Source organism: Winogradskyella poriferorum (assembly GCF_050618035.1).
Classification (GTDB): Bacteria; Bacteroidota; Bacteroidia; order Flavobacteriales; family Flavobacteriaceae; genus Winogradskyella; species Winogradskyella poriferorum_A.
In genome coordinates this window covers 1-57,671 of record NZ_JBODPY010000004.1, presented here as the reverse complement: position 1 = coordinate 57,671, position 57,671 = coordinate 1, and the positions used below count along the sequence as shown (strand labels likewise).

Annotated in this window: 54 protein-coding genes and 2 tRNA genes; 32 read left to right on the top strand and 24 right to left on the bottom strand. The window is 34.3% G+C overall.

All coding sequences use genetic code 11. The annotated features are described in order from the left end of the window. Positions 1 to 18: 18 nt before the first annotated feature. From ACRHOC_RS09965 to ACRHOC_RS09945, 5 genes are read left to right on the top strand one after another with little or no spacing between them, the layout of a single operon-like run. Complete coding sequence (locus ACRHOC_RS09965) at positions 19 to 2,358, top strand: TolC family protein (protein WP_431158488.1); 2,340 nt, start codon at positions 19 to 21, stop codon at positions 2,356 to 2,358. Positions 2,359 to 2,387: 29 nt separating this feature from the next. Further along, complete coding sequence (locus tag ACRHOC_RS09960; RefSeq protein ID WP_431158487.1) at positions 2,388 to 3,476, top strand: efflux RND transporter periplasmic adaptor subunit; 1,089 nt, start codon at positions 2,388 to 2,390, stop codon at positions 3,474 to 3,476. Between the two features lie 7 nt (positions 3,477 to 3,483). Continuing rightward, positions 3,484 to 6,597, top strand: a complete 3,114-nt coding sequence (locus tag ACRHOC_RS09955; protein WP_431158486.1) for an efflux RND transporter permease subunit — start codon at positions 3,484 to 3,486, stop codon at positions 6,595 to 6,597. Positions 6,598 to 6,601: 4 nt separating this feature from the next. After that, on the top strand, positions 6,602 to 7,267 hold the full coding sequence (locus ACRHOC_RS09950; RefSeq protein ID WP_431158485.1) for an ion channel: 666 nt from the start codon (positions 6,602 to 6,604) through the stop codon (positions 7,265 to 7,267). A gap of 12 nt (positions 7,268 to 7,279) precedes the next feature. Next, positions 7,280 to 7,714: a hypothetical protein gene (locus tag ACRHOC_RS09945; protein ID WP_431158484.1), complete on the top strand. Its 435-nt coding sequence runs from the start codon at positions 7,280 to 7,282 to the stop codon at positions 7,712 to 7,714. 42 nt (positions 7,715 to 7,756) lie between these two features. Here ACRHOC_RS09945 and ACRHOC_RS09940 read toward each other — a convergent pair whose 3' ends face one another. Continuing rightward, positions 7,757 to 8,779: a S1C family serine protease gene (locus tag ACRHOC_RS09940; RefSeq protein WP_431158483.1), complete on the bottom strand. Its 1,023-nt coding sequence runs from the start codon at positions 8,777 to 8,779 to the stop codon at positions 7,757 to 7,759. A 72-nt stretch (positions 8,780 to 8,851) separates the two neighbouring features. Then, positions 8,852 to 9,682, bottom strand: coding sequence for a universal stress protein (locus ACRHOC_RS09935; protein ID WP_431158482.1), 831 nt, complete (start codon positions 9,680 to 9,682; stop codon positions 8,852 to 8,854). 151 nt (positions 9,683 to 9,833) lie between these two features. Between ACRHOC_RS09935 and ACRHOC_RS09930 the strand changes: the two genes are divergently transcribed. Continuing rightward, positions 9,834 to 10,856, top strand: coding sequence for a quinone-dependent dihydroorotate dehydrogenase (locus ACRHOC_RS09930; protein ID WP_431158481.1), 1,023 nt, complete (start codon positions 9,834 to 9,836; stop codon positions 10,854 to 10,856). Between the two features lie 7 nt (positions 10,857 to 10,863). Here ACRHOC_RS09930 and ACRHOC_RS09925 read toward each other — a convergent pair whose 3' ends face one another. Beyond that, the gene (locus ACRHOC_RS09925) at positions 10,864 to 11,784 is read right to left on the bottom strand and encodes a spondin domain-containing protein (RefSeq protein WP_431158480.1); all 921 of its coding nucleotides are present in this window, start codon (positions 11,782 to 11,784) and stop codon (positions 10,864 to 10,866) included. 87 nt (positions 11,785 to 11,871) lie between these two features. Here ACRHOC_RS09925 and ACRHOC_RS09920 point away from each other — a divergent pair, with 87 nt between their 5' ends. After that, positions 11,872 to 12,489, top strand: a complete 618-nt coding sequence (locus ACRHOC_RS09920; RefSeq protein ID WP_431158479.1) for a LysE family translocator — start codon at positions 11,872 to 11,874, stop codon at positions 12,487 to 12,489. Between the two features lie 45 nt (positions 12,490 to 12,534). Continuing rightward, positions 12,535 to 13,398 carry a hydroxymethylglutaryl-CoA lyase gene (locus tag ACRHOC_RS09915; RefSeq protein ID WP_431158478.1) on the top strand — a complete coding sequence of 288 codons (864 nt, stop codon included), beginning with the start codon at positions 12,535 to 12,537 and terminating at the stop codon, positions 13,396 to 13,398. A gap of 63 nt (positions 13,399 to 13,461) precedes the next feature. Here ACRHOC_RS09915 and ACRHOC_RS09910 read toward each other — a convergent pair whose 3' ends face one another. Beyond that, positions 13,462 to 15,693 (bottom strand): TonB-dependent receptor family protein, encoded by a 2,232-nt coding sequence (locus ACRHOC_RS09910; protein WP_431158477.1) that lies wholly within the window; start codon positions 15,691 to 15,693, stop codon positions 13,462 to 13,464. A 229-nt stretch (positions 15,694 to 15,922) separates the two neighbouring features. On the opposite strand from ACRHOC_RS09910, the gene guaB reads away from it, so the two are divergent. The 4 genes from guaB (at position 15,923) to ACRHOC_RS09890 (ending at position 20,790) form a co-directional block, all read left to right on the top strand. Next, positions 15,923 to 17,395, top strand: a complete 1,473-nt coding sequence (gene guaB / locus ACRHOC_RS09905) for an IMP dehydrogenase (protein WP_431158476.1) — start codon at positions 15,923 to 15,925, stop codon at positions 17,393 to 17,395. Between the two features lie 138 nt (positions 17,396 to 17,533). Continuing rightward, positions 17,534 to 19,009 (top strand): 1-hydroxycarotenoid 3,4-desaturase CrtD, encoded by a 1,476-nt coding sequence (gene crtD / locus ACRHOC_RS09900; protein ID WP_431158475.1) that lies wholly within the window; start codon positions 17,534 to 17,536, stop codon positions 19,007 to 19,009. Beyond that, entirely contained in the window at positions 19,010 to 19,645 is a 636-nt protein-coding gene (locus ACRHOC_RS09895; RefSeq protein ID WP_431158474.1) for a carotenoid biosynthesis protein, read from the top strand. Continuing rightward, positions 19,645 to 20,790 carry a lycopene cyclase family protein gene (locus ACRHOC_RS09890; protein WP_431158473.1) on the top strand — a complete coding sequence of 382 codons (1,146 nt, stop codon included), beginning with the start codon at positions 19,645 to 19,647 and terminating at the stop codon, positions 20,788 to 20,790. The genes ACRHOC_RS09895 and ACRHOC_RS09890 overlap by 1 nt, the downstream gene beginning before the upstream one ends. Here the strand turns inward: ACRHOC_RS09890 and ACRHOC_RS09885 are convergent. After that, positions 20,787 to 21,023: a hypothetical protein gene (locus ACRHOC_RS09885; protein ID WP_431158472.1), complete on the bottom strand. Its 237-nt coding sequence runs from the start codon at positions 21,021 to 21,023 to the stop codon at positions 20,787 to 20,789. The two genes, ACRHOC_RS09890 and ACRHOC_RS09885, sit on opposite strands and share 4 nt — an antisense overlap. Then, positions 21,010 to 21,471, bottom strand: a complete 462-nt coding sequence (locus ACRHOC_RS09880; RefSeq protein WP_431158471.1) for an SRPBCC family protein — start codon at positions 21,469 to 21,471, stop codon at positions 21,010 to 21,012. The genes ACRHOC_RS09885 and ACRHOC_RS09880 overlap by 14 nt, the downstream gene beginning before the upstream one ends. Before the next feature lie 249 nt (positions 21,472 to 21,720). On the opposite strand from ACRHOC_RS09880, the gene ACRHOC_RS09875 reads away from it, so the two are divergent. From ACRHOC_RS09875 to ACRHOC_RS09860, 4 genes are read left to right on the top strand one after another with little or no spacing between them, the layout of a single operon-like run. Then, positions 21,721 to 23,664: a peptidylprolyl isomerase gene (locus ACRHOC_RS09875; protein ID WP_431158470.1), complete on the top strand. Its 1,944-nt coding sequence runs from the start codon at positions 21,721 to 21,723 to the stop codon at positions 23,662 to 23,664. 6 nt (positions 23,665 to 23,670) lie between these two features. Further along, on the top strand, positions 23,671 to 24,522 hold the full coding sequence (locus ACRHOC_RS09870; protein WP_431158469.1) for a peptidyl-prolyl cis-trans isomerase: 852 nt from the start codon (positions 23,671 to 23,673) through the stop codon (positions 24,520 to 24,522). A gap of 40 nt (positions 24,523 to 24,562) precedes the next feature. Continuing rightward, positions 24,563 to 25,921, top strand: a complete 1,359-nt coding sequence (locus ACRHOC_RS09865) for a peptidylprolyl isomerase (protein WP_431158468.1) — start codon at positions 24,563 to 24,565, stop codon at positions 25,919 to 25,921. A gap of 4 nt (positions 25,922 to 25,925) precedes the next feature. Continuing rightward, a complete protein-coding gene (locus ACRHOC_RS09860) occupies positions 25,926 to 26,879 on the top strand; it encodes an AAA family ATPase (RefSeq protein ID WP_431158467.1) in 954 nt (317 codons plus the stop codon). Here the strand turns inward: ACRHOC_RS09860 and ACRHOC_RS09855 are convergent. Continuing rightward, on the bottom strand, positions 26,876 to 27,463 hold the full coding sequence (locus ACRHOC_RS09855; RefSeq protein WP_431158466.1) for an SCO family protein: 588 nt from the start codon (positions 27,461 to 27,463) through the stop codon (positions 26,876 to 26,878). The genes ACRHOC_RS09860 and ACRHOC_RS09855 overlap by 4 nt on opposite strands. Next, positions 27,460 to 28,611, bottom strand: a complete 1,152-nt coding sequence (locus ACRHOC_RS09850) for a hypothetical protein (RefSeq protein WP_431158465.1) — start codon at positions 28,609 to 28,611, stop codon at positions 27,460 to 27,462. Before ACRHOC_RS09850 ends, ACRHOC_RS09855 begins: the two co-directional genes overlap by 4 nt. Positions 28,612 to 28,665: 54 nt before the next feature. Between ACRHOC_RS09850 and ACRHOC_RS09845 the strand changes: the two genes are divergently transcribed. From ACRHOC_RS09845 to ACRHOC_RS09830, 4 genes are all read left to right on the top strand, one after another. Further along, entirely contained in the window at positions 28,666 to 29,808 is a 1,143-nt protein-coding gene (locus ACRHOC_RS09845) for an acyltransferase family protein (RefSeq protein WP_431158464.1), read from the top strand. A 197-nt stretch (positions 29,809 to 30,005) separates the two neighbouring features. Continuing rightward, a complete protein-coding gene (locus ACRHOC_RS09840) occupies positions 30,006 to 32,273 on the top strand; it encodes an aconitate hydratase (RefSeq protein WP_431158463.1) in 2,268 nt (755 codons plus the stop codon). Positions 32,274 to 32,395: 122 nt separating this feature from the next. Further along, the gene (locus tag ACRHOC_RS09835; RefSeq protein ID WP_431158462.1) at positions 32,396 to 33,067 is read left to right on the top strand and encodes a Crp/Fnr family transcriptional regulator; all 672 of its coding nucleotides are present in this window, start codon (positions 32,396 to 32,398) and stop codon (positions 33,065 to 33,067) included. A 9-nt stretch (positions 33,068 to 33,076) separates the two neighbouring features. Beyond that, positions 33,077 to 33,640: a TlpA family protein disulfide reductase gene (locus tag ACRHOC_RS09830; protein WP_431158461.1), complete on the top strand. Its 564-nt coding sequence runs from the start codon at positions 33,077 to 33,079 to the stop codon at positions 33,638 to 33,640. 2 nt (positions 33,641 to 33,642) lie between these two features. On the opposite strand, the gene ACRHOC_RS09825 is transcribed toward ACRHOC_RS09830, so the two are convergent. The 6 genes from ACRHOC_RS09825 to ACRHOC_RS09800 all read right to left on the bottom strand — a co-directional run bounded on the left by ACRHOC_RS09825 (position 33,643) and on the right by ACRHOC_RS09800 (position 37,718). Next, positions 33,643 to 34,089, bottom strand: a complete 447-nt coding sequence (locus tag ACRHOC_RS09825; protein WP_431158460.1) for a sterol desaturase family protein — start codon at positions 34,087 to 34,089, stop codon at positions 33,643 to 33,645. Positions 34,090 to 34,101: 12 nt separating this feature from the next. After that, a complete protein-coding gene (locus ACRHOC_RS09820) occupies positions 34,102 to 34,941 on the bottom strand; it encodes a phytoene/squalene synthase family protein (RefSeq protein ID WP_431158459.1) in 840 nt (279 codons plus the stop codon). A gap of 48 nt (positions 34,942 to 34,989) precedes the next feature. Then, the gene (locus ACRHOC_RS09815) at positions 34,990 to 36,450 is read right to left on the bottom strand and encodes a phytoene desaturase family protein (RefSeq protein ID WP_431158458.1); all 1,461 of its coding nucleotides are present in this window, start codon (positions 36,448 to 36,450) and stop codon (positions 34,990 to 34,992) included. After that, a complete protein-coding gene (locus ACRHOC_RS09810) occupies positions 36,447 to 37,355 on the bottom strand; it encodes a MerR family transcriptional regulator (RefSeq protein ID WP_431158457.1) in 909 nt (302 codons plus the stop codon). Before ACRHOC_RS09810 ends, ACRHOC_RS09815 begins: the two co-directional genes overlap by 4 nt. A gap of 152 nt (positions 37,356 to 37,507) precedes the next feature. Next, positions 37,508 to 37,592 (bottom strand) — tRNA-Leu (locus ACRHOC_RS09805). Positions 37,593 to 37,645: 53 nt separating this feature from the next. Then, a tRNA-Lys gene (locus ACRHOC_RS09800) sits at positions 37,646 to 37,718 on the bottom strand. Between the two features lie 130 nt (positions 37,719 to 37,848). Here ACRHOC_RS09800 and ACRHOC_RS09795 point away from each other — a divergent pair. Then, positions 37,849 to 38,370, top strand: a complete 522-nt coding sequence (locus tag ACRHOC_RS09795) for a shikimate kinase (RefSeq protein ID WP_431158456.1) — start codon at positions 37,849 to 37,851, stop codon at positions 38,368 to 38,370. Here ACRHOC_RS09795 and ACRHOC_RS09790 read toward each other — a convergent pair. The 3 genes from ACRHOC_RS09790 to ACRHOC_RS09780 are packed head-to-tail and all read right to left on the bottom strand — an operon-like array spanning position 38,362 to position 39,815. Next, positions 38,362 to 38,865: a phosphoribosyltransferase family protein gene (locus tag ACRHOC_RS09790; protein ID WP_431158455.1), complete on the bottom strand. Its 504-nt coding sequence runs from the start codon at positions 38,863 to 38,865 to the stop codon at positions 38,362 to 38,364. The two genes, ACRHOC_RS09795 and ACRHOC_RS09790, sit on opposite strands and share 9 nt — an antisense overlap. A gap of 1 nt (position 38,866) precedes the next feature. Further along, positions 38,867 to 39,460: a methyltransferase domain-containing protein gene (locus ACRHOC_RS09785; RefSeq protein WP_431158454.1), complete on the bottom strand. Its 594-nt coding sequence runs from the start codon at positions 39,458 to 39,460 to the stop codon at positions 38,867 to 38,869. Continuing rightward, positions 39,447 to 39,815 (bottom strand): RNA-binding S4 domain-containing protein, encoded by a 369-nt coding sequence (locus ACRHOC_RS09780; RefSeq protein WP_431158453.1) that lies wholly within the window; start codon positions 39,813 to 39,815, stop codon positions 39,447 to 39,449. The genes ACRHOC_RS09785 and ACRHOC_RS09780 overlap by 14 nt, the downstream gene beginning before the upstream one ends. Positions 39,816 to 39,948: 133 nt before the next feature. On the opposite strand from ACRHOC_RS09780, the gene ACRHOC_RS09775 reads away from it, so the two are divergent. Next, on the top strand, positions 39,949 to 41,001 hold the full coding sequence (locus tag ACRHOC_RS09775) for an FKBP-type peptidyl-prolyl cis-trans isomerase (protein ID WP_431158452.1): 1,053 nt from the start codon (positions 39,949 to 39,951) through the stop codon (positions 40,999 to 41,001). A 65-nt stretch (positions 41,002 to 41,066) separates the two neighbouring features. On the opposite strand, the gene ACRHOC_RS09770 is transcribed toward ACRHOC_RS09775, so the two are convergent. The 3 genes from ACRHOC_RS09770 to ACRHOC_RS09760 are packed head-to-tail and all read right to left on the bottom strand — an operon-like array spanning position 41,067 to position 43,555. Beyond that, positions 41,067 to 41,666 carry an outer membrane beta-barrel protein gene (locus tag ACRHOC_RS09770; protein ID WP_431158451.1) on the bottom strand — a complete coding sequence of 200 codons (600 nt, stop codon included), beginning with the start codon at positions 41,664 to 41,666 and terminating at the stop codon, positions 41,067 to 41,069. A gap of 54 nt (positions 41,667 to 41,720) precedes the next feature. Beyond that, entirely contained in the window at positions 41,721 to 42,674 is a 954-nt protein-coding gene (locus tag ACRHOC_RS09765) for a transketolase family protein (RefSeq protein ID WP_431158450.1), read from the bottom strand. Between the two features lie 35 nt (positions 42,675 to 42,709). Continuing rightward, positions 42,710 to 43,555 (bottom strand): transketolase, encoded by an 846-nt coding sequence (locus ACRHOC_RS09760; RefSeq protein WP_431158449.1) that lies wholly within the window; start codon positions 43,553 to 43,555, stop codon positions 42,710 to 42,712. A 168-nt stretch (positions 43,556 to 43,723) separates the two neighbouring features. Here ACRHOC_RS09760 and tgt point away from each other — a divergent pair, with 168 nt between their 5' ends. The 10 genes from tgt to ACRHOC_RS09710 all read left to right on the top strand — a co-directional run bounded on the left by tgt (position 43,724) and on the right by ACRHOC_RS09710 (position 54,109). Beyond that, positions 43,724 to 44,854, top strand: a complete 1,131-nt coding sequence (tgt, locus tag ACRHOC_RS09755) for a tRNA guanosine(34) transglycosylase Tgt (RefSeq protein WP_431158448.1) — start codon at positions 43,724 to 43,726, stop codon at positions 44,852 to 44,854. 1 nt (position 44,855) lies between these two features. Further along, positions 44,856 to 45,932: an LptF/LptG family permease gene (locus tag ACRHOC_RS09750; RefSeq protein WP_431158447.1), complete on the top strand. Its 1,077-nt coding sequence runs from the start codon at positions 44,856 to 44,858 to the stop codon at positions 45,930 to 45,932. Then, on the top strand, positions 45,919 to 46,827 hold the full coding sequence (locus ACRHOC_RS09745) for a DMT family transporter (protein WP_431158446.1): 909 nt from the start codon (positions 45,919 to 45,921) through the stop codon (positions 46,825 to 46,827). The genes ACRHOC_RS09750 and ACRHOC_RS09745 overlap by 14 nt, the downstream gene beginning before the upstream one ends. Before the next feature lie 54 nt (positions 46,828 to 46,881). Beyond that, positions 46,882 to 47,835: an acetyl-CoA carboxylase carboxyltransferase subunit alpha gene (locus ACRHOC_RS09740; protein ID WP_431158445.1), complete on the top strand. Its 954-nt coding sequence runs from the start codon at positions 46,882 to 46,884 to the stop codon at positions 47,833 to 47,835. A gap of 169 nt (positions 47,836 to 48,004) precedes the next feature. Continuing rightward, a complete protein-coding gene (gene dnaB, locus ACRHOC_RS09735) occupies positions 48,005 to 49,537 on the top strand; it encodes a replicative DNA helicase (RefSeq protein WP_431158444.1) in 1,533 nt (510 codons plus the stop codon). Between the two features lie 73 nt (positions 49,538 to 49,610). Beyond that, complete coding sequence (locus ACRHOC_RS09730; RefSeq protein ID WP_431158443.1) at positions 49,611 to 50,654, top strand: AI-2E family transporter; 1,044 nt, start codon at positions 49,611 to 49,613, stop codon at positions 50,652 to 50,654. Positions 50,655 to 50,708: 54 nt separating this feature from the next. Further along, the gene (locus tag ACRHOC_RS09725; protein ID WP_431158442.1) at positions 50,709 to 51,626 is read left to right on the top strand and encodes an aminotransferase class IV; all 918 of its coding nucleotides are present in this window, start codon (positions 50,709 to 50,711) and stop codon (positions 51,624 to 51,626) included. Beyond that, positions 51,619 to 52,344, top strand: coding sequence for a sulfotransferase family protein (locus ACRHOC_RS09720; RefSeq protein WP_431158441.1), 726 nt, complete (start codon positions 51,619 to 51,621; stop codon positions 52,342 to 52,344). The genes ACRHOC_RS09725 and ACRHOC_RS09720 overlap by 8 nt, the downstream gene beginning before the upstream one ends. A 145-nt stretch (positions 52,345 to 52,489) precedes the next feature. After that, on the top strand, positions 52,490 to 53,674 hold the full coding sequence (locus ACRHOC_RS09715) for an asparagine synthetase B (RefSeq protein ID WP_431158865.1): 1,185 nt from the start codon (positions 52,490 to 52,492) through the stop codon (positions 53,672 to 53,674). Positions 53,675 to 53,686: 12 nt separating this feature from the next. Then, a complete protein-coding gene (locus ACRHOC_RS09710; protein WP_431158440.1) occupies positions 53,687 to 54,109 on the top strand; it encodes a secondary thiamine-phosphate synthase enzyme YjbQ in 423 nt (140 codons plus the stop codon). A gap of 65 nt (positions 54,110 to 54,174) precedes the next feature. Here ACRHOC_RS09710 and rplT read toward each other — a convergent pair whose 3' ends face one another. From rplT to thrS, 4 genes are all read right to left on the bottom strand, one after another. Further along, positions 54,175 to 54,519: a 50S ribosomal protein L20 gene (gene rplT / locus ACRHOC_RS09705; protein WP_073081329.1), complete on the bottom strand. Its 345-nt coding sequence runs from the start codon at positions 54,517 to 54,519 to the stop codon at positions 54,175 to 54,177. A gap of 104 nt (positions 54,520 to 54,623) precedes the next feature. Further along, entirely contained in the window at positions 54,624 to 54,821 is a 198-nt protein-coding gene (rpmI, locus tag ACRHOC_RS09700) for a 50S ribosomal protein L35 (RefSeq protein WP_102754533.1), read from the bottom strand. A gap of 58 nt (positions 54,822 to 54,879) precedes the next feature. Further along, positions 54,880 to 55,434 carry a translation initiation factor IF-3 gene (gene infC / locus ACRHOC_RS09695; RefSeq protein ID WP_431158864.1) on the bottom strand — a complete coding sequence of 185 codons (555 nt, stop codon included), beginning with the start codon at positions 55,432 to 55,434 and terminating at the stop codon, positions 54,880 to 54,882. Between the two features lie 28 nt (positions 55,435 to 55,462). Further along, positions 55,463 to 57,403: a threonine--tRNA ligase gene (gene thrS / locus ACRHOC_RS09690; protein WP_431158439.1), complete on the bottom strand. Its 1,941-nt coding sequence runs from the start codon at positions 57,401 to 57,403 to the stop codon at positions 55,463 to 55,465. Positions 57,404 to 57,671 lie beyond the last annotated feature (268 nt).

Sequence of the window (57,671 nt, the reverse complement as noted above, 5' to 3'; positions counted from 1 at the left end):
TAATAAACCAATCAACCAATGCGATATTACCTTGGCATTTTGTTGCTACTTTTTGTATCAATAACCGCTTCTGCACAGACAAAAACATATAAAGTTGGTTATTTACTAGACAGAACATCTCCAGAGATTGAGGGCCTTTTGGTTGAATTAACCAATGAAATTGTCGCTGTTGTGGGAGAGGATGCTGTTTTAGTTTTTCCTGAAGAATACCAATTGGTAAACGACTTCAATACTTCCAAAGCTCTTACTAATTACCAAAGTTTAATCAGTAGTGATGCCGATATCATTATTGCTTTTGGAATTGTAAATAATAGCACAATATCAAAGTTAGGTACATATGAAAAACCCACAATTGTTTTTGGTGCCTTAAGCGAGGAACTCGCACCACAATATGACCAGTCAGAAGCTGTAAAGAATTTTGTTTCTATAACGACCTCTCAGTCTTATTCAGACGATTTAAAATTATTCCAGGAATTAGCAAAGCCAAAGCGCGTAGGAGTAGCAATAGAAGCACCGTTTATAACTAACTTACCAATAGAAGAAGCATTTCAAAAAATTGGTAATGATTTAGATATAGATATTTCAATAATTCCTTTTAATGGTTTAAATGATATTGTTTCAAATCTTGATGGTATAGATGCTCTTTATCTTGCAGGTGGATTTTACTTATCGGACAATGAAATGAAAATGCTAGCTGAAGCATTAATTGATAAGAAATTGCCTTCATTTACAACAAGTCCTTTACGAGATGTCTCTAATGGTATTTTGGCCAGTAACCACGATCAATCTGAATTAAACCAATTTTTTAGAAAAATTGCTTTAACCGTGGAATCTGTTGTTTTAAATGGAGAGTTTGATGGTGTCAATACAAAATTAGAAACGAAGGATAATTTAACCATAAACTTTAATACAGCTGAAAAGATTGGGTTACCATTGCGTTATAGTCTTATAGCAACGACATCGTTTGTAGGCGATCCTAATGTGTCGACAGCTGAGAAAAAATATACCTTAATATCTGCGATGCAAGAGGCCATTGCAAAGAACTTAGATCTCCAAGTAATTGAGAGAGACATAACACTGGCAGTTAAAGATGTAAAGGTGGCTAATAGTGACTATTTACCAGATGTTACGGCATCGGCAACAGGTTCTCTAATCGATGAAAATTTAGCGGCAGCGAGTAATGGTCAAAATCCTGAGATTAGTACTTCTGGTACATTAACACTTCAGCAAACTGTATTTTCTGAAGCAGCAAACGCCAATATTAGCATACAGAAATCACTGAGAGAAGCGCAAAAGGAAAATTATAATAGTGAATCGTTAAATACAGTGTTTAATGTGGCGACAGCTTATTTCACAGCATTAATTTTAAAGGCCAATCTGTCTATTCAAAATCAGAATTTAGAGCTCACCAAGTATAACCTCAGAATTGCTACCGAAAATTATGAGGCTGGAGAATCTGGAAAGTCAGACGTTTTGCGTTTTAAGTCTGAAATGGCACAAAACACACAGCAAATGGTCGAAGCAATTAATCAACTAGAACAAGGTTATTATGTGTTAAATCAATTATTAAATAATCCGATAGATTTAGATATTGATGTTGATGAGGCCGAACTTCAAAAAGGAATTTTTAGTAATTATAATTATAAGCAATTAGGTCAGTTTTTAGATGATCCAACACTTAGGAAGCCATTTGTAGAGTTCCTTATCCAAGAGGCAATAGAAAATGCACCAGAGTTGAAAGCGCTTAATTATAATATTGATGCTACTGAGCGAAGTGAAAAGTTATTTGGTGCAGGGCGATTTTTACCTACGGTAGCTGTTCAAGGCCAGTACTTTTATGAATTCTCCAGATCTGGCGTTGGGACAAATTTTCCAAATGGTATACAGTTCCCAGACAATTATTACTCGCTAGGATTAAATGTGTCTTTGCCTTTATTTAATCAAAACAAACAGAATTTAAATAAACAAATAGCCTCTGTTCAGAAAGAACAACTTGAAGTTTCGAAAGATAATATCTTGTTAAATATCGAGAAAAACATTAATGATTCGGTATTAGAATTGGTCAATCAAGTTTCAAATATCGAATTGTCTAAAGTCTTCGAGGAAACGGCTAAGGAGGCTTTATATTTAACCCAGACTTCATATGCAAATGGAGCAGTTAATATTGTTCAACTTTTAGACGCCCAGAATAATTATTTACAAGCACAGCTTGCTAGTGCCAATGCAACCTATAACTATTTGCAGAGTTCTATGCAACTAGAGCGTTCTCTTGGGTTATTCTTTTTGTTGCAAGATGAAACGGAAAGACAAGCTTTTGCTCAAAGATTTTTTGAGTTTTTAGAAAATTATAATGACTAACTATATAATGACTAACTAAATTATACGATATGATAAATAAAAGACTGTATACCTCCAGTTTATTACTTACAACACTGCTGCTTTTTAATTGTGGTGAGAAAGAGGTACAAGAAGAAGAGGTGATAAGACCAGTAAAATATGCTGAGGTTACCTATTTAGGAGGTGAAGAAACACGTGCCTTTAGTGGTACGGCTCAAACTGAAAAGATCGTTAATTTAAGTTTTAGAAGTAGTGGAATAGTTACAAAGTTAGACATGAAGTTAGGCCAAAAGGTAAGACAAGGACAGCTACTAGGTACTCTAGATAACGTTTCTGCTAGGCTTAATTATGAGTCTGCTATCGAATCAAAGAACAGTACCGAATCACAAATGAATACAGCAAAGTTAGCTTTAAATAGAATGCGTACACTTTATGAGAAAGGTAGTGCATCCTTAAGTGATTATGAAAGTGCGAAGAATTCATACCGCACAGCAGTTGCTAGTTTTGAATCTTCTAAACGAAGTGTAGCAATTCAGCAAGACCAGATACAGTTTGGCTATTTATATGCTCCAGAAGATGGTGTTATTGCTTCGGTTGCAACCGAAGTTGATGAAAATGTTTCACCTGGTCAAGTTGTAGGTGTTTTAAATGCAGGTACGGCTATCGAAATCGCATTAGGACTTCCTGAGTCAATCATTAACGCTGTAAAGAAAGATATGAATGTAAAGGTGGCCTTTACAGCTATACCAGAAGAACAGTTTAATGCTGTTGTTACTGAAGTAGCACCAGCCTTAGATAGCAATACATCAACTTATCCAATTACGGTGACCGTAAGTGATTCTGATGAGCGCATTAAGAGTGGTATGGCAGCAAGTGTCGTATTTGAATTTGTGGACGAGGATATCGACAAAGAATCTATTATAGTTCCGGCAGTTGCAGTAGGTGAGGATGGTGAAGGTCAATTTGTTTTTGTAATTGATGAAAGTAATGGAAAAAGCACTGTAAAAAAGCAGAAAGTCACTATTGGTAATCTAACACCACAAGGATTTGAAATAAAAAGTGGTTTAAATGCTGGACAGAAAATCGCAACAGCTGGTCTCCAGACTTTATTGGATGGTCAAGAAGTGAAATTAAATTAGTTACCGGATGAATTTAGCGTCATTTTCCATAAATAGAAATAGAATAACGTTTACGGTACTAACCACGATTATACTGCTTGGTTTGGTAATGTATCAATCACTATCGAGAGATAGTATGCCTCCATATACCGTACGTGTGGCAACTGTAGTTTCTTCTTTTCCTGGGTCGAGTCCAGAACGAGTAGAACAACTCGTTACCGATAAAGTAGAGAAAGTTGCTCAAGAACTTCCAGAATTAAAAGAGGTTTCTAGCACTTCTAGATCTGGGCTTTCTGTAGTAACAGTAACTTTAAAAGACCAGGTAAAGCCTGATGATCTTCAAAGTGTTTGGGATAGACTACGTCGAAAGCTTTCTCAAATTCAAGGTTTACCTTCTGGTGTTAACCCTAACTTAAACGATGATGGTATTGGTGAAGTCTTTGGTATTGCTGTTGGTTTAGTGATAGACGGTTTTTCTTATGCTGAAGCCAAAAGTTATGTTACCGATATAAAGGATGACTTTATTAAACTCGATTTAGCTGCTAAAGTAGAATTAGGTGGTGTTCAAGATGAGCGTGTATTCATTGAATTTGATAATGCAAGACTTAAAGAATATGGCCTTTCTTCATCTAAATTGCAAAGTATCATTGGGTCTACCAATATTCTAAGTTCAGGAGGACAAGTCAATTTAGGATCTGAGCGCATTATTCTAGAACCGACAGGGAATTTTAATTCTGTAGAGGAAATAAAGCAAACACTTATACCTGTTGGTGATGGTAGTCAACTTGTATACTTAGGTGATATTACAAATGTGCGCAAAGCCTATATAGACCCTCCTAAACAACTCGTTACTGTTAATGGCCAAGAAGCAATATCAATGCACATAAGTTTGAAGCAAGGTGCTAATATTATTCAACTTGGTGAAGACTTAGATGCAGTAATTAATACTTGGAAATCTAAACTTCCTGTTGGTCTTGAGTTAAAACGATTATCATCATTAGATACCTATATTGATAATAAGATTAGTGATTTTATTGTTAATCTCATTCAATCAATCGCAATAGTGCTTATTGTAATGCTCATTTTCCTTGGACTAAGAACAGGTGGAATAATAGCCAGTTTAATCCCAATGGTAACTATAATGACACTTATGCTTATGGGTGTTATAGATATGGGACTTAATCAAGTTACCTTAGCAGCACTGATAATGGCATTGGGTATGATGGTTGATAATGCTATCGTTGTTGCAGAAACCATTATGGTTAAGATGGAAAATGGGATAGATGCAAAAAAGGCAGCAATAGATGCTTGTGGTGAGTTATTTACACCATTATTAATTTCAACCTTAACAACATCTGCAGCCTTCTTAGCCTTTTATTTAGCTGAGTCTACAATGGGAGATATAGTTGGCCCCATCTTTGTTGTTATCACATTGGCACTACTATCGTCTTGGATTTTAGCTTTAACCGTTATTACACTATTATGTTTCCTCTTTTTGAAAATAACACCGAAAAGCGAACGAAAGGAGAGTATTATTGATAAAACGATTAATAGTCTTAAACGCTATTATAAAGATTTGATTTTGGTTGCTCTTCGTTTTAAGCGTTTAGTTTTAATAGGTATTATAGGTGCTTTTATTTTATCCATTTTAGGATTTGGTGCCATTGCGTTTGTATTCTTTCCAGATAGTGATAGAAATATGATTACAGTAGATATCAATCTACCGCAGGGAACAAGAATAGAAGCCACTCAAGAGGTGATTAAAGGTATAGAGGCCTATATCAATTCAGACTTAAAAGTTAATAAGGATAGACCAAATGGTATTGTCGATTGGTCTGCTTATATAGGAGAGGGACCATCATCTTATGATTTGGGCTATACACCAGATGAGCCTGATGCAAGTTATGCGCATATTTTAATTAATACATCCGACTTTATTTATAACAATGAAATGGTAGCTAAATTAGATGACTACTGCTACAATAATTTCCCGAATGCAGATATAAAAGTCGGTCTGTTAGGTTCTGGTGGAGGAGGTACACCAATTGAAATAAAAATTTCGGGTGAGAATCCAGATATTTTGGCATCACTATCGGAAGAAACCAAGCAGAAATTAAAGTCCATTCAAGGAACAAAAAATATTAAAGATGATTGGGGCCCAAAGACCAAGAAATTTGTTGTAGATATAGATCAGAATAAAGCTCAACTTGCAGGAGTAACTAGTTCAGATATTGCAACCTCATTACAAACGGTTCTAGATGGTTTTCAAACTGGTGAATACCGCGAAGACGATAAATCTATTCCAATTTTAATGCGCAGTAATGAAAGTCAGCAACAAACCTTAGCATCAATAGAGACCTTAAATATTTATGCTCAGAATTCTGGCAAGAGTGTGCCGTTATTGCAAGTTGCGAAGATTGTACCGCAGTGGCAATATGCTAAAATTAAGCGATTGGATATTGATCGTACGATTAACGTAAGTAGTGAATTAAATGCAAATGGTAATGCCTCGGCTATTATGAAGGAGATTGAGCCCTACATGATAGAAGCATCTCAAAATTGGCCAGATGGCTATACTTATAAGTTTGGTGGAGATGCAGAGAATACGGCTGAGAATATGGGAGCCGTAATTAACTATTTACCACTATCTGGATTCATAATAATTCTATTATTAATTATTCAATTTAACTCAGTGCGTAAGACGATTATGGTAGCTTCAACTATACCTTTAGGAATCATCGGTGTAGTTATTGGATTACTAGTATTTCAAGAGCCTTTTGGTTTTATGCCGTTTTTAGGTGTGATTTCATTGGCAGGAATTGTTATCAATAATGCTATCGTACTCATTGATCGTATTCAAATTGAAGAGAATGAACTAAAGCGTCCTATAGAGGATGCCATTATTGCAGCGTGCTTACAACGATTTAGACCTATTCTATTGGCGACTTTTACAACAGTACTTGGTTTAATACCACTTTATTTAAGTGGTGGTGAGATGTGGGAAGGAATGGCTGTAAGTATCATGATTGGTCTTTTATTCGGTACTGTGATTACCTTATTGTTTATACCGTCCTTCTACAGTATTTTATTTAAAGTTAACTACAAAGGATACGAGTTTAATGAATCCATTATGGATGATTAATTAAGTGTTAAACCGACTGTTTCCATATCGATTTGAGTTGTATTTAGCCAGCCAACTATTGGTTCTTTTTGGCTCTTTAATAATACCAAATGCGCTTTATGAAAATTTTGCAGTGCCACTTTTTATGATGCTTAATTTAATTTTTGGTTTGGTATTAGTTTCCCATAACAGTTATATAAAACGCGTATCATTTGGACTTGTAATCCTTACATTTTGCTTAATTCTTTTTCAATTCATTGATACGAAGAGTGCACTAAATAATATAAAGCTTGGTGCTTATTTTATGTTTTACAGTATTGTTACGGTCGAAATAATAAGGCAAGTATGGAAAGCACAGATCGTTTCAAAGAATGTCATATTAGGTCTTATTAGCGGCTATATTTCATTGGGGTTGTTAGCATTCTTTTTATGCTTAACTATTGAAATTATATATCCAGGATCATTTTCTGGAATTACTAATTTTGAAGGCACTACCAATATTTCAGAACCATTAATGTATTACGCTTATATAACGCTAATGACTATTGGTTATGGTGATATTATACCTCAAACTGGCATAGCTCAAAAAGCGTCTATATTTATTGGTCTTATCGGTCAATTTTATCTTGTTGTACTTACAGCAATTGTGGTAGGCAAGTATATTAATCAATCCCATTCAAAAAACAACTAAAAACAATTAAAGATGAAATCACAAAAACTTTTCATTCTGTTACTTATAATTACCATTGGTTTTAATTCTAATGCTCAAAGAAATAAAGAGTTAGAAAAGGAGATTATAGAGAGAAAGGTAGATACGACATTTACCGTTGAGGAAACTACAGAGAATTTTCTATTGTTTCATAACAATATGAAGCTGATGAAAATGGATGAGGAACTAGAGAATCAGTATGCAAATATTGTTTTAAATGCGGCAGCAAGAATGCGACGATTGGATGACAAGGATAAGAATTATACTAAAGAAGAACGTCGTGCACTTTTTGAGGGCATGTTGGCCGAACTCAATAATGAATTAAAAGGAATATTAAGCGCAGATCAATTTGCACTCCATCAAAAGAATTTTAATGTAATACTAGAGCGCTTTTATAAAAAAGCGAATTGGAATCCTAAGGAAGACTAAACGTACCTTCTTAATACTCTTAATGCTTAGAAGCGATCCTTTTTATTTAGAATTCAGGGTTAATATTTCACCTTTACGATAAACTGTTATTTGGAATTTTGGATCATCTCCTAAGTTATTGGCAAATTCGGCTAAGCTAATTAATGTGCCATCAGAAGGATCAAATTTAATACCGTTAAAGGCTAAAATAATATCACCGCCTAGTATTAATTTTTGGCCGTCTATATTTGCTTCAACGTCACCACCTTTTATACCCATTTGACCGAAAATAGAGTTTGATGATACACGTTGTACTAGAAGACCATACTCTTGCGGTAGGTTAAGAATTTCAGCTTGTTTAAGTGTTAAGGAATGCATTTCTGCACCAAACCAAGGCATTTTATTTTTCATTAATAATTTTGTGGCCAAATTAGAACTGCTCGCATAGCCTATTCCATCAAAGCCACCAGACTGTGTTGTGATATGGCTAACGATACCTACAACTTCTCCATTTAAATTAAACATTGGACCTCCTGAATTACCCTGATTAATGGCAGCATCGGTTTGAATAAACTCCGTTGAAGTAAAAGGGTTATTACCAAGATTAGATCTCCTAAAACTACTAACATAACCAGAAGAGAAAGAATTGGCAAGACCATAAGGAGAACCTACTATAAAAATCTGTTGTCCAACTTTCAATTGATTAGAATCCCCAAATTTTAAAGTTGTAGCATTAAATTTTGGTCTAAATAATTTTATTAAGGCAATATCTGGTGCATTGTAAGAGGTCACCACTTTACCAGGTATAATTTCACCATCATTAAATTGAATTTGAATACGTTCAGGCACTCTAACCACATGAGCAGCGGTTACAACTAAATTATCTGAAATTAAAAATCCAGAACCCAGTCCATTTTCTGAAACAGTTTGAGAATTTATCCCATCTGTAGTAATAACATTATTCTCCTCTACAAATATGGAAACTACCGCAGGACTTACCTTTGCATAGACATCAGATAAATCTTGGGCGATTAAAAATGTGAAGGGTAAAAAAAACAGAACAAGTTGAAGAAAGTATTTTTTCATAGTTGATTTTAATCGTATTGATATAAACAAAGTTAAAAATTAAAAAGCCTTGATTTTTCAAGGCTTTTTAATTTATTTTCTGAAGGTTACAACTGGAAGTTTCGTATGATTTACTAAATCTTCAGAAATACTACCTCCAAAGAAATGACTTAATCCTGTACGTCCGTGTGTAATCATTGCAACTGCATCTGCATTAATTCGTTTCGCATAACTCAATACACCATCTTCAACATTATGATCTGCAATAAAATCGATATTTATATTCTTATCTTCTAGTTGTGCTAATTTTAGAAAATCTGAAACACGTTCGTCAATTTCTTCCGTACTTAAAAATCCTAAATTTGGTAAATTAACATGCAGTAGAATTACATTATCAGCCAAAGCATTTAATAATTCTAAACCATTTTTAACTGCAGAAATACTGCCTTCAAGGAAATCTGTAGCCAAAACTATATTCTTGAAATTTACCGAGTCTGGTTTTGATTTTACGACCAATACTGGGATATCACTATATCGCACTACTTTTTCAGTGTTAGAACCTGTGAAAATTCCATCATGATCACTATGACCTCTAGATCCCATCACGACCAAATCTGCTTTCTCGTGAGCTGCAACAGAAGCAACCTCCTTTAGTACCTTGTGATGCTTAATAAGTGGTGTAACAGAAATACCTTCCAAATAAGATTTATCTAAGAAAGCTTCAAATTTCTTATTGGCTAACATCAACATAAATGCAGTCTCCTCGTTTCTATCGTTACTAGATGACGAAATTAAGGACTCAGAAAGCTCTAGCATGTGCATAACAATGAGCTCTGCATTATGCTTCTTGGCAAGTGCCGCCCCTGTTTCTAGTGCATATTCTGAATGTGCTGAAAAATCTACTGGAATAATGATTTTCTTCATGATTGTGTTTTATTAGTTATTTACCAAATTTAATAATTAAGATGAATTAATTTACTGACAAATGACAGTTTCTATTCAATTAATTATTCGCTGTAAATTGATTAGAAAAAAGTATTTAGATTATTATTTTTGCAGTTCAAAGTAATACACCATGTACAAAGTCTTTGTTCGACCAATTTTATTCTTATTCGATCCAGAAAAAGTCCATTATTTTACCTTTTCATTAATTAGAAACCTGTCTAAAATCCCTGGTGTTAAAGCAATGTTTCGTGGTATGTATCAAGTTAATGATCCTTCTTTAGAGCGCGAGTTATTTGGATTGAAATTTAAAAACCCAGTTGGTTTGGCCGCAGGTTTTGATAAGGATGCCAAGTTATACAATGAACTTTCAAATCTTGGGTTTGGTTTTATAGAAATAGGGACTATTACACCCAAGCCACAACCTGGAAATCCAAAAAAGAGATTATTCAGATTAAAATCAGATTCTGCAATCATTAATCGAATGGGATTTAATAATGGTGGCGTAGAAGCGGCAGTCGAAAGATTGAAGAAAAATAATAATGTACTTATTGGTGGAAATATTGGTAAAAATAAGGTGACGCCTAATGAAAGTGCAACAGAAGATTATAAGTTATGCTTCGAGGCCTTATTTGACTATGTTGACTATTTTGTTGTTAATGTCAGTTCTCCTAATACACCAAATTTGAGAGCCCTTCAAGATAAGAAGCCATTAACGGATTTGCTCAAGGCGCTACAGGTTTTAAATTTTAATCAAGAAAATCAAAAACCCATACTATTAAAAATTGCTCCAGATTTAACGGATGAACAGTTAATGGACATTATAGAAATTGTAAAGACTACCAAAATTGATGGTGTTATTGCTACTAATACAACAATTTCTAGAGACGGTTTAACTAGTGAAAACAAAAAGGAAGCAGGTGGTCTTAGTGGTAAGCCACTAACACATAGATCCACTGAAGTTATTAGATTTTTAGCAGAAAAAAGCAATAAAGCTTTCCCAATTATTGGAGTTGGTGGTATTCATTCCGCGGAGGATGCATTAGCAAAATTCAATGCTGGTGCCGACCTCGTTCAACTTTATACAGGCTTTGTATATGAGGGCCCTAAACTGGTAAAATCTATTAATAAGGCCCTATTGAAGGCTAAACATTAATTCGATCTTATTTTTTAACCAATTTTTTGGTTGTCGAGTTATTGTTGCTATCATAGAATTTAACAAGATAGAGTCCAGAATTAAGTTCGTTGATTCCAATTGTGGCAGAAGAAGAAATTAAGACTTCTGTTTGTTTAACTAATTTTCCGAGTACGTCATAAAATTCCACACGTTCAATAACAGTCGGACTGTTGTAGTTAATACTATTCCCATTTGTAGGATTAGGATAAAGTCTCAAATTACCAAGTGAATTGACTTCATCTATACTTAATGAGGTACTTTTAAATGTAACCGTTAGTGTTCCAATTTTTTCTGTGTTAAAAGGGTATCCTGACACACCTGCTATATTAGCAATAACCCCACGAGGAACCGTAGGAGCATTGCTTGTAGAATAGCCAAACCCTTCTTCAGTACCTGCATCATATGGATATAAATCAACAGTAAAACTGTCTTTCCATTTGTTCATATTGGTATCCCATAGATTTAAGCCGTTAACAGCAATAATCCAATCTGGGCTAGGCGCAATCATAGATAAAACTGTTAATAATGGAAAATCTTCTGAAACGGTAATATCTGTTAATGTTGCAGAGCTAATCGCTGCAAAAGGTGCAAAACTTTGTTCTAGCCATTGTTCGGCATCTCCATTGTTGATTGCTGACTGAACTTCGGCATTAAATACACTATTAGAACCTAGTTCAGCAACATTTTCTATGCCTTGTGTTGCTGTACCACCCATTTCTAAAAATGTAATGTTACTATTGTGATTAGCACCCACTAAATTCGACCAATGTGCATTGCCTGGAAGTGTTCCATGATCATTAGAATTCCATGTACTCGTAAAATTAATGTCGTACGTGGCAGTAGATTGGGCATTGCCAATTAAAACAAAGGAGAATAGGGATGAAAGTAAGATTGTAATTTTGTTCATAGTAGTAGTTTAATAGAATTAGTTGTTTATTCGGCAACAACCTTACAGGATATTTTCATTTAATGTATTTTAGAGCAAATTTTAATATTGGATATCGAGATTCTTATATCATTCGCTCTTGCCACTGCTGCATTAGCAATCTCTCCAGGACCAGATAATATTTATGTACTTGTACAGAGTATTTCTAATGGAAAGTCATTTGGATTGGCGACAGTCTGTGGTTTGATTACTGGTTGTATTGTGCACACTTCATTATTGGCATTTGGTGTTTCGGCTATTATAAAGTCAAATGACACAATTTTCTTAGGGATAAAAATTTTTGGCGCTCTGTATTTATTGTATTTGGCATATATGGTTTATAAATCGAAGGCTGATATTGATCTTTCTACAAGTGAGGCGCCTAAAAAGAGTTTGAAGGCTTTATTTATTCAAGGTTTTTTTATGAATGTCCTTAATCCTAAGGTGACCATTTTCTTTCTAGCTTTTTTTCCTGGTTTTCTCTTTAGTGACAGCTTAAGTACAGTAGTTCAGTTTTATGTTCTTGGAGGAATTTTTATGCTGATTTCGTTTCTTATTTTTTCCACAATCGCATTACTCGCAGGAGAAATTAAAGCATATACACTAAATCACAATAAATCTGGATTGGTGTTTAAATGGTTGCAAATTCTAGTTTTTGTCGGTATTGCTGTTTTTATCTTGTTATAAGATTTAGGTTATGAAATCGATTTTCTTAACCCTATATTTGGTGTAATGAATGACCAGGTAAAACTTATTGAATGTCCACGGGACGCTATGCAAGGAATTAAGGATTTTATTCCGACTGAAAAGAAAGTTCAGTACATACAGTCCTTGTTGCGCGTGGGATTTGATACTATAGATTTTGGGAGTTTTGTTTCACCCAAAGCTATTCCTCAAATGGTAGATACAGCTACGGTATTGTCGCAACTAGACTTGTCACAAACAAAGAGTAAACTTTTGGCGATTATTGCAAATACAAGAGGTGCAAATGATGCTGCTACACATGAGCAAATCGATTACCTTGGCTTCCCATTCTCAATCTCGGAGAATTTTCAAATGCGTAACACACATAAAACTATAGCGCAATCTGTAACCACACTCAATGAGATATTGGAGATTGCAGATAAAAGTAAAAAAGAGGTAGTTGTTTATATCTCAATGGGTTTTGGAAATCCCTACGGAGATCCTTGGAATGTTGAAATAGTAGGTGAGTGGACCGAAAAATTGGCGACTATGGGTGTTAAAATCTTGTCTTTAAGCGATACTATCGGTAGTTCAAATAAGGAGAATATTACATATCTCTTTTCAAACCTTATTCCTAAGTATAAGGATATTGAATTCGGAGCACATTTACATACAACGCCTACTACTTGGTTTGAGAAAATTGATGCAGCTTATAATGCAGGTTGCCGAAGATTTGATGGTGCAATACAAGGATTTGGTGGTTGCCCAATGGCAAAGGATGAGCTTACTGGTAATATGCCTACCGAAAAAATGCTATCCTACTTTACACAAAAAAAAGCACATAATCTTAATGCAATGAGCTTTGAAAGTGCCTATAACGAGGCAAGTAAAATCTTTAAAGTTTATCATTAAAAAAGGAGAGCGCTACTTTTAAATAAAATAGCGCTCATTACTAATATTTTACCAATTAAAGTTTTAAAATCTAAACTCTAATCCTAAATTAGCTCCTAAGGGATGTCCTGGTCTTAACCCAGCAGGCACTCGAGAGACTGCATAGGTTTCATCTAACAAGTTGATAACATTGCCAGTGACACTTAATTTTTTTGTGAAATGATATTTTGCTGAAAAGTCGATTATAAAATTAGAATCCACTAATTCATCACTTGGGATATCGCCTTGACCAGCAAGTGTTCTAAATTCTCCATTATATCTACCACTAAAATTTAATTCATATCTAGCATGTTCTAATGATAGCATTGCATTGAATTGGTGTTCTGGTATATAAGGTAATTGATCACCTTCCGTAACTTCTCCCCATATTCCATTTGCACTATCAAAGCTATTTTGAAACTCCGTATTTGTATAAGTATAACCAAAAGTTACAGGCATTGAGAAGTTTTCGTTCTTAGCCATTAAATCATAATTGAGTAATAATTCTATTCCGCTTACTGCAACTTCACCTGCATTAAACTGTTCTAATGACCCTGTACCACCAGTAGCGGCAATATCACTTCCTAACAGATTACTATAATCATTATAGAATCCAACAATTTCACCCCTAAGATTACCAAAAACAAAACGTGACCCTAGTTCATAGTTAATACTCTCTTCTGCATCTTGTCCTGGTTGATTACTAGGTGGTGAAAATCCTTTATGTACGCCACCAAATACCGAGAGGTCATTCTTTATATCATAATTAAACCCAATTCCAGGAATAAAAATATCTAATGAATTTGTTCTTACAGATACATTTGTATTTGACCTGCTTGGGTTGTTGCTACCATAGTCAATTCGCTCCAAATCAATATTCTCATAACGTAAACCAGGTGTAAGGGTTAGGTTATCATATTTGAATTTATACATTACATAGCCTGCAAAGGCAGTTGCGGTACTTATACGATTACCTTGAGCACCTCTCGCACCTAATGACGTAAGTGTCATTTCACCATCAATAATATTATAACCATCTTCCCACTGAAAACGATCTTCTTCGTCATAATGATACCTTGCACCAATTTCTAAATCATGGAAGGTGTTTTCACCGTACCAATGATAATCAAGTTTAGTCTGTATGCCTTTAGAATAATAAGCTCTATTATTTGCTTTTAGCAAAAGTGCATCTGCGTCGGAGTTAACATCGCCTCTAACAATATCTAAATGGTCTTGAAACTGAGTTGGATTTGAAATCACATCAGCAATTCTTTGTTTATCACCATTAAATACAACGTCATCTAGCTTATACCAATTACGTGTAAACTTATTGTAATATCCATTTGTTGTAATTCTAAAATTCTTTGTGAAATTTAAGGTATGAGTCAACATGAGTTGAACATGTTCTGCCGTCATTACATCATCCTGTGAGGATGCATAGCGACTAAATGGTAAGTTAGTAAAGTCAGTTTCAGTAAGACCTAAATAAGTTTCATTAGATACTTCATCCGAATATTGAAATTTAGCTTCTAGTGATTGCTGTAGTTTAGCTTCGGCTGTAGAGTTTACTCTAAATTTTGCTACAACTTCATTAATATCAAATCCTGTATTACTATTATCTGGTAAATCTTTAAACCCATCAGAATTGTAGTTTAGGTATTCAACCATATAACCTAATGTTGGTTTACTATCGCCAACACGAGCATGTAACTGACTCGTATTAAAAGACCCATAGTTTGCTCTAATTTGGCCAGTAAGTGTATTTGGGATTTGAGTAGAAATCATATTTATGGCACCACCAGTGGTGAATGGACCAAATTGAACTTGGCTACTTCCCTTTAAGATTTCAACTGCCTGCATTCTTGCTACAGAAGGGAAATAATAGGCTGAAGGTGAACTATAAGGTGCAGGCGCAATTAAAACACCATCTTCCATAATAGAGATTTTAGCGCTTCGTTGAGGAGAAGTTCCTCTTAAGCTAATATTTGGACGTAATCCAAATCCATCTTCTTCATAAAAAGTAACTCCAGGTACCGATCTTAGTGCTCTGTTGATATCGGTATAACTGAATTTTTGTAATTCCTCAGGAGATAAATAGTATGCAGATCCTGTTCTATTTCTTGCAACATATTTATTCCCAAATATGGCATTGGCATCAATAATCACTTCATCCAAACTTTGGATAGAATCTTTTTGAGTTTTTTTAGTGTTTTCTTGTGCTTGTAGGTTGGTTAATAGAGTTAAACCTAGTAATAGAGGGGTAAATTTGAATTTCATTTATTTAGATTGAATAAAAATAGTATGTTTTAACAATTGCAAAAATAGAACTGATTTATCGATTTTCAAACTTTATTTAGAATAAATAAAAATAAATTTTACATGTATTTGTAGATGAATACGTTACAAGATCAAATAGAAAACTTCGCTTATGTCATTTAACCTTTAGTTGACATTAGAAAAGCGAAAAAAGACGTATATTTGCACGCAATTATATTTTAATTGCATCATGACAGCACACGAAAACAAAATCTTAGGTGAAGGTCTAACCTACGATGACGTCCTATTAGTTCCAGCATTTTCAGAAGTATTACCGCGCGAAGTAAACATTCAATCAAAGTTTACTCGAAATATTACCATTAATATACCTGTTGTATCCGCAGCTATGGATACAGTAACCGAAAGTAAAATGGCTATTGCTATGGCACAAGAAGGTGGTATTGGTGTATTACATAAAAATATGACTATCGAAGATCAAGCCGCTAAAGTACGTCGTGTTAAACGTGCTGAAAGTGGTATGATCCTAGATCCAGTAACTTTACCAATGAGTGCTCAGGTGATTGATGCTAAGAATGCTATGCGCGAGCATAGTATTGGCGGTATTCCAATTGTAGATGATGAAGGCAAGTTAAAAGGAATTGTTACGAATCGCGATTTAAGATTTGAACATGAAAACCAACGTCCAATTGTTGAGGTTATGACAAGTGAAAATCTTGTTACAGCACCAGTTGGAACATCATTAAAAGATGCTGAAGCAATTTTACAAGCTAACAAAATTGAGAAGCTTTTAATTGTCGATGACAATTACAATTTAGCAGGTTTAATAACCTTTAGAGATATTACTAAGGTAACGCAGAAACCAATTGCTAATAAGGATTCCTACGGAAGATTACGTGTTGCTGCCGCCATTGGTGTAACAGGCGATGCAGTAGATCGTGCTGAAGCATTGGTTAATGCTGGTGTCGATGCTGTGGTTATCGATACAGCTCATGGACATACCAAGGGTGTTGTATTAGTTTTAAAAGAAATAAAAAATAAATTCCCTCAATTAGAGGTCATTGTTGGTAATATAGCCACTGGCGAGGCGGCTAAATATTTAGTTGAGGCTGGAGCAGATGCTGTAAAAGTTGGTATTGGTCCAGGATCCATTTGTACAACACGTGTAGTTGCAGGTGTGGGATTCCCACAATTTTCGGCTGTACTTGAAGTAGCCCAAGCCATTAAAGGAACTGGTGTTCCCGTGATTGCTGATGGTGGTATACGATATACAGGTGATATTCCTAAGGCGATAGCAGCAGGTGCAGATACTGTAATGTTAGGATCTTTGCTTGCTGGTACAAAGGAAAGTCCAGGAGAAACGATTATATATGAAGGACGAAAATTCAAGTCTTACAGAGGTATGGGTTCTGTTGAAGCCATGAAACAAGGAAGTAAGGATCGTTACTTTCAAGACGTTGAAGATGATATAAAGAAACTTGTACCAGAAGGTATTGTAGGACGTGTGCCTTACAAGGGCGAACTATTTGAAAGTATTCACCAATTCGTTGGTGGTCTGCGTGCAGGAATGGGCTATTGTGGTGCTAAAGACATAGAGACATTAAAAGAAACTGGAAGATTTGTAAAAATTACGGCTAGTGGAATTAACGAGAGTCATCCTCACGATGTAACAATCACTAAAGAGGCACCTAATTATTCAAGATAATTTTCATAATAAATTGAAATAGTATTAAACAGCATCAAATGATGCTGTTTTTTTATTTAAGGTTGTAGGTTCAAAAACTTTATGAAATGTTAATACAATGCTCAGAAAACTGCAATTGCGCTTATCTTTGTATTGCATATGACCAACAAGACTATCGTTATTATCGGTGCTGGTATAGCTGGTATCGCAGCTTCGATTAGATTAAAAGCACAAGGACATCAGGTTTCTGTTTTTGAGGCAAACGACTATCCAGGAGGAAAGCTGACGGCCTTTTCGGAAAAGGGGTACCGTTTCGATATGGGACCGTCATTATTTACAATGCCTCAGTTTATCGAAGACCTTTTTAAAGTCGTTAATAAACCCATAGATAACTATTTTCAGTATCATAAAAAATCTGTAATCTGTAATTACTTTTATGAAGATGGTACACGCTTCAGTGCTTTTGCTGATAAAAAACAATTTGCTGAAGAAGCTTCAAGAACTTTCAATGTAAATGGGAATGCCATTATAGATTACCTTGATAAAAGTAAAAGGAAGTATGATCTAACGGGCTCTTTATTTTTAGAAAAGTCATTACATAAATTGTCGACATATCTTAATAGTGATACCTTAAACGCCATATTAAGAATAAATGGCTTGGATATCAATCGAAGCCTTAATGACTACAATGAAAATATCTTTTCAGATCAACGTCTAGTTCAGTTTTTTAATAGGTTTGCAACCTATAATGGATCCTCCCCATATCAAACACCAGGTATAATGTCAATGATTCCTCATTTAGAGCAATATTACGGAACCTTTTTCCCAAAAGGTGGTATGCATTCTATTACTATGAGCTTATATCAACTGGCTAAAGATATTGGTGTTGATTTTCAGTTTAATAGTAAAGTTGAAGAAATTGAGGTAGAGGATAAAAAGGTGAAAGGAATAAAGGTCGATACAGAATTTGTTGAAGCAGACATTGTTGTTTCTAATTCTGATGTGGTACCCACATATAGACATCTATTAAAAACACAAAAAGCTCCAGAGAAGATTTTAAGTCAACCACGGAGCAGTTCAGCTCTGATTTTTTATTGGGGAATTAAAAAGAATTTTCCTGAGCTAGATCTCCACAATATTTTCTTCTCGGAGGACTACAAAACTGAATTCGATTTTATTTTTAATAAACAGTCAGTCTACAATGATCCAACAGTGTATATAAATATCACCTCCAAAGAAGAACCAGACGATGCACCTGATGGATGTGAAAATTGGTTTGTAATGATAAATGTACCGAGTAATACAGGACAAGATTGGGATGAGATTATAACAGATGCACGACGTAATATTATTGCGAAACTAAATAGATTATTGGAGGTTGATTTAGAGACGCTAATCGATTATGAACATATATTAGAGCCACGCACTATCGAATCTAGAACACAAAGTTATCAAGGTGCACTGTATGGAGCGGCAAGTAATAATAAGTTTGCGGCATTTTTAAGACATCCAAATTTTAAAAACGCTATCAAAAATCTTTATTTCTGTGGAGGTAGTGTGCATCCTGGAGGCGGAATTCCATTGTGCTTATTGTCTGGAAAGATTGTTTCGGACTTAATTGAAAAGGCCAACTAAATGGTAGATAAGAAGTTTATTAAATATTTTTCCATTTTCTTGATTTGGTTGTTTTCCATTTCAGGAATTTCAGGAATCTTATCGCCTGAATATTCAGAATGGTTTTTGAGTATGACACCTTTTAATTTGCTTTTAACCTTTCTTATTATCCTCGCGAACATTCAAGAATTTAAATGGCAATTAATCATTGCAATAGCAATACCTTTCTTCTTAGGGTTTATTACAGAGGCACTGGGTGTAAATTATGGTTTAATATTCGGTGACTATGCATACGGTGAAAATCTTGGATATAAAATTCTAGGTGTTCCACTCATGATTTGCGTTAATTGGGCACTGCTAACTATGGCAACTGCAGATATAGCAAGTTTATTATCAAAAAATAAGATTTTAACAGCATTGTTGGGAGCAGCTTTAATGACAGGTTTAGACTTTATTATTGAGGTGTCGGCTCCTCGATTCGATTTTTGGGAATTTGAGAATGGTTGCGTACCTCTTCAAAATTATATCGGTTGGCTCACTACTGCATTTATTGCACATTTAGGATACCAGTCATTTAAGATTAAAACCAATACTACTATTTCAATCCACGTCTACATATCAATTGTTGTCTTTTTTACAATATTTCTATTTTACTAATGGCTGATTCTAATTACGACTACATAATATTAGGTGCAGGTGCTTCGGGACTTATGCTAGCGTATAGAATGGCAAAGGATTCTTACTTTGATTCTAAATCGATACTTATAATTGATAGAGAACTTGAAAAAGGAAATGACAGGACATGGTGTTATTGGGAAAAAGGAACAGGAGAATGGGATAGTTTATTGAGAAAAGAATGGAATGCTATTTATTTTGGAAGCCATGATTACTCGCAGAGAATTAACCTTGGCTCTTATAGTTATAAGATGATTAGAAGTGGTAAATTCTATGATCAACTATGGCAAACCATAAATCAAAAATCAAATATTTCCTTTATACAGACAGAGGTTAAGGAAATTAAAGAAGGTGAAGGTGAAGTTGCAGTTCAAGCAACAGATAATACATATTCTGGAAAGAAAGTATTCGATAGCTTAGTAAAACCTTCAGTCTATTCTGAACAAGAGGAATATCCTGTTTTGCAGCAACATTTTGTGGGATGGTTTGTAATAACCAAGACACCGCAATTTGATGATTCATTAGCCACTTTTATGGATTTTTCTATTCCTCAGAAAGGAAACACACGTTTTATGTATGTGTTACCAATTTCAAAGGATAAAGCGCTATTAGAGTACACCTTATTTTCAAAGGATCTCCTTAGTTTTGAGGAGTATGAAGAAGCGATAAAAACATATTTAGACGATAAGGGAATAAATGAGTTTGAAATAATTGAAAAAGAAAAAGGGTCGATACCGATGACGTCTTTCAAGTTTTCAAAATTGAACACCTCCAATGTTTTAAAAATAGGAACTGCAGGTGGCTGGACCAAAGCAAGTACAGGTTACACATTTAGAAATACCACCAAAAAAACCAAAGCGTTAATTAAGTTTCTTAAGCATAACGAAGACCTTTCAAAATTTCATCATAATTCTAAATTTTGGTTTTATGATCTTTTATTCTTAGATGTTTTAGCTAATCATAACGAAAAAGGCTCTAAGCTTTTCGCTTCATTATTTAAAAAGGCAAAAACAAAAATAATTCTGAAATTTTTAGACGAGGAGACTACCTATGTTGAGGATCTGTCTATAATTACGTCAGTCCCTACAAAGCAATTTTTAATTGCATTTTTTAAGCGGTTGTTTTAACCTTGATAAATCTGTCCGCGATGAGGTTTTAACGCATCTCTAATTGGGATCATCTCATTTTCTGGAACAACTAAATAGGCCAAACAGTGCATCTCGTTAATGATTTCAACACCAGTAATTTCAATATTTAAATTGTTTATAACAATGTATTCCTTGAGGTGAATTAGATGATGTTCTGCTGTTTTTTGGCTAGCAGGACCTCTAAAGTCCCAAATAAGTTTAAGATGACGCATTTTTTATAGAAATTCCTTTTTCTGCAAAGTTCTTAAAATTCGTCATATATTTTTTAATTTGTTTTTTAAATGCACGAGGCATTAAAAACAACATGGCATGCATGGCAAAGGTGGTAGGCTGAAATTCATTTTTAGAAATCCACTTTGTTTGACCTTCATTTGTAGCTTCAAAAAAATTCTGTTGAATATTGTGTATGCCCTTAGTATTGTAAGTCGCATGAAACTCAAATGGGAAATTACTTTTTGTAATGGTTTCTATAAGTTCCATTTTCCTATTTCCAAAATCATAATTTAATTTCATTTTTGCTCCAAACTCACCAGGGACCCCAGAAATATGCTCTGTACTAACTAATCCTTCTTGCCAATGAATCATATTTTCAGAAGAATTCATTTTCCATATCACATCATCTATGGGTTTATTAATTAAGATTTCGGTAGTATATTTCATGAGGTTGGTTTAGCTACAATATTAAAGATATAAAAAACATCAATTCAAAGAACTGATTTTTTTAGTTTGATCTCCTCAAAGGCATTATTTAAGGTGGCTTAAGATTATTTTTTAATTAAAAATTAGATAAAATAATATTAGAAATTATCGTTATTATAGGATTGATAAACTATTGTAGAATCTATAGATTATTATATTTTTGCTTTACTTCAAAAACCGCATTAAAAATTTGATAAAAAAAGAATTGTTATGATGTTTAAGTTAAGATTATTAGTGGTGCTATTTCTTTTTTTGCAAACCTTCCAAGCGCAAGAAAAAGATCCAATACTTTTAACTGTAGATGGCCAATCTATTAGATCTTCTGAGTTCATTAGAGTCTATAATAAGAATCTAGATCTGGTTAAGGACGAAAACCAAAAAAATATAGATAGTTATTTAAAATTATTCACCGAATATCAATTAAAGCTAAGAGAAGCGAAGCGATTGAAGTTAGATGAAGATCCAAAATATAAAAGGGAGTTTATGAGTTATAAAAAACAACTCACAAAGAACTATCTATCCGAAAATAAAGTGACAGATGAGCTGGTGAGAGAAGCTTATGATCGAAATAGTATGGATATTAATGCCTCTCATGTTTTAGTGCGATTGGATGAAGCTGTTAAGGATACGGTTGGTGTTTATAATAAAATTTTAGAATTAAGAGAACGCTTAGTTAATGAAGGAATAGACGCCTTAAAAGCGGATGTGCATGACGGTAAAACAGTATTTGTAGAGGATTTAGGCTACTTCTCTGCTTTTAAAATGGTTTACGATTTTGAATCTGCAGCATATAATACTGAAGTAGGGGAAGTTTCTCAACCTTTTAGAACGCAGTTTGGTTACCATGTTGTTAAGGTTAATGAGAAAAGGCCTTCAAGAGGTACTATTACAGCAGCTCACATAATGGTTAGCTTAAAACAAAAAGATTCTGCAGTAGATCCGGAAAAGCGAATTAATGAGATTTATAAAAAGTTATTGCAAGGAGAACCATTTGATGCTTTAGCTAAGCAGTTTTCAGATGATAAAAGTTCTGCGAAAAACGGTGGGAAGTTGTCACCGTTTAAAAGTGGTCAATTGAGCTCAACAATATTTGAAAATGAGGCTTTTGCATTAAAGGAAAATAATGCTATTAGTGAGCCTTTTAAAACACAATATGGATGGCATATTGTAAAACGCATTAAAGCGCAACCTATAGAATCTTTTGAAGAATTAAAGCCTACTATAGAAGCCAAGGTAAAGCGAGACTCTAGATCTAAATTGATTAATCAGGCTATGGTTGAGGAATTAATAGGACGCTATGATATTACTTATAATGAAGAAGCAAAACCATATTTTGTTTCTTTAATTTCCGAAGACTACTTTAGAAGGTCTTGGCGTCTTCCTGAAGATTTTAATAAGAATGAAATCTTATTTAGTATCAATGGAGGTGATTACACCTATAACGACTTTGGTAGACATATACTTTCAGCACAACGCTTATATGCGAGTAAGCCTATGCCTGCAAAAGATCTTATTGATAAAGAATTTGCATCGTTTTTTGAGTCTACCATTTTAAGATATAGAGAGGGTAATTTAGAACATGAGAATATAGAGTTCGCCAATATTTTAAAAGAATATAGAGATGGCTTATTGCTCTTTGATTTAATGGAAAAGGAGATATGGAATAAAGCTTCTAAGGACACTCTAGGGTTACAAGAGTATTATGAGAAAAACAAAGGTAATTATCAATGGGAAGAGCGCCTAGATTTTGTTATGGCTACAACTGCAGATGCTAAGAAAGCGAATAAGATCTTAAAACTGATGAAGAAGGGTAAGACAAATGTTGAGATCTCAGAAGCTTTAAATTCTGATAAAAAGCAAAATGTAATTTTTACAACGGCAATATACCCATCAAATGATGACAGGTTGCCATCAGATATTAAGAAAGAAGTTGGTGTATCAGGTGTTTATGATCATAATGAGGCTTTTCATGTTATAAAAATAAACGCACTGTTACAAGCAGGTCCAAAAACACTTAAAGAGGCTAAAGGTGCTGTTATTAATGACTATCAGCAGGAAATTGAATCCAATTGGATAAATGGTCTATATGAGAAATTTCAGATAGATGTCAATAAAGATGTTCTTGAGGAAGTCAGAGCCATAATTAATAAATAAGTTTATTTGAAACGCTGTTGCTACATATTGCTATTTGCGCTCCTTCTCGCGAGTTGCGAATTCTTCAAAAAGCAAAATGAAGAAGATGCTGTCGCACGCGTTAATGAGACTTATTTGTATAAAGAAGATATCGAGGACTTGGTACCAGTAGGTGCTTCTAAAGCCGATAGTACAGTTATTGTAAACCAATTTATTAATCGTTGGGCATCTCAGCTATTACTTATGGATGGCGCACTATTGAATTTAAATGAGGTTAAGCAAGAATCATTTAACAAACTGGTAGAACAGTATAAAATCGATTTGTATACTAAAGCGTATTTAGATGCTCTCGTTAAGAAGAATATTGATACTTTGGTAACCATTGAAGAAGCTAACTTGTTTTATGAGGCGAATAAGGAAAGCTTTAAGCTTAATGATGATATTTTACAACTTAGGTATCTCAGTTTACAGCAAAACCCAATTAATTTAGATACGATAACAAAGCGCTTTAAACGCTTTAATAATAATGACAAACGTTATTTAGATTCTATATCAGTTCAATTTAAAGCATACTCATTAAATGATAGTCTTTGGGTTAAGTATTCTCAAGTTGCAGATAAGGTACCAGTAGTCAATTCGGAAAATAAAGGGCAACTGTTAAAAAAATCTAATTTTATACAACTCAAAGATTCATTAAACCTATATTTGATGCACGTGAATGATGTCCGCGGACAGAACGATTATGCACCTTTAGAATACGTTAATAAATCAATCAAGCAAATCGTTATTAATAAAAGAAAACTAGAGCTGATAAAGCAACTCGAATATGAGATTACAAAAGATGCAATTAAAAATAAAAAGTTTGAAATTTATGACTAGACTGTTATTAATAGTTTGTTTTATAAGCTTCAATTTTGGTATGTCACAAGAAATAATCGAAGAGGTGATACCAGAGGTTAAGAAAGATTCTGTAGTCAATAAAACACGTTTAAAGGCAGATGGTGTTGCGGCGGTTGTGGGAGAGTTTATTGTTTTAGAATCAGACTTAGATAGAGAAATAGCGCAGCTTAAAGCCCAAGGTGCAGACCTTGAGGGTGTAACAAGATGTGAACTATTTGGTAGCTTGTTAGAGAGTAAATTATATGCGCATCAAGCGATACAAGATAGTATTTTAGTTAATGAACTTTATATACAATCCCTTGTGGATCAACAGATCGAAGGTATATTAGCTCAAACAAGAGGCGATATGGCAGGTCTTTTAAATTTTTATAAAAAAGATTCAGAGGAGGCCCTACGCGAGGAAATGTACGAGATTAATAAAAATGCTTATTTGGCTAAAGAGATGCAGGATAAGGTTATTAGTGAAATTGAAATTACTCCTGAAGAAGTAAGAACATTTTTCAACGAAATACCCGAAGATGAAATACCAACATTTGGGACGGAATTAAAATTGGCACAGATAGTCGTTATTCCAGAAGTAACTCAAGAGGCAAAACAAGCTGTTATCGACCGTCTTAAAGAGTTTAAGAGAGACGTTGAGGAGAATGGCGCCAGCTTCACAACTAAAGCATTATTTTACTCAGAAGATAGTGGTTCTAAAAATAATGGTGGTCTTTTACCAACTATGAATAGAAAGCGCCCTAGAATGGTTAAAGAATTCCGTGATGTGGCGTTTAATTTACAAGAAGGTGAGATATCTGAGCCTTTCGAAACAGATTTTGGATTTCACATTGTTTATTTAGAAAAGGTGAGAGGTCAGGAGTATGATGTAAGACACATACTACTTCGACCTGAGCTTACTAAGGAAGCAGTAGATGAAGCACGTGCCGAAATCGAAATGGTAAGGGGAAAAATTGTTAGTGGTTTAGTCACCTTTGCAGATGCTGCTAGAGAATTTAGTGATGAAAAGGAAACCAAATTTGAAGGAGGACAACTTACAAATCCAACGACACAAGATTTTAATTTTGAGCTTACCCGAATGGAGCCTGAACTATACAGCCAGGTACAGAATTTAAAAGATGGTGAGATTAGTCAAATTATCGAAGATGAAGACCGAATTAATACGGTTAAATTCAAGATTATGACGGTTACCGATAGAATCGATGACCACAAAGCTGATTTTGCAAGAGATTATTTAAAAATTAAGGATTTAGCACTTCAAGATAAACAGGTTAAGGCTATTGAGAAATGGCAAAGAAAAACCATAATTGACACTTACGTTAAGATAAATGGCGAATATAGAAATTGTGATTATCAGAGTAATTGGTTAAAACAATAAGTCTATGTCAGATGTTGCCATAATTGAAGATTTCGTTAAGAAATACGGAGCCTTAAAAAAGGAAATTTCAAAAGTTATTATTGGGCAGGAAGAGGTAGTGAATCAAATATTGATTTCTATATTTTCTGGTGGCCACTCTTTACTTATTGGCGTTCCTGGATTGGCAAAAACATTAATGGTAAATACAATAGCTCAAGCTTTAGGGCTCGATTTTAAACGAATTCAGTTTACACCAGATTTAATGCCGAGTGATATCTTAGGTAGTGAGATATTGGATGAGAATAGAAACTTTAAATTTATAAAGGGACCTATTTTTGCAAATATAATATTGGCGGATGAAATTAATAGAACACCTCCAAAAACACAGGCTGCATTGTTAGAAGCGATGCAAGAGCGTGCAGTTACCGTTGCAGGTCATCGTTACCAACTAAATCTTCCTTACTTTGTATTGGCAACGCAAAACCCAATTGAACAAGAAGGTACATATCCCTTGCCTGAAGCACAATTAGACCGTTTTATGTTTGCCATAAATCTACAGTACCCTTCTTTTAAGGAAGAAGTTGAGGTTGTGAAAGCCACCACGACAGATGTGCAACAAAAAGTAAATGCATTGTTCACTGCAAAAGAAATCATGGATTTTCAGCATGTCATCAGACGTATACCAGTTGCAGATAATGTTGTTGAATATGCTGTTTCTTTAGTCTCTAAAACAAGACCAAATACCGACAATGCGGCATCTATAGTCAATGAGTTTGTAGATTGGGGAGCTGGTCCAAGAGCTTCACAAAATCTTATTCTTGCCGCCAAAACACATGCGGCTACAACTGGTAAGTTATCACCAGATATTGAGAATATTCAAGCTATAGCTACAGGTATTCTTAGGCATAGAATAATTAAGAACTATAAAGCAGAAGCTGAAGGTATTACGGATGAAAAAATTATTCAAAGTTTGTTTTAATCCAACAAAATTTGAATATCTTTTTTTAATAGTACTACTTCTCTAGGTACTAATAAATCATAAAAGCCACGTATTCTATTTTCTTTATCCACTAAAGCCACATAGCTACTGTGATAGAAATCTGTGCCATCTTCATTTGGTCTAAAATTAGTTTTAAATTGATTAGCCTGCGCTTTGGTATTTTCCTCAGACCCATTTAAGAATTGCCACTTTTTATAGTCAATACCAGTAGATTCAGCATAAGTTTTCAATACCGCTGGTGTATCATAATTTGGATCAATGGTATGTGAAATAATCATAAAGTTCTCAGATGAAAAGCTGTCAGCCAGATTGGTGAGTTGATAACGCATTGGTGGGCAAATACTTGGGCATCTCGTAAAAAAGAAATTTGCGATGTAAACTTTGTCTTTTGGAGTCTTAAATTCTTCGTTGTGTTGATTGATAAAGTTAGAGTAAGTAATCTGGTAATAGGATTTTACACCTTGGTCATTTACCGTATAACTCAAAATTGGCAGTTGCTTACTTTGGGTTTCACAAGTGAATAGAATTACTAATCCTAATAAAAGCAAAAAGCGAAGTCTCATTGCTCAATAGATTTATAAGCACTGGTTTTCTTGGTCATTTCTTCATCATTATAAAATATAGCCATACTTGCCATCATTTCTTGATCTGTATCGGTCGTATTATTAACCTTTAAAGTCATTTCATATTCACGATTTTCATAGAGCCAAACTCCTTCAGTACTTGTAAAAGTAGGTGTACTTTTTAAACCAATTTTTTCCTCAAAATTTTCGCTTTCACAATTATAAATCACTGTATTTGTTGTTTTGTCTACAAGCTGTAAACGTTCTGCAAAAGGGTGTAAATGAGAGGTGATTTGATGAAGTCTTATACTGTCTTTGATACTCAGTTGCTGTGTTGCATTAAAGGTATAATGATGTCTTCCTGGTGAAAACAACCAGTGGCCAGATAGTGGATTACCTTTATCATCGTAATAGGTGTGATTTTTTGTTTCAACTGGAATACACGCATTTGGTAATTTATCGGTAGGACCAACAAAAGGATTATCCATATCGAAAGGAAACATCATATATAAAGTCTTTGGTTGTAGCGCTTTTAATGGCTTTTCACCATGCTTTATAAAACCTATTTCAATCTTATGCTTAATATTAAAGATAGAATCTGTTACATTATGGTTTAAGGCTTGAGCATTCAGAAAAATACGTTCGTTAGAAAATACCGGAAAACCAAAACCTTCTGGTAATTCAAAGGCTTCAATTCCATTACTTATTGAGGTTATTCTTGGATATTGTTTATTTATTCTTTCGGTAAGATTCCATCGGTTGTAATGCTCGGCATCGCGATATTCAAAATTAGTATGACAGACAAAATCATTTGGCATTCGAGTAGATTCATCAGATAAAAAGGCTTCTGTTTTAAATGAAGTAAGCCACAGTAGTTCCTCCGATGAATTATCGATGGCTAAATATTGATCCGATTTAGGACCTTCCATTGACTTATATAGGTTACTAATTACAAAAGTTGGTGTAGTAAAAACAACTTTGTTTTCATAAAGCTCTTTATCCCACTCTGAATCTACAATATTAAGACCATATAAAAATTTCGATTTAATAAGTTCTTGGTGCCGTGTTTTTAGATTAAAAAAATAAATAATACCACCAACTGCTACTATAAAAAGAAAAATAGATATACTTTTAAAACTTAACTTCATGTTTTAAACGAGTTTATAACAAATTTATAAAACGAAAGTTTTAAAGTTGAGCATATGAAAATTAATTACGATAATCGCATTTTTGGATTAGATATAATGCGAGCCGTAGCCATACTTATGGTTGTCTTTTCACATGCACTTTGGATACTTCCAAGAACAAAAAATCTAGTGACTGAAGTATTAAGCCTTTCTGGATTATTAGGAGTAGAAATATTTTTTGTTCTAAGTGGTTTTTTAATAGGCAGAATAATATACAATGCTTTTGTTAATGATGAATTTACCATTAAAAAAGTAGGTTACTTTTGGATTAGGCGTTGGTTTAGAACATTACCTAACTATTATTTAATATTACTCGTAAACATTGGCCTAGTTATATATTTTAAGGCCTCACTACCTGAAAATATTATAAGCTACTTTTTCTTCTTGCAAAATTTTTCTACTGAAATGCCAGGTTTTTTTGGGGAATCTTGGAGTTTACCCATTGAAGAGTTTGCCTACATAATTGGTCCATTACTTCTTTATCTAGTAATGTTTTTAAGACTACCTGTAAAGCGTAAATACCTTTTTGGAATCATGACTTTGCTCATTATAATTTGTTTTATGGTGACCAAGGTATTTTATAACATCAATAACGAGGTAAAGGACATGATTTTTTGGAATGTTAACCTTAAAGCTGTCACTATTTATCGAATAGATGGGATTTACTATGGTGTGTTGGCATCTTGGGTGTCAATTTTAAAACCTAAAATTTGGAAAAAGTACCGTCACTTTTTGTTCTTATTAGGACTTTTTATTCTAGCATCATTAAATTTTGTTATACCAGCTCAAAAAATATTCATAGAGAGTCACTCATTTTTTTGGGAAGTCTTATATCTACCGATAAATTCTTTGGTTTTTGTAATGTGCTTACCTTTACTATCCAGCATTAAAACAGCACCTAAACTAATCTTAATTCCCATTACCTACATTAGTGTAATATCATATTCAATGTACTTGTTGCATTATTCTGTTGTATTACAATTGCTTAAATACTTTTTTCCAACGGAAGGATTAGTTGATATTCCATTGTATGCGTATTTGATTGCTTATCTCATGCTTACTTTTATTAGTTCTTACTTATTATATCGATTTTATGAGAAACCTTTTATGGATTTAAGAGACAAACCGTTTTTTTTAAAAAGGTTTAAGGCAAATTAAATTGTTGACTTAATAAAATCTTATTAAAAAAAATGATGATTCGTCAAAAGCTCTTCAATTTTTTACGCTTTTAATAAGTTTTTCTTAAACGTTTTCGTAAATCATTACATATTTTTAAAAGTGGGCGTAAATGCTTAATTTTGCTCACCCGATGAAGTATCGGAATATTCAATGTAAATCAATTAAAAATATAGCATATGGCATTTGATATTGACATGATCAAAAAGGTTTATGAAACCATGGGAGATCGCGTGAACAAAGCACGTGAAATTGTAGGTAAACCTTTAACCCTATCTGAAAAAATTCTATACTCTCATCTTTGGGATGGAGAACCAACTGAAGCCTTTGGAAGAGGTAAAGATTATGTAGAATTTGCACCTGATAGAGTTGCGTGTCAAGATGCAACAGCTCAGATGGCACTTTTACAGTTTATGCAAGCTGGTAAACCTAAAGTTGCGGTTCCAACAACAGTGCATTGTGATCATTTAATCCAAGCAAAAAGTGGTGCTGATGTAGATTTAAAACATGCCAATAATACAAGTAGTGAAGTATTCAATTTTCTAGAGTCTGTATCTAACAAATATGGTATAGGATTTTGGAAGCCAGGAGCTGGGATTATTCATCAAGTAGTTTTAGAAAATTATGCTTTTCCTGGTGGTATGATGATCGGTACGGATTCGCATACGGTGAATGCTGGTGGACTTGGAATGGTAGCTATTGGAGTAGGTGGTGCTGATGCAGTGGATGTAATGGCAGGAATGGCATGGGAACTTAAATTTCCAAAACTTATTGGTGTTAGATTAACAGGTAAGCTATCTGGATGGACAGCACCTAAAGATGTTATACTTAAAGTGGCTGAAATCCTAACGGTTAAAGGTGGTACAGGTGCTATCGTAGAATATTTTGGTCCTGGAGCACTTTCAATGTCTTGTACTGGTAAAGGTACAATTTGTAATATGGGAGCTGAGATTGGAGCTACTACTTCTACATTTGGTTATGATGAATCTATGGAGCGTTACTTAAGAGCAACTGATCGTGAAGATGTTGCTGATGAGGCTAATAAAATAAAAGCTCATTTAACAGCTGATCCTGAAGTTTACGAAAACCCTGAGCAATATTTTGATCAGGTAATTGATATCAATTTATCTGAATTAGGTCCTTTATTGAACGGACCATTTACACCAGATTTGTCAACTTCTGTAGGATCTGAAATGACAGATAAGGCACAAGCAAATGATTGGCCAATGAAGGTGGAATGGGGTTTAATAGGTTCTTGTACAAATTCTTCTTATGAAGATTTGTCTAGAGCATCCTCTATTGCACAACAGGCTTTAGATAAAGGATTAAAAACTAAGGCGGAGTTTGGGATTAACCCAGGTTCAGAACAAGTGAGATATACTGCTGAACGTGATGGTATTCTTCAAGTATTTGAAAAACTAGATGCCAAAATATTCACAAATGCATGTGGGCCATGTATTGGGCAATGGGCGCGTTACAGTGATCCTAAAAATGCACCGAAAAATAGTATTGTTCACTCGTTTAATAGAAACTTTGCGAAGCGTGCTGATGGTAACCCAAATACGCATGCCTTTGTAGCTTCTCCGGAAATTACTGCAGCAATTGCTATTGCTGGGCGTCTAGATTTTAACCCAATGACAGATACCTTAATAAATGAGAACGGTGAAGAAGTAATGTTAGATGAGCCAACAGGATGGGAATTACCACCTAAAGGGTTTGATGTTAAAGAAAATGGTTATTTAGAACCTGTTGCTGATGGTAGCGGTGTTGAGGTTACAGTTAATCCAACTTCAGAACGCTTACAGCTTTTAACACCATTTGAACCAATAGGAGATAATGTCACAGGAGCGAAATTGTTAATTAAAGCATTTGGAAAATGTACGACGGATCATATCTCTATGGCAGGTCCTTGGTTACGTTTTAGAGGGCACTTGGATAATATTGCCAATAATACTTTAATTGGAGCAGTAAATGCTTTTAATAAGAAAACGAATTTTGTAAAAAGTCAATTGACTGGTGATTATGGTGGTGTACCAGATACACAACGCGAGTACAAAAAGAATGGTATTTGGTCTGTGGTTATCGGAGACCATAACTATGGTGAAGGCTCTTCTCGAGAGCATGCGGCTATGCAACCAAGACATTTAGGTGTTGCTGCCGTTATTGTAAAGTCATTTGCACGTATTCATGAGACGAATCTTAAAAAGCAAGGGATGTTAGGATTAACTTTTGCAAATGAGGCTGATTATGACTTAATACAAGAAGATGATACCTTTAACTTCCTCGATTTAAATGAGTTTGCTCCAGACAAACCACTCCACGTAGAAGTGGTACATAGTGATGGTACTAAAGACGTTATTGCATTAAATCATACTTATAACGATGCTCAGATCGAATGGTATAAAGAAGGATCTGCATTAAATTTGATTAAAAAGCAGAACGCTTAGAAATTATATATTTCCTATATAAATGAGCTCCTAGGAATTCCTAGGAGTTTTTTTATTGCTTTTTTTGTAAGGACTTATTATTCACTTCGACCATAGTTTTTATAACTATAAAACCAGTCCTGATGAACTCAATTTGGATTTTTGAAGATGTAAATTTATTTGGCATGCTATGTCCACATAAGTTTAAAGAATATAAAGCATGTCATGATTTTGATTCTTATAATAAAGGTGATTACATATATTTTGAAGAAGATTCTGCAAATAAAGTCTTTTTAATCGAGGATGGAAAAGTTAAAATTGGTTATTACAACGAAGACGGTACAGAAGTCGTAAAGGCGATTCTTAAAAAAGGAGAGTTGTTCGGTGAACGTGCTATTCTTGGCCAGAGAACGCGCCAAGAATTTGCGCAATCTATAGATTCTAGTACTTCAATTTGCCCAGTAGGTGTAGATACGATGCATGAGCTAATGCGCTCTAATAGATCTTTCAGTTTTAAAATCTATAAGTTTATTGGTTTTAAATTTATGAAGTTAGAAAGGCGACTACAGTTGCTTCTTTTCAAGGACTCTAAGACAAGGTTAATGGAGTTTCTACAAGAATTATGTACCGATTACGGATATGATTGTAACCAAACTGGTGATCACATAATTAATCATCCTTATACACAAAAAGATATTGCCTCATTAATTGGAGTTTCTAGACCTACTTTAAATATCCTAATGAATGAACTCAAAGAGGATCGCGTTATAGATTTTGACAGAAAACAAATAAGGATTTATAAAACTTCTGCCTAATTTTGCTTAATGGGATTTAAAGTTAACAAGCAAAATATTTTATTTATAGTCGTCATTGCTGTCTTGATTATTCCTCAATCTAGGCATCAGATTCAATTACTTCTTCATAAAGGGTTAAGTTATGTAAATCAATCTACTATTATTGAAGAGGAGGATCGTTTAAACGTAGATTTAAAGAATTGGAGATTAGTTTCCGATCAAGGAGATATTGTCAACTTAGGTGAAATTAATAATCGAGTAATTGTTATTAACTTTTGGGCCACATGGTGCCCACCATGTATCGTTGAAATGCCTAGCCTTCAAAAATTATATGATGAATACAATGAAGAGGTCGTATTTCTATTTATTACAAATGATGCCTTGGATATTGTTGAGAAATTTAAGAATAAGAACAACTACACCTTTAAAGTTTATAATTCCACTAATGAAATTCCAAAAGAATTAATGACAAGTTCAATTCCAAGAACTTTTATTCTTAATAAGAATAGTGAAATTGTAGTAGATGAAAAAGGCGCTGTAGATTGGTACAGTTCTAATGTTAAGGGACAACTAACTTCCTTAATACAGCAATAGCGTTATTTAAAGTATTTCCTTGGGACAATTAGCATTCCAAAGTTTTCACCCTTTTCTTTTCCTAAGTGTTTGTGGTGGATTTTATGTGCTCGCCTAACACCTCGTGCATATTTATTATCAATGTTTCTTAACCACTTAAAGCGTTGGTGAATAAATATATCATGTACAATAAAATAGGCTAGTCCATAGGCCATTATTCCAATTCCTATCGGTAAGCAATACCACATTTCTTGTTCTCCCCAGAGGTAGAAGCAAAACATACTTACAACAGCATAAAAAATGAAAAAAGCATCATTTCTTTCAAACCAACTGTCATGGTCTTTGTGATGATGGTCCTTGTGTAATCGCCATAAAAAGCCGTGCATTACGTACTTATGCGTAAACCAAGCATTAAACTCCATTATAAAGAAGGTCACTAGAAAAATTAGTATCCAAAAAACAACTTGCATATACAAAAGACTTTAGAGCAAATTTAATTGATATTTCACATAACTGCGTGTGAGTAATTCGATCTTTTTGTAGTTAGGCACACGAATTCTTGTAGACTTAATCTCTAAAGCAGGTGTCTTTTTAAGTTTTTGTAAAAGTTTATTGTAATAACGGTATGCCATAAAAACACCAAACCTTGCCTCTAATGGTAATTTTTTAATACCCTGAAGACCTTTGGAAAAATCACCTTCGATATCGTCAATAATAGCCTTTTTTGAAAGTTCATCAAGATGATTTAAGTCTGTATTAGGAAAATATGTTCTACTTAAATCTTCAAAATCAGCTTTTAAGTCTCTCAAGAAGTTTACCTTCTGAAATGCTGATCCTAAACTCATGGCTGAGTCCTTTAAGTCTTCATACTTTTCGTTATCACCTTTCACAAACACTTTTAGGCACATTAAACCAACAACATCTGCAGAGCCGTAAATATAATTGCGGTATTCTTCTTCAGTCAAATAGTCCTTTTTGTGCAAATCTAATTCCATACTATGCATAAAGGCATCAACCAAATGTTTGTCGATGTTGTATTTGTGGTAAGTTTCTTGAAAAGAATTTAGAATAGGATTAAGACTAATTTTATCATTTAGTGCATTTTCTAAAGATGTAGAAAATTCAGAAAATAACTTTTCTTTATCATAATCATGAAACGTATCTACGATTTCGTCAGCGAAACGTACAAAGCCGTAAATGTTATAAATATCCTGTCTAATACTTTCCGCTAGCATTTTAGTTGCCATAGAAAAAGAAGTGCTATAAGCATTGGTTACAAGCTTGCTACATTCTTGGGATACGTTGTCAAAAATTGATTTCATTTTCAGTTTGTGCTTATTAAGTTACTAAATCCTTTTTGATTAATTGATTTAATTCTTGTTTTTCTCGATGAGTTCTGCAACTAATTTACCAGAGATTAATGACGGCGGAACACCTGGTCCTGGTACCGTTAATTGTCCGGTAAAGTATAATCCATCAACTTTTTTGCTCTTTAATTTGGGTCTTAAAAAGGCAGTTTGCATGAGAGTGTTTGCCATACCATAAGCATTGCCCTTATAAGAATTATATTCTTCTACAAAGTCATTAACACAAAAAGATTCTTTAAATAAGACATTGTCTTGAATCTTTTGATGTGTTAAGTTTTCAAACCTATTTATAATAATATCGAAATATTGGTTTCGTAGTTCTGGAGTGTCTTCTAAACCTGGTGCTATTGGTATAAGGAAAAATCCGGTTTCACAATTCTCTGGTGCCATACTCGCATCAGTAACTGACGGGAAATTGACATAAAATAGTGGGTTTTTTGGCCATCTAGGATCATCATAAATTTCCTCAGCATGCGCTTCGAAGTCTGTATCAAAGAATAAATTATGATGTTCTATATTCTTTAATTTTTTATCGAAGCCAACATAAAATAGGAGAGAAGAAGGTGCAAAAGTTTTCTTCTTCCAATATTGCTCGCTGTATTGTCTGTAATTTTGATCTAATAAAGTCTCTGTATGATGATAATCAGCACCACTTAAAATAATATCAGAAGCAATAGTTTTACCATTAACACTTATACTGGTAGCTTTACCATTTTCAATATTTATCTTATCCACATTACTCTCAGTGTTAAATTCTACACCAAGACTCATGGCAAGCGATTTCATTGCTTTAATAATTTCATACATGCCACCTTTTGGATGCCAAGTACCTAATCCGAAATCGGCAAAATTCATGAAACTGTAAAAAGAAGGCGTCTGATTTGGTTTTGCGCCTAAGAACAAAACAGGAAATTCTAAAGTAGAGATTAATCTAGGATTTTTAAATTTCTTACGTACCTCAGAACTAATGGTCTTAAAGAAGCGATCAACACGTGTTACCGTTTCTTTAGTTACTAATTCGAATGGCGAAATTCCAGGTTTAAGAACCACTTTATTAATCGCAATATCATAATGCTCTTGCGCTTGAGAAATAAACTTACGTAGTGGTTTAGAACTACCAACCTCAATGCGTTCAAATTCTTCACAGATTTGATCCATATGGTCACCTATTGTGATGACCTCGTCTGAGAAAAATATTTTATATGCCGGACTTAATTTATCCAATTGGTAATAATCACTTGTCGATTTACCAAAATCATTAAAAAACTTTTCGAAAATATCTGGCATCCAATACCAGCTAGGACCAATATCAAAAGTAAAACCATCCTTAACTAACTGTCGTGCTCTACCACCAACGGTTTTATTTTTTTCGAATACAGTAACCTTATGACCAGCTTTCGCCAAATAACAAGAAGCTGAAAGTGCTGAGAAGCCAGAACCGATGATGGATATTGTTAAACTCATTTTCTTTTTAAGTTATCCATAAGAGATTGAATACTTTTAAATGCTGTAACGCCTTTAGGTAGGTTATCTAAATCTAAGGCGTTCAGCATTTGACCTAAAATCCAAAGTTCGGTTTTATCATCCTCTAGAAGAAGCTTTTCAAAGTCCTTCATATATTGTTCTATCTCTGCCTTTTCAGGTTTAACAGTGAAATAAGAGATATAAATAATTTCTTCGTAATAGTTTTTGAGATCCGATAGACTATCTAACGGAACGCTGAAACCAAGAAAAATAGATTGATAACCTCTATTTACCAATTCGTGATTAATGAACATGAGTCCTAACTCATGAATTTCATTTTCGGGTAAATAAAGCACAAAAGCCTTTTTAGAAGTATTAATCTGTTGGGATTGAACTTTCTCTGTATTAATTAATATTTTTTGGCGAATCAATGAGGTGATAAAATGCTCATGCGCCGGTGTTATGGTGTCTGTTTGCCATAACAACCCAATTTCTGTAAGTAGTGGGATAAAAATGTCATAGAAAACTTCATCAAATGCTCTCTCTTTTAACAGCCCTTCATACGTGTTATAAAAAAGTGTCTGGTCAAAATTTAACATAGAGAGTTTAAATGAATTTATGGCATGACTCTCCAGATTACTTTGAGATGCAATTTCCCTAACTAAAAGCGGAATTTTGTGCTCCTCTAAAGTGGCAATTTTAGAAATCTTGTAACCATTGTTATTTAGATAGCTGACATTAAGAAGCTTTTGGAAGCTTGCTAAGTCGTAATATCTAATGTTAGTTTCGGTACGTTTGGGCTTAAGAAGATTATAACGCTTTTCCCAAATTCGTATGGTATGCGCCTTAATACCAGTGAGATTCTCTAAATCCTTAATACTAAACCTATTCTTAATATTGTTCATTTTTTGCAAAAAATGTTTAAACAAAAATACATTTTATTCTCTTAGAACAGGTAGAATTAACAAAATTTAAATAAAAATATTAGGTTTTACCATACTTCTGTTCATCGTATGAATAACCTATGGTGAGCTAGCTTGTAAAGTGATTAAAAAAGTGCGCACGAGAAGACTCGAACTTCCACGACCTAAACGGTCACTGGCCCCTCAAGCCAGCGCGTCTACCAATTCCGCCACGTGCGCAAAATTTGAAAAGTAAAAATAAAAAAAAAGTTAAGCATTTTGCTTAACTCAAGTGACCGGGCTGGGGCTCGAACCCAGGACCCTCTCCTTAAAAGGGAGATGCTCTACCAACTGAGCTACCCGGTCATTTTTGATTTTCTCTAATGAGGGTGCAAATATAAAATGATTAATTAATAAAACAATACATTTTTAACTTTAATTTTTGTTTTTTTGCTAGTGAAAAAGCTATCAGATTAATAATCAATTTATAAAATCAATGGTTATAGTTTTAATGGGATATATGGGGTCAGGTAAATCTACAATTGGTAGACACTTGGCGAGTATTCTAAACTACGATTTTATTGATTTAGACGATTATATTGAGGCTAAAGAGGAGCAATCTATTACTTCTATTTTTCAATCCAAAGGTGAAATCTACTTTAGAAAGCTAGAGACTAAATATTTACAAGAGCTTTTATCCTCTGAGGATAATGTTGTACTTGCCTTAGGAGGAGGCACACCATGTTATAGTAATAATATGGAGTTAATTTTAACCACTAATAATGCAAAGTCTATCTATCTGAAACTTTCGATTGCGGCATTGGTAGAACGGTTAAAAAGTGAAAAACAAAATAGACCTTTAATTAGCCATTTAAATTCAGACGAAGCGCTCTTAGAATTTATTGGTAAGCATCTGTTTGAAAGAAGCCAATATTATTCGCAATCTAATTATACCATAAATACAGAGGGCAAATCAATAAAGGATATTACTGAACTAATTTTAATGCACCTAATCTAAAAAGGCTCCGTAAGGCTTTTTACTGAGGTTTACATGTACATGTTCAAAAAAAGAAGTTGAAAGCGAAATGCCTTTAAAGTCTGCTTTTACAGGATATTTCTTATGATTTCTATTTACTAAAACGGCAGTCTTAAACCGCTTCAGCGGGACATCTAAAAAGTGCTTAATACCATATATTAAGGTACTTCCTGAGTTTAAAACATCATCGACTAATACTAAGGCTTTATTACTGTAATCTTCCGCTTTGATAGAGGTATTTATTGGATTTAAAGGATTTTCTTTGTCAATAGAAACCTTGCATAAAGTGGTTTTTAAGTCAGATACCTTGTCAAGTTGTGCTTTAATTTTACGGGCTAACAAATACCCATTGTTTTCGATACCAGCAATTACAAGTTCTGTTTCATTTACATTGCTTTCATAAATTTGATAAGCGATGCGCTTTATTTTATGCTCAATTTCTTTATGACTTAATATGGTATTCTTAACTAACGCCATTTCATTCCTTTTTTTCAAAGATAAAAAACAGTTCCTTTCCTTGTCTCGGAATAATAGAATTATTCGCCATCTCTAAAGTGGTCAAACTATAGCTTTGAGAAAATAATTCTTGATATAGATTTTTATCACCACCAAATGGTGGTCCTACATCGGTTAAGGGAAAATTAAATAAGAGACCCACAAGCTTTCCTTTTGGTTTAAGTATCTGATGCATTTTTTTTACATAAGCACTTCTGAACAACGGATCTAATGCGCAAAAAAATGTTTGCTCGATAATGAGGTCAAACGTATCATTTAAGTCAAAAAAATCTGAATGTAATATCTGGTCTATAGGGAACTCTGGTAGTCTTTTTCTGAAATTCAATAGAGGTTGTTCGGCAATATCTAATAGATAAACATTTTTAAAACCATTTTGCCATAGATATTCCGCTTCATATCCATTACCAGCTCCAGGAATGAGAATTTTTATTTCCTTATCAGTGAGTTGATCAATATAGTTTTTAATAGGTGTTGATGGATGTCCAATATTCCAACCAATCTTATCATCTTTATATCTTTGCTCCCAATAAGTTTTGTCTAAATTATTCACTGTCATAAAAATCGTCGATATCCCTTCTGTCTTTTTTTGTAGGACGGCCTGTGCCTTTTTTTCTGTAGTAGTCTTTACTATACTTTAACAAGTCTTTTGCTTCAAAAGCCTCATTAGGTGTTGTGTCTACTCTGTAGATATCTACGAGTTTTGCGCCAACTCTATTAGGAGGGAGGTCATTAACGATTAAAGAATAATTTATCTGGTCTTTCCGTAATTCTATTTTATCCGTAGGATAAACTTCTCTAGATGGCTTTACAACGGCATCATTGACTCTCACCTGTCCTTTTTTACAAGCTTGCGTAGCGATACTCCGCGTCTTATAATATCTTACACACCATAAAAACTTATCTACACGCATACATTTTAACTAAAAACAACGTTAATCTTTTAATGCAAAAATATTATAATATTGTATCTTGCGCTAGTTAAAAAAAGCAATAGTAGACTTCGTAGTTTTATTGAAGTTGTACCAAATCGTTAAATCAGGATCTATGAATTTAAAATCAATCAAATATATATTATTCTTTTTAGTATTGGCAGTTGGGTTTTCTGCTTGTGAAGAAGAGGATGATCCAATACAAAATGAATTTATTGAAGAGGATAGAACAGAGCAACAGGCTAAGGATAAAGACTCAATTTTATCGTATCTAAACTCGCATTACTATAACTCTAGTTTTTTGGCTGGAGGAACAGATCTTAACTATGATGACATAGTGATTACTGAGTTGACGGATGGAGAAGATGTACCTGCAGGTCATACTTTATTGATTGATGATGTGGTTACAGTAACAACAACTTATTTAGATGTTGAATATGAATATTACTACTTATCGATAAATCAAGGCGGAGGAGAGGCTCCAAAATTTACAGATAAAGTTAGAGTGAGATACGAAGGGCTATTTGTAGATGGTGGTGATACGTTTGAACAAGTAAGTACACCTATCGATTTAGATTTATATGGTATAGCTTTTGGAACTGGAGCTATTACAGGATGGCAAAGAATTATGCCAGAATTTAATACTGCTACTGGTTTTACCATAGGTAACGACAATATTGTTTCATACCAAGATTTTGGATTGGGTATAATGTTTATTCCATCTGGACTAGGTTACTTTTCATTCCCAAGACCTGGTATACCAGTATACTCTAATTTGATTTTTAAGTTTGAATTATTACAGACAGAACCAAACGATCACGATAGTGATGGAATACCTTCATTTATTGAGGATTATGATGGTAATTTAGACCCATTTGATGATGACACCGATGAAGATGAAGCCCCGGATTATATAGATTTTGATGATGATAATGATGGTGTTTTAACCATCAATGAATTAGTGCCAAACACCTATACTGTAGATACCAATATTGGTGAAACTGAACCTGTTTTGGGTGCAAATGAATTTGAATTGAGTCGTGAAGAGGAAAATGGAGTAATTACCATTGAAACTGTAACAATGGTAGACACAAATAATAATGGCGTGTTAGACCACCTTGATGAAGAGGTGACCACAGATTATAATGAAGAAGAGGACGAAGGTTAAAACCAACCTTTTGAGATATAAAAAAAGCCACTTTTTAAGTGGCTTTTTTATTGGTTTTATTTATGTTAAAGTGCTATTGATAAACTTAATATGAGTTGGTCTGGTCTCGTATCAATTCTACTTACAATACCATTACCTAAATTATTATCAATAAAATCAGCTTCATTATTGTTAAAGCCTCTCTCGTAGCGGAGATCTATTCCAACCTTGTTAAGATTAAAACCGATTCCGAAATTTAACCCTACTGTGAAATCGTCTTCAACATCATCGATATTGATACCATCAAATTCGGTATCTAAAATATATTGTAATGATGGACCAGCGAAAACACTAAAAGGACCTAAAACTTTTAAACCAACCAAAAGTGGTGCATCGATTTTTTTAATTTGAAAATCATTGCTATCATATTCACTTTTTGTGGCGGTATAGACCAACTCTGGTCTAAAGTAAAGGGCATTTCCAATTTTACCAAAAACACCTACATGATATCCAATATTTCTATCAGGGTTTCGGGCATTATCGCCAATAGATTCAAAATAATCACCATTTGCACTGTAGTTAAGACCGCCTTTAAAGCCAAAGGCACTGCCATCTTGTGCGTGGATAGAATAACTAATTAAAGAAACTAATGCAGACAGAAATACTGCCTTTTTCAAATTTTTCATAATGTTCGTTTTTAAGATTAGGTAACTAATATCAAAAACGTTGCCAAAATGAACTTATTTTCTTTCAAGCACTGTTTTTACTGCTTTTACGATGGCGTCGCTGTTCAATCCGTACTTATCCATAAGCTGTGCTGGAGTACCAGATTCACCAAATGTATCGTCAGTTGCCACAAATTCTTGAGGCGTCGGTCTATGTTTTGCAAGAACACGCGCAACACTTTCGCCTAATCCTCCATAATAGTTGTGTTCTTCAGCTGATACTATACAGCCTGTTTTCTCAACTGATTTTAAGATAGCCTCATCATCTAGAGGTTTGATGGTATGTATATTAATAACTTCAGCAGAAATACCAGCTTCATTTAAAGATTTAGCAGCTTCTAAAGCTTCCCATACTAAATGACCTGTTGCTACTATGGTAACATCACTTCCTTCAGTTAACTTAACCGCCTTTCCTATTTCAAATGTTCCATTTTCTGGTGTAAAATTAGGAACCTTAGGACGGCCAAATCTTAAATAAACAGGACCGTCATATTCTGCAATAGCAAGCGTAGCCGCTTTAGTCTGGTTAAAATCACACGTATTAATAACGGTCATTCCAGGTAGCATCTTCATTAAACCGATATCCTCCAATATTTGGTGTGTTGCTCCATCTTCACCTAACGTGACACCTGCGTGCGAAGCACATATTTTCACATTTTTATCAGAATAAGCAACACTCTGTCTTATCTGATCATAAACACGACCTGTAGAGAAGTTAGCGAAAGTTCCGGTAAAAGGAATTTTCCCTCCAATTGTCATACCTGCAGCAATACCAATCATATTGGCTTCAGCTATACCCACTTGAAAAAAGCGCTCAGGATGGTTGGCTTTAAATTCATCCATTTTTAATGAGCCTGTTAAATCAGCACAAAGGGCAACAACATTTTCATTGCTTTTTCCTAATTCTGTTAAACCAGATCCAAATCCCGATCTTGTATCTTTATTTCCTGTATTTGTATATGTCTTCATAGTAGTACCTACCTAGTTGTTTGTTATTTTAAGTTTTAGTAATCACCAAGTGTTACAGGATTTTGCGCTAATCCGATTTCTAACTGTTCATCATTTGGTGCTTTTCCGTGCCATGCATGTGTATGCATCATAAAATCTACACCATTACCCATTACTGTTTGTAAAAGCACACAAACTGGTTGGCCTTGGCCTGTCTTGCTTTTTGCAATTTCCATACCTTCTAGTATAGCTTCAATATCATTGCCTTTTTCAATTTCAACTACTTGCCAACCAAAGGCTTCGAACTTTCTACGTAAATCACCTAATGGTAAAACAGAATCTGTAGAACCGTCTATCTGCTGGCCGTTGACGTCTATCGTTGAGATAAGATTGTCAATCTTATTACCAGAAGCATACATAATAGCTTCCCAGTTCTGACCTTCTTGTAATTCACCATCACCATGTAAGCTGTATACGATATGGTTATCATTATTCAGTTTTTTTACTTCTGCAGCACCAATGGCTACGGACATACCTTGACCTAGAGAACCAGATGCAATGCGCACACCTGGAAGACCTTCATGCGTAGTAGGATGACCTTGTAAACGACTGTCTATAAGTCTAAATGTGTTAAGCTCATCTACCGGAAAGTAACCAGATCTGGCCAGCACACTGTAATAGACCGGAGAAATATGACCATTTGATAAGAAGAAGATATCTTCCCCAATTCCATCCATAGAAAAGGTGTCTTTAGTTTCCATAACTTCTTGGTAAAGTGCTACAAAGAATTCAGTACACCCCAAGGAACCTCCTGGATGCCCTGAATTTACTTTATGAACCATTCTCAAAATGTCTCTACGAACCTGAGTGGTTAAATCATTTAGGTCTTTAATATTTGGCATGTTTTATCGCTTAAAATAATGGCACAAAAATAGTCTTTTACTAAAGTCTCACAAAGACTGTAATACTACACTTATTAACGATTTTTAGGATTTGCTAACAATTTTAAATTTAATTAAGACAGGAATGCATATGAGTTATTTATATTTGCCATCACACTACGTTTTTTGATGAAATTTAATCTATTAGCAAAAGACCAAGATTCTAAGGCACGTGCTGGCACATTAACAACTGACCATGGGCAAATTGAGACTCCAATTTTCATGCCTGTTGGGACAGTTGCTTCTGTTAAGGGTGTGCATCAAAGAGAACTAAAAAACGATATTAACCCAGATATTATTTTAGGCAACACCTATCATCTTTATCTTAGACCACAAACTCCAATTCTTGAAGAAGCTGGAGGACTTCATAAGTTTATGAATTGGGACAGAAATATATTGACCGATTCAGGTGGCTATCAGGTTTATTCATTATCAGCAAATCGAAAGATTAAAGAAGAAGGTGTGAAATTTAAATCACACATTGATGGAAGTTATCATGTATTCACTCCAGAAAATGTAATGGAAATTCAAAGGAGTATAGGTGCTGATATTATAATGGCTTTTGACGAGTGTACACCATATCCATGTGATTATAATTATGCCAAGCGCTCTATGCATATGACGCATCGCTGGCTTGAGCGTTGTTTGGAACATCTTAAGAAAACACCATTAAAATACGATTACAGCCAGACCTTTTTCCCAATAGTACAAGGAAGTACCTATAAAGATTTAAGAAAAGAGTCGGCAGAGTATATAGCTAATGTTGGAGCAGAAGGCAATGCTATAGGTGGATTATCTGTTGGTGAACCTGCAGAAGAAATGTATGCGATGACAGATGTGGTTTGTGAGATTTTACCAGAAGATAAGCCACGTTATCTAATGGGTGTTGGTACACCTATCAATATATTAGAAAATATTGCGTTAGGAGTAGATATGTTTGATTGTGTAATGCCAACAAGAAATGCAAGAAACGGCATGTTGTTTACCGCACATGGTACGATTAACATTAAAAACAAAAAATGGGAAAATGATTTTTCACCTATAGATGAAATGGGCATTACATATGTTGATTTCGACTATAGTAAAGCTTATTTAAGACATCTTTTTACGGTGAATGAATTATTAGGAAAACAAATTGCTACTATTCATAACTTGGGATTTTATATTTGGCTTGTTAGAGAAGCGAGAAAACAAATTGTCGCTGGGACATTTAATTCTTGGAAGAACAAGATGGTAAAACAAATGGATAAGCGTTTATAAAGTGAAAATTCTAGACTGGTACATATTAAAACGTTACATCTTTACATTTTTAATGATGTTACTCTTGTTTATTCCTATAGGCATCACCGTAGATCTTGCAGAGAAGATAGGACGAATGCTTGAGAATAATGCCCCATTTGGAGAAGTTACAGAGTACTATTTAAACTTTACGGTCTACTTTGCCAATCTATTATTCCCATTATTTCTATTTCTTAGCGTTATTTGGTTTACTTCAAAACTTGCCAATAACACAGAAATTGTGGCTTTTTTAAGTTCTGGGGTGTCCTTTTCAAGATTCTTAAGACCTTATATCATTGGCGCAACAATAGTTGCTTTGTTTTCAATGTTTTTAGGAATGTACCTAGCGCCTATCGCCAGTAAAGGTTTTAATGAATTTAAGTATACATACCTCAAGAAAAACCGAGAGGTTCAAAAAACACGATTTGTTTACAGGCAAATAAATGATACCGACTACATATATATAAGTAGTTTTATTCCGAAACGTAATATTGGTATGAATTTTACCTATGAACGTTTTAATGGCAATGAACTCGAATACAAGATCTTCGCCAATAACATTAAATATGTAGAGGAAGACTCTATTTACACCCTAACTGGTTATGTGAAAAGAACCTATGAGAATGGTGTCGAAACAATTGAAAAGGCAAGACGTCAGCAAATGAAGATGCCATTTCGAATAGATGATCTTGCACCTGTTGAATATGCTGCTGAAACAAAGTCTTACTTTGAGCTATTAGAATTTATTGAAGCTGAAAGGCGTAGAGGGTCTTCAGATATTGGAAGGTATGAAGTGGTGAAATTAAAGAAGTGGAGCCTACCAGTGTCTATATTTATACTTACCATCATAGCGGTTTCAGTTTCCTCTATTAAAAGAAGAGGAGGAATGGGAGTGAATCTTGCTTTTGGTATAGCCATTGCCATGATCTATGTCTTTTTTGATAAAGTATTTGGTGTGATGGCCGAGCAATCTAACTTCCCTGCGGTAATTGCGGTTTGGTTTCCTAATTTTATATTTGGTATTTTAGCAATATACCTCTTGCAAAATGCCAAACGCTAAACTTAAGCACTATCTCCATTTACACTTTTTGGTTTTTATCGCTGGCTTCACAGCAATTTTAGGTGAGTTAATCTCAATCGGATCATTAGAACTTGTGTGGTATAGAATGGCTATAGCAGGAATTTTGATGTTTTTATTTATAAAGCTTATTAAGCTAAAACTTAAAGTAACTAAAAAATCACTTTTACTATTCTCTATCGCTGGTATCATAATAGCGTTACATTGGGTAACCTTTTTCGAGGCTATAAATCAAGCAAATGTTTCAATTGCCTTGGCCATGTTTTCCTCAGGTGCTTTTTTTGCCTCTTTTATTGAGCCCATATTTTTCAAGAGAAAGATTCTTGGTTACGAAATCATTTTTGGGCTCCTTGTGGTTGTTGGAGTTTTTTTAATCACAAGTAGTGAAATAGATTATTTAAATGGGATAATTTTGGGACTCTTATCAGCCTTATTCTCTACTTTATTTGCCGTGATTAATGGACGATTTATTGAACGTCATAATGCTACAATCATTTCCTTTTACGAATTTATAAGTGGTGTAGTATTTTTAACCCTTTTCATTTTAATTACCGGAACTAAATTTAATCAGGAATTTTTCACGCTATCACAATCCGATTGGATATATATTATGATATTGGCTTCGGTATGTACGGCATATGCGTTTATTGGAGCTGTTGAGGTTATGCGATATATAAGTCCCTTTACAGTAATATTGAGTTACAATCTTGAGCCAGTATATGGTATTGCAATTGCGCTGATGTTATTTCCAGAAACCGAAAAAATGTCGTCTCAATTTTACATTGGCGCCGTCTTAATACTCTTAACAGTTTTATTAGATGCGCTTTTTAAAAATTATAAAAAGAGCCACAATAAATCAGAGAGCATTACGAATTAAAGTTTTTATATTTGTACCCTAACTAACTAACTAATAAAATTATTTTCAAATTGTATGGAATATTTAGAGTTTGAATTACCAATAAAAGAATTAGAAGAACAATTAGATAAGTGCCAAATCATTGGTAAAGAAAGTGATGTTGATGTCACTGAGACCTGCAAGCAAATCGAAAAGAAGCTTGAAGAAACAAAAAAAGAAATTTACAAGAATCTTACCGCTTGGCAACGAGTTCAATTATCTCGTCATCCAAATAGACCTTATACCTTAGATCATATTAAAGCCCTTTGTGGTGAATCATTTTTAGAACTACATGGAGATAGAAATGTTAAGGACGATAAAGCAATGATTGGTGGATTAGGTAAGATTGGAGACCAGTCTTACATGTTCATCGGACAACAGAAAGGTTATAATACCAAGACGAGACAATATAGAAATTTCGGTATGTCAAATCCAGAAGGTTACCGTAAGGCTTTACGTTTAATGAAGTCTGCGGAGAAATTCGGGATTCCTGTTGTGACCTTAATTGATACTCCAGGAGCATATCCAGGTCTTGAAGCAGAAGAAAGAGGACAAGGGGAAGCCATTGCAAGAAATATTCTTGAAATGACAAGGCTTAAAGTGCCTATCATTACAGTAATCATTGGTGAAGGCGCATCAGGTGGAGCACTTGGAATAGGTGTAGGTGACAAGGTGCTAATGCTCGAAAATACTTGGTATTCCGTTATCTCTCCTGAAAGTTGTTCCTCAATCCTTTGGAGAAGTTGGGAATATAAAGAACAAGCGGCTGAAGCTTTAAAGCTTACAGCTAAAGATATGAAACGTATGAAGCTTGTTGATCAAATTGTTAAAGAACCGCTAGGAGGTGCTCATACAGATAGAGATAAAACATTTTTAGCCGTTAAAGATGCTATTGTAAAATCATACGAGGAATTAAAAAACTTATCACCAAAAGAATTAGTAAAGAGTCGAATGGACAAGTATGCTAATATGGGTGTCTTTAAGGATTAATTTCAATAGACATAAGAGTTAAAGGAGACCGAAGTTTTTGACTTCGGTTTTTTTTACGTCTATTAACAATATAAATAAGTTATTAACAGTTAGATTGTTAACGAAGTGTTGAGATTGCCCAATGATAAATTTGCATTTCGTCGATACTATTTAGTTACATTTGTATCTTATGAAACAGCCCAATCCCTTAACTGGTTATAAAGTCGATAAAAGCACCCTCATTAGTCTTGAAAAAGGTAAGATACCTCCTCAAGCCATTGATTTAGAGGAAGTTGTGCTTGGTGCAATGATGATTGACAAGAAGGGTGTAGACGAGGTTATTGATATTTTAAGCTCAGAGGCATTTTATAAAGATGCACATAAATACATATTTGAAGCTATTTTTAAGTTATTTGAAAATAGCGAACCTGTCGACTTATTAACCGTTTCAAGTCAACTTAAAAAAGATGAAAAGTTAGAGCTTGTTGGTGGAGATTTTTACCTTATTTCTTTGACCCAACGTGTATCATCTTCGGCACATATAGAATTCCATGCCAGAATTATTTTACAGAAATTTATTCAACGTAGTTTAATAAAGATTTCTAATGAAATAATCGAGGAGGCTTACGACGAAACAAAAGATGTTTTTGACCTTTTAGACAATGCTGAAGCCAAGCTGTATGAGGTTACACAAGGTAATGTCAAAAAATCTACGGAGACAGCTCAAAGTCTAGTTATCCAGGCTAAGAAAAAAATTGAAGATATATCTAATAAAGAAGGACTAAGTGGTATTCCTACAGGTTTTGATAAATTAGATAAATTAACGTCTGGTTGGCAACCTTCAGATTTGATCATTGTTGCGGCACGTCCAGGTATGGGTAAAACGGCACTAACGCTTACTATGGCAAGAAACATTGCTGTAGATTTTAATCAAGCTGTGGCCTTTTTCTCTTTAGAGATGTCATCTGTACAATTAATTACGCGTCTTATTTCGAGTGAGACAGGTTTGTCTTCAGAAAAGTTGAGAACCGGTAAACTCGAGAAGCACGAATGGGAGCAACTTAATGTGAAAGTAAAAACATTAGAGAAAGCACCATTATTTATTGACGATACACCCTCTTTATCAATTTTTGATTTACGTGCAAAAGCAAGACGATTAAAATCTCAATATGACATTAAAGTCATTATGATTGATTACTTACAGTTAATGACAGCAGGAGGAAGTCAAAAAGGAGGAAATCGTGAGCAGGAGATATCTACTATATCTAGAAACTTAAAGGCATTAGCCAAAGAATTGAATGTTCCAGTTATCGCACTTTCACAGTTATCACGTGCTGTTGAAACACGTGGTGGGAGTAAAAGACCTTTGTTATCCGATTTACGTGAGTCTGGAGCAATTGAGCAGGATGCCGATATCGTATCTTTTATTTACAGACCTGAATATTATAAAATTGACGAATGGGATGACGAAGAACGTTCTCCGACTGAAGGTCAAGGTGAATTTATCGTTGCGAAGCACAGAAATGGTGGCTTAGATAATATTCGTTTGAAATTCATTGGACATCTTGGTAAGTTCGATAATTTAGATGATTTTGATACGCCATTTGGAGAATTCCATTCTAAGATGAATGCGGCGGCCAACGATGATACCTTTAAGCCAGATAGCTATCCAGATCCAAGTGATGCATTTGGTAGTCCAGAGGATGATGGTGTACCATTTTAACAAGGATTTAAGTACATGCAAGGGCATATTTAGTCTATCTTTGCAATCCGTTATTTAAATCACAATTGGCCTCATGTTAAATCAAAGACGAACAACAAATATCTTGTTGTTAACCATAGCGATTCCGCTGATTTTTTATTTGTTAAAAATCCTGTCTTTTATTTTCATACCTCTTATATTTTCAATGTTTATTGCCCTTTTATTTTTGCTACTTATGAGGTGGTTGGGTAGAAGAAATATCCCAAAATTTATAAGTATCATCATTGTTTTATTATTGGTTACTGGTGGTTTAAAGTTGGGAGTAGAACTTATCCAGCTTTCGAGCAAAGAGATTTTGGCTACTAAATCTGAATTTTTACCAAAAGCAGAATTAAAACTTGAGGGATTAAAGTCCTATTTAGATGAAAATTTTGGTATTCAATTTACAGAGGAGCAAAATTTATTGGGTCAATTCTTTCAAAAAGAAAATCTAGGGACAACTATTGGATTCTTAAGGAAATTTCTAACAATGATTTTAATGACTGCCTTTTTTGTAGTGCTTTGGTTGGCAGAATCTATAAACGTCCATAAATTATTAAATAACACCTTGCTAAAACAGAGACATACTTCTATTAAAGCCTTTATGAAAATAGAAAAGGATTTGATTAAGTTTATTAAAGTTAAATTTTTGGTTAGTGCATTAACAGGTATTTTTACTGGTCTTATGTGTGTGTTTTTTGATGTGAGCTTTCCAATTTTTTGGGGATTATTTGCCTTTGCTATAAATTTTGTACAAATGGTAGGTTCTTTTATTTCTGTCATTTTATTATCCATCTTTGCGTTTGTGGAATTGGATCCTACAAGTACATTGTTGTTCTTCATACTTTCCATAACATTGGTTCAGGTCGTTTTTGGTGCAATTTTAGAACCGATTTTTATGGGCAAATCATTCTCAATAAACATTATTGCTGTTCTTGTAATGCTAATGCTTTGGGGATTTTTATGGGGAATTCCTGGCTTAATTATGGCCATTCCAATTACTGTTTTCATAAAGATTATTTTAGAGCAATTCCCTAGCACAAAGGTGATAGCTAGTCTTCTTTCTGGAGATGAAACTAAGCTAGAAAAACTTCAATAACCTCTCCTGTGATAGAACTAATTTTAAGTATCTTTCTGCTTAAATAAGTTTTATATGGTACATGGAACGCACAATGCCGTAGCGGATGATAGAAATGCATCTATTTTAATCGGTATTAATGATGAATTATTTAAGCGCGATGAGGCAAAAATCTCCGTTTTTGACAGTGGATATCTTGTAGGTGACGGTGTATGGGAAGCCATGCGTTTGCATAATGGTGTTTTGGTCTTTCAAGAGGATCATTTAAATAGATTATGGCAATCTGCAAAAACGGTTGGAATGTCCTTACCATTTTCTAAAGATCAATTATTGGAAAGAATTTGGCATGTTTTGAACGCAAATTCTATGAATGACGGTGTACATGTAAGAGTCATGGTAACGAGAGGTATAAAGAAAACACCGTCTCAAGATCCTAGATTGACGATTTCAGGGCCTAATATTGTGATAATTCCAGAATATAAAAAAGCTTCAGAAGCATCCAAAGAGAAAGGGATAACGCTCTTTACAAGTACAATTAGAAGAGGTTCTCCAGATTATTTAGATCCCAGATTAAACTGCCATAGTAAATTGCATGAGGTTCAAGCGCTCATTCAAGCAATAGAAGCAGGAGCAGATGAAGCATTAATGCTAGATGTCAATGGCTTTGTTTCTACTTGTAACGCTACCAATTTTTTTATCGTTACTAACGATGAAGTATGGACATCGACGAGTAAATATTGCATGAATGGTATTACACGTGGTAAGGTCATAGAGGCGTGTAATAGAAATGGTATTGTATGCAAAGAGAAAGACTTTTCCTTATTTGATGTTTACGGTGCAGATGAGGCATTCGTAACAGGTACTTTTGGAGGATTAACACCAGTAGTTAAGATTGATGGCAGAACTATTGGCGAGGGTATTTATGGAAAATGGACAAGAAAATTGAGTGCCTTATATAATGAATTAATTGAGGAACAAGTTGCGAATGGATAATTCTAAACACATTTGTTTATGGTCTGGGCCGAGAAACATCTCAACAGCTTTAATGTATGCATTTGCCCAAAGGGAAGATACCAGAGTAGTTGATGAACCTTTATATGCACATTATTTAAGTAGCTATCCAGAAGCTCAGAAATATCATCCAGGAACAGATGATATCCTAAATAGTATGGAAAATGATGGTGGTAAAGTCATTGAAACTATGCTTAATAGCAATGAAAAGCCCGTGATGTTTTATAAGCATATGATTCATCATTTATTGGGATTACAAAAAGAGTTTATGCATAAGACCATTAATATTATTCTCACTCGTGATCCGGTAGATATGTTGCCTTCTTTTGATAAGGTAATACCTAATCCTCAAATAAATGATGTAGGCTACAAATTGCACATGGATTTACTGCAGTTTTTTGAGTCAAATGAAATACCGTTTGTGGTAGTAGATTCTATGCAGGTTTTAATTAATCCTGAAAAAACACTTCGTAGTATATGTAAATTTGCAAATATTCCATTCGACTCAAAAATGTTACAATGGCAACCTCAAAAGCGCAAGGAGGATGGTGTTTGGGCTAAGTATTGGTATGGTAGTGTACATAAGTCAAGTAAGTTCATGGATTATAAGCCTAAAACAGATCCATTTCCAGAGCATTTAAGACCTTTATTAAGTGAATGTGAGAAATACTATAAGGAGTTGTTAAAACACGCAATTTAGGTCTTAAAAGAAATATAATTTTCCTTTCTGAGACTAAAATTTAAGTATCTTTCGTTATCCAAATATGAGCTTAAGGCGTTTTTATATCATACTTATTACAATTTTCTCGTTCCAGATGGGATGGGCATCCTATATATTAATTCCAATGGATGCGGAATCTCAAGAAAATCATTTAAAAGCTTATGGTGTTACGTATTGGACATTAGAGAGAGAACTTAAAGTTAATTGGTTATTAAACTATAGAGGCGGTTCCTTCTTATTACCCGATGCAGATATTATTAGACGAGAATGTCAAATAAGAGGTGTTTCTTTCGAGGTACTTTCTGATGCCGAAACAGCTCAAATTTTGGACGGTATTAGTAGTCCGGCAGTGAATCAGGAGACTGTTGTATTAGAAAAAGCTCCTAAAATAGCGGTTTACACACCTTACGGAAAGCAACCTTGGGATGATGCAGTTACTATGGTATTGACTTATGCAGAAATCCCATATGAAACAATTTATGATGAGGAAGTATTAAATGACGAACTATTGCTCTACGATTGGTTGCATCTTCATCATGAGGACTTCACAGGTCAATATGGGAAGTTCTACAGAACCTACAGGTCGGCTGCATGGTATATTGAGGAAAAGAAACAAGCTGAAGAATTGGCTCAGAGACTTGGTTATTCTAAAGTGTCAGATGCGAAATTAGATGTTGCTTTGAAAATTAGAGACTACGTTGTTGGAGGTGGATTTATGTTTGCAATGTGTTCTGCTACAGATAGTTTTGATATTGCCTTATCTGCTGAGAATGTGGACATTTGTGAGCCTATGTTTGATGGTGATGGTAGTGATCCTGGTTATCAAAATAAGATAGACTTTTCAAAAACCTTTGCGTTCAAAGATTTTATTTTAGAACGTAGTCCTAACATCTATGAATTCTCATCGATCGATATGACACGTAAGCGTCAGATCCCTTTTAAAACCGATTATTTCTCGCTAATGGAGTATTCGGCAAAATGGGACCCTATACCAACAATGTTGACTCAAAACCATACAGCTCTCGTTAAGGGATTTATGGGGCAGACAACTTCTTTTACTAGAGATCAGATAAAGGCAAATGTTCTAGTAATGGGAGAAAATAGAACCAATGGAGAAGCAAAGTATATACACGGTATTAAAGGAAAAGGCTTTTTTACTTTTTACGGTGGACATGATCCAGAGGATTATACGCATAAAGTAGGAGATCCAAAGACAGAATTAGATTTGCATCCAACTTCGCCAGGATATCGTTTAATTCTTAATAACGTACTCTTTCCTGCAGCCAAAAAGAAGAAGCAGAAAACCTAAGTCTTAATTAGATTGAATTCTTTTCAAAAAGAAATACAACTACGACCAAAATCAAGAGGGTTTCATCTCATAACTACTGAGGTTCTTGATCAATTAAAGGAAATAGAGCAGGTTGAAATTGGTATGCTTCATTTATTTATAAAGCATACATCGGCAAGTCTTACCATAAACGAAAATGCCGATCCAACAGTTAGAGACGATTTCGAAACGCATATTAATAAGATGGTTCCCGAAAACATGCCATATTACAAACATAATTATGAAGGTTCTGATGATATGCCTGCTCACATTAAAGCTTCGTTATTTGGACATAGTATACAAGTTCCAATCACAAATGGAAAACTAAATCTTGGTATATGGCAAGGGATTTATTTAGGAGAGCATAGAAATAATGGAGGGGCTAGGGTTTTACTTGCAACTGTTATAGGTAAATAAAAAAACCGACTCATTTGAGTCGGTTTTTATTAAGCGAAATGTTGTTATACTTATGGCTAAAAGCCTTATTTAACTTTGTTTACTATTGCTTCAAAAGCTTCTGGATGATTCATTGCTAAATCGGCTAATACCTTACGGTTTAACTCAATATTATTAGCTTTTAATTTACCCATAAACTTCGAATAGCTCATACCATGCTGTCTTGCACCTGCATTAATACGCATAATCCAAAGGGCACGGAATGTTCTTTTTTTGTTTCTACGGTCTCTGTACGAGTATTGCATCGCTTTATCAACCGCATTTTTTGCTACAGTCCAAACGTTTTTACGTCTTCCCCAGTAGCCTTTTGCTTGCTTAAGAACCTTTTTTCTTCTAGCTCTTTTTGCAACTGAATTTACTGATCTTGGCATTTCTTTGTTGTTTTTTGTAGTAGGCGGTTTATTGTTATAAACACTTGCTAAATTTTTTTGCCTAACTCCAGGGTTTTACATTAATTTAACCGGTTAAATCAATATTACTTTAAACGCAACATTGTTTTAACATTATCTTCGTCAGACTTATGTACTAAAGTATCATGAGTCAACGCAAGCTTACGCTTTTTAGATTTTTTAGTCAATATATGACTCTTAAAAGCGTGCTTTCTTTTAATTTTACCAGTGCCAGTTAGTTTGAAACGTTTCTTAGCACTTGATTTGGTTTTCATTTTAGGCATTTCTCCTAGTTTTATTTACGTTTCGCTTATTTTTAATAAACCGAGTTAATCCTCGGTATTACTTATTTACTTTCTTAGGGGCTATGAACATTATCATTCGCTTACCTTCTAATTTAGGCATTTGCTCTACCTTACCATATTCTTCTAAATCTTGAGCAAGTCTTAGCAATAATATCTGTCCTTGTTCCTTAAATACTATAGAACGGCCTTTAAAAAACACAAAAGCCTTTAACTTTGCGCCATCTTTTAAAAATTTCATGGCGTGTTTCTTTTTAAACTCGTAATCATGATCATCCGTCTGTGGACCAAAACGAATTTCCTTAACTACAACTTTAGAAGCTTTTGACTTTAAGGCTTTCTCTCGTTTCTTTTGTTCGTAAAGAAACTTTTTATAATCCATAACTTTACATACAGGAGGATTGGCGTTTGGCGATATTTCAACCAAATCTAGACCTTGTTCATCAGCAATTGCCAATGCTTGTCTTAATGAGTAAATTCCAACTTCTACATTATCTCCTACTACTCTTACTTCGGTAGCGTTGATTTTAGAGTTGATTTTATGCTTGTCCTCTTGGACTTCTCGACGATTGTAATTCCTTCTGTTTCTGCGTATTGCTATGACTTATACTTTTTAATTAAACTTATTTAAATGTCTTCAAACTTCTTGAGACTTCTTCTTTTATTATTTCAACAAATTCTTTCACACTAATTGTGCCAATGTCATTGCCACCATGTTGCCTCACAGATATTGTACCATCTTTTTCTTCCTGCTCACCAACAATAATTATGAAAGGGTACTTTTTAAGTTCCGCTTCACGTATTTTTTTACCCACAGTTTCATTTCTATTATCTGCGAGGGCGCGAATTTCGTTATTTTCTAACAAATTTAAAACTTTTTGAGCGTATTTTTCATATTTCTCGCTAACTGAGATAACCATTGCCTGCTCTGGCATAAGCCATAAAGGGAAGTTTCCTCCAGTATGTTCGAGTAAAATTGCCACAAAACGTTCCATACTTCCAAATGGTGCACGATGAATCATTACAGGACGGTGTAATTCATTATCACTACCCTTGTAAGTTAAATCAAATCGTTCTGGTAAGTTATAATCCACCTGTATTGTACCTAATTGCCACTTACGACCCAAGGCATCTTTAACCATAAAATCCAACTTTGGTCCATAAAAAGCGGCTTCGCCAGTCTCAACTACATAATTTAAGCCTTTGTCTTTAGCTGCATTTAAAATAGCTTGTTCGGCCTTATCCCAATTTTCATCACTTCCAATATATTTTTCAGGATTATCAGGGTCTCTTAAAGAAACCTGCGCTGTAAAATTTTCAAATCCAAGTGATCCAAAAACATAGAGTACTAGGTCAATAACTTCTTTAAATTCTTCGTCTAATTGATCTGGTGTACAAAATATATGTGCATCATCCTGAGTAAAACCACGAACTCTTGTTAAGCCATGTAATTCTCCGCTTTGTTCGTATCTGTATACTGTTCCAAATTCTGCAAACCTTTTAGGAAGCTCTTTGTATGAGTATGGTCTTGTGTTGTAAATTTCACAATGGTGAGGACAATTCATAGGTTTTAACAAAAATTCCTCACCTTCAGCAGGTGTATTTATCGGTTGAAAACTATCTTCACCATACTTTGCAAAATGGCCTGATGTTACATACAAATCTTTGTTTCCAATGTGAGGTGTAACCACCATTTCGTAACCTGCTTTTTTCTGGGCCACCTTTAAGAAATTTTCTAATCGTTCTCTAAGTGCTGCACCCTTCGGTAACCATAAAGGTAACCCTTGACCAACACGCTGTGAAAATGTAAAAAGTTCTAACTCTTTACCAAGTTTTCTATGATCACGTTTTTTAGCCTCCTCTAACAAATGAAGGTACTCTGTGAGCTCCTTTTGTTTTGGAAATGAAATGCCGTAAATACGAGTAAGTTGCTTTTCATTTTCATCTCCTTTGTAATAAGCCCCAGCTACACTTAAAATTTTAATCGCTTTAATAATTCCAGTGTTTGGAATATGTCCGCCACGACATAAATCGGTAAACGTAGAGTGGTCACAAAAACTGATTGTCCCGTCCTCCAAATTTTCTATTAAATCTACTTTATACTCGTTATTACCTTTGTAATAAGCTAAAGCATCTGCTTTGGAGACTTCTCGCATTTTAAAAGGATGTTTCCCACGAGCAATCTCAAGCATTTTGTTTTCTATAGTTTTAAAATCTTTTTCAGAAATAACGTCTTCACCTAAATCTACGTCATAGTAAAAACCATTTTCAATTGCAGGACCAACCCAAAGTTTCACATCACTGTAAAGTTCTTCTAAGGCCTGGGCAAGAATGTGAGCCGAAGAATGCCAAAATGCCTTTTTACCTTCTTCATCACGCCATGTAAATAACACTAAATTACCATCTTCAGTAATAGGGGTTGTTGTTTCGATGGTTTGGTCATTGAATTTGGCTGAAATAACATTTCGTGCAAATCCTTCACTTATATCTACAGCAACATCATGTGGAGTGACATTAGAACTATATGATCTAATAGAACCGTCTGGAAGCGTAATGTTAATCATTTTTATATTTTAAAATTAGGCGTACAAAGATAGACCTATATATATAATAGACAAAGTTGAATGTAGCATAATTGACCTGGAATTTGAATTTTAAAATTTGAAGAGTTCGATTGACTAATATAAATGACGAATTATTAATTCAATTTTGTATCTTACAAAGCTTTTTTCTCTAGAGTTAAAATCACTTAATAAACTATAACTAACTGTTTAAGAGCCCCTCCGACATTATATATAATAGATAAAGAAAAGTGTTGATTGATTAGGGGAT

Bases quoted from the DNA above. Each gene is read 5' to 3' on its own strand.
- ACRHOC_RS09880 (WP_431158471.1), bottom strand. From the start codon at position 21,471: ATGAAATATACTACCGAAATCTTAATTAATAAACCCATAGATGATGTG.
- ACRHOC_RS09835 (WP_431158462.1), top strand. From the start codon at position 32,396: ATGAACTCAATTTGGATTTTTGAAGATGTAAATTTATTTGGCATGCTA.
- ACRHOC_RS09760 (WP_431158449.1), bottom strand. From the start codon at position 43,555: ATGCCAAATATTAAAGACCTAAATGATTTAACCACTCAGGTTCGTAGA.
- ACRHOC_RS09960 (WP_431158487.1), top strand. From the start codon at position 2,388: ATGATAAATAAAAGACTGTATACCTCCAGTTTATTACTTACAACACTG.
- ACRHOC_RS09825 (WP_431158460.1), bottom strand. From the start codon at position 34,089: ATGCAAGTTGTTTTTTGGATACTAATTTTTCTAGTGACCTTCTTTATA.
- ACRHOC_RS09775 (WP_431158452.1), top strand. From the start codon at position 39,949: ATGAATTTAAAATCAATCAAATATATATTATTCTTTTTAGTATTGGCA.
- guaB (WP_431158476.1), top strand. From the start codon at position 15,923: ATGACAGCACACGAAAACAAAATCTTAGGTGAAGGTCTAACCTACGAT.
- ACRHOC_RS09740 (WP_431158445.1), top strand. From the start codon at position 46,882: ATGGAATATTTAGAGTTTGAATTACCAATAAAAGAATTAGAAGAACAA.
- ACRHOC_RS09790 (WP_431158455.1), bottom strand. From the start codon at position 38,865: ATGGCGTTAGTTAAGAATACCATATTAAGTCATAAAGAAATTGAGCAT.
- ACRHOC_RS09725 (WP_431158442.1), top strand. From the start codon at position 50,709: ATGGTACATGGAACGCACAATGCCGTAGCGGATGATAGAAATGCATCT.
- ACRHOC_RS09895 (WP_431158474.1), top strand. From the start codon at position 19,010: ATGGTAGATAAGAAGTTTATTAAATATTTTTCCATTTTCTTGATTTGG.
- ACRHOC_RS09850 (WP_431158465.1), bottom strand. From the start codon at position 28,611: ATGAAGTTAAGTTTTAAAAGTATATCTATTTTTCTTTTTATAGTAGCA.
- ACRHOC_RS09965 (WP_431158488.1), top strand. From the start codon at position 19: ATGCGATATTACCTTGGCATTTTGTTGCTACTTTTTGTATCAATAACC.
- ACRHOC_RS09935 (WP_431158482.1), bottom strand. From the start codon at position 9,682: ATGAAGAAAATCATTATTCCAGTAGATTTTTCAGCACATTCAGAATAT.
- ACRHOC_RS09820 (WP_431158459.1), bottom strand. From the start codon at position 34,941: ATGAAATCAATTTTTGACAACGTATCCCAAGAATGTAGCAAGCTTGTA.
- ACRHOC_RS09915 (WP_431158478.1), top strand. From the start codon at position 12,535: ATGAATGACCAGGTAAAACTTATTGAATGTCCACGGGACGCTATGCAA.
- tgt (WP_431158448.1), top strand. From the start codon at position 43,724: ATGAAATTTAATCTATTAGCAAAAGACCAAGATTCTAAGGCACGTGCT.
- ACRHOC_RS09925 (WP_431158480.1), bottom strand. From the start codon at position 11,784: ATGAACAAAATTACAATCTTACTTTCATCCCTATTCTCCTTTGTTTTA.
- ACRHOC_RS09715 (WP_431158865.1), top strand. From the start codon at position 52,490: ATGGATGCGGAATCTCAAGAAAATCATTTAAAAGCTTATGGTGTTACG.
- ACRHOC_RS09795 (WP_431158456.1), top strand. From the start codon at position 37,849: ATGGTTATAGTTTTAATGGGATATATGGGGTCAGGTAAATCTACAATT.
- ACRHOC_RS09865 (WP_431158468.1), top strand. From the start codon at position 24,563: ATGTCACAAGAAATAATCGAAGAGGTGATACCAGAGGTTAAGAAAGAT.
- ACRHOC_RS09860 (WP_431158467.1), top strand. From the start codon at position 25,926: ATGTCAGATGTTGCCATAATTGAAGATTTCGTTAAGAAATACGGAGCC.
- ACRHOC_RS09875 (WP_431158470.1), top strand. From the start codon at position 21,721: ATGATGTTTAAGTTAAGATTATTAGTGGTGCTATTTCTTTTTTTGCAA.
- ACRHOC_RS09830 (WP_431158461.1), top strand. From the start codon at position 33,077: ATGGGATTTAAAGTTAACAAGCAAAATATTTTATTTATAGTCGTCATT.
- ACRHOC_RS09890 (WP_431158473.1), top strand. From the start codon at position 19,645: ATGGCTGATTCTAATTACGACTACATAATATTAGGTGCAGGTGCTTCG.
- ACRHOC_RS09945 (WP_431158484.1), top strand. From the start codon at position 7,280: ATGAAATCACAAAAACTTTTCATTCTGTTACTTATAATTACCATTGGT.
- ACRHOC_RS09770 (WP_431158451.1), bottom strand. From the start codon at position 41,666: ATGAAAAATTTGAAAAAGGCAGTATTTCTGTCTGCATTAGTTTCTTTA.
- ACRHOC_RS09930 (WP_431158481.1), top strand. From the start codon at position 9,834: ATGTACAAAGTCTTTGTTCGACCAATTTTATTCTTATTCGATCCAGAA.
- ACRHOC_RS09940 (WP_431158483.1), bottom strand. From the start codon at position 8,779: ATGAAAAAATACTTTCTTCAACTTGTTCTGTTTTTTTTACCCTTCACA.
- rpmI (WP_102754533.1), bottom strand. From the start codon at position 54,821: ATGCCTAAAATGAAAACCAAATCAAGTGCTAAGAAACGTTTCAAACTA.
- ACRHOC_RS09745 (WP_431158446.1), top strand. From the start codon at position 45,919: ATGCCAAACGCTAAACTTAAGCACTATCTCCATTTACACTTTTTGGTT.
- ACRHOC_RS09855 (WP_431158466.1), bottom strand. From the start codon at position 27,463: ATGAGACTTCGCTTTTTGCTTTTATTAGGATTAGTAATTCTATTCACT.
- ACRHOC_RS09845 (WP_431158464.1), top strand. From the start codon at position 28,666: ATGAAAATTAATTACGATAATCGCATTTTTGGATTAGATATAATGCGA.
- ACRHOC_RS09910 (WP_431158477.1), bottom strand. From the start codon at position 15,693: ATGAAATTCAAATTTACCCCTCTATTACTAGGTTTAACTCTATTAACC.
- ACRHOC_RS09885 (WP_431158472.1), bottom strand. From the start codon at position 21,023: ATGCGTCATCTTAAACTTATTTGGGACTTTAGAGGTCCTGCTAGCCAA.
- ACRHOC_RS09810 (WP_431158457.1), bottom strand. From the start codon at position 37,355: ATGAACAATATTAAGAATAGGTTTAGTATTAAGGATTTAGAGAATCTC.
- dnaB (WP_431158444.1), top strand. From the start codon at position 48,005: ATGAAACAGCCCAATCCCTTAACTGGTTATAAAGTCGATAAAAGCACC.
- ACRHOC_RS09785 (WP_431158454.1), bottom strand. From the start codon at position 39,460: ATGACAGTGAATAATTTAGACAAAACTTATTGGGAGCAAAGATATAAA.
- ACRHOC_RS09765 (WP_431158450.1), bottom strand. From the start codon at position 42,674: ATGAAGACATATACAAATACAGGAAATAAAGATACAAGATCGGGATTT.
- ACRHOC_RS09840 (WP_431158463.1), top strand. From the start codon at position 30,006: ATGGCATTTGATATTGACATGATCAAAAAGGTTTATGAAACCATGGGA.
- ACRHOC_RS09815 (WP_431158458.1), bottom strand. From the start codon at position 36,450: ATGAGTTTAACAATATCCATCATCGGTTCTGGCTTCTCAGCACTTTCA.
- thrS (WP_431158439.1), bottom strand. From the start codon at position 57,403: ATGATTAACATTACGCTTCCAGACGGTTCTATTAGATCATATAGTTCT.
- crtD (WP_431158475.1), top strand. From the start codon at position 17,534: ATGACCAACAAGACTATCGTTATTATCGGTGCTGGTATAGCTGGTATC.
- ACRHOC_RS09720 (WP_431158441.1), top strand. From the start codon at position 51,619: ATGGATAATTCTAAACACATTTGTTTATGGTCTGGGCCGAGAAACATC.
- ACRHOC_RS09780 (WP_431158453.1), bottom strand. From the start codon at position 39,815: ATGCGTGTAGATAAGTTTTTATGGTGTGTAAGATATTATAAGACGCGG.
- ACRHOC_RS09955 (WP_431158486.1), top strand. From the start codon at position 3,484: ATGAATTTAGCGTCATTTTCCATAAATAGAAATAGAATAACGTTTACG.
- rplT (WP_073081329.1), bottom strand. From the start codon at position 54,519: ATGCCAAGATCAGTAAATTCAGTTGCAAAAAGAGCTAGAAGAAAAAAG.
- ACRHOC_RS09730 (WP_431158443.1), top strand. From the start codon at position 49,611: ATGTTAAATCAAAGACGAACAACAAATATCTTGTTGTTAACCATAGCG.